This window comes from Celerinatantimonas yamalensis, from assembly GCF_046054155.1.
Taxonomy (GTDB): Bacteria; Pseudomonadota; Gammaproteobacteria; order Enterobacterales; family Celerinatantimonadaceae; genus Celerinatantimonas; species Celerinatantimonas yamalensis.
This window is the reverse complement of record NZ_JBEQCT010000006.1, coordinates 173,015-230,685: the sequence shown is the minus strand read 5'-3', so window position 1 is coordinate 230,685 and position 57,671 is coordinate 173,015. Positions and strand designations below refer to the sequence as shown.

Annotated in this window: 51 protein-coding genes (1 of these 51 cut by a window edge); 22 read left to right on the top strand and 29 right to left on the bottom strand. The window is 46.8% G+C overall.

Going from position 1 to position 57,671, the window contains the following annotated elements; genetic code table 11:
- Nucleotides 1-81: 81 nt before the first annotated feature.
- Nucleotides 82-1,095, top strand: coding sequence for a TDT family transporter (locus ABUE30_RS13550; RefSeq protein ID WP_408624338.1), 1,014 nt, complete (start codon nt 82-84; stop codon nt 1,093-1,095).
- A gap of 104 nt (nt 1,096-1,199) precedes the next feature.
- On the opposite strand, the gene ABUE30_RS13545 is transcribed toward ABUE30_RS13550, so the two are convergent.
- From ABUE30_RS13545 to ABUE30_RS13535, 3 genes are all read right to left on the bottom strand, one after another.
- The gene (locus ABUE30_RS13545) at nt 1,200-2,444 is read right to left on the bottom strand and encodes an MDR family MFS transporter (protein WP_408624337.1); all 1,245 of its coding nucleotides are present in this window, start codon (nt 2,442-2,444) and stop codon (nt 1,200-1,202) included.
- Between the two features lie 162 nt (nt 2,445-2,606).
- Complete coding sequence (gene typA / locus ABUE30_RS13540) at nt 2,607-4,433, bottom strand: translational GTPase TypA (protein WP_408624336.1); 1,827 nt, start codon at nt 4,431-4,433, stop codon at nt 2,607-2,609.
- Between the two features lie 188 nt (nt 4,434-4,621).
- Nucleotides 4,622-5,758 carry a GGDEF domain-containing protein gene (locus ABUE30_RS13535; RefSeq protein WP_408624335.1) on the bottom strand — a complete coding sequence of 379 codons (1,137 nt, stop codon included), beginning with the start codon at nt 5,756-5,758 and terminating at the stop codon, nt 4,622-4,624.
- A gap of 536 nt (nt 5,759-6,294) precedes the next feature.
- Here ABUE30_RS13535 and glnA point away from each other — a divergent pair.
- The 3 genes from glnA to glnG all read left to right on the top strand — a co-directional run bounded on the left by glnA (nt 6,295) and on the right by glnG (nt 10,441).
- A complete protein-coding gene (gene glnA, locus ABUE30_RS13530) occupies nt 6,295-7,701 on the top strand; it encodes a glutamate--ammonia ligase (protein ID WP_408624334.1) in 1,407 nt (468 codons plus the stop codon).
- A gap of 294 nt (nt 7,702-7,995) precedes the next feature.
- Nucleotides 7,996-9,024 (top strand): nitrogen regulation protein NR(II), encoded by a 1,029-nt coding sequence (gene glnL, locus ABUE30_RS13525; protein ID WP_408624366.1) that lies wholly within the window; start codon nt 7,996-7,998, stop codon nt 9,022-9,024.
- Between the two features lie 10 nt (nt 9,025-9,034).
- Nucleotides 9,035-10,441: a nitrogen regulation protein NR(I) gene (glnG, locus tag ABUE30_RS13520; RefSeq protein ID WP_408624333.1), complete on the top strand. Its 1,407-nt coding sequence runs from the start codon at nt 9,035-9,037 to the stop codon at nt 10,439-10,441.
- 38 nt (nt 10,442-10,479) lie between these two features.
- On the opposite strand, the gene ABUE30_RS13515 is transcribed toward glnG, so the two are convergent.
- The 5 genes from ABUE30_RS13515 to yihI form a co-directional block, all read right to left on the bottom strand.
- A complete protein-coding gene (locus ABUE30_RS13515; RefSeq protein WP_408624332.1) occupies nt 10,480-11,139 on the bottom strand; it encodes a DNA-methyltransferase in 660 nt (219 codons plus the stop codon).
- A gap of 6 nt (nt 11,140-11,145) precedes the next feature.
- Complete coding sequence (locus ABUE30_RS13510) at nt 11,146-11,427, bottom strand: hypothetical protein (protein WP_408624331.1); 282 nt, start codon at nt 11,425-11,427, stop codon at nt 11,146-11,148.
- 236 nt (nt 11,428-11,663) lie between these two features.
- Nucleotides 11,664-13,037, bottom strand: a complete 1,374-nt coding sequence (hemN, locus tag ABUE30_RS13505; RefSeq protein WP_408624330.1) for an oxygen-independent coproporphyrinogen III oxidase — start codon at nt 13,035-13,037, stop codon at nt 11,664-11,666.
- Nucleotides 13,037-13,501: a DUF2489 domain-containing protein gene (locus ABUE30_RS13500; RefSeq protein ID WP_408624329.1), complete on the bottom strand. Its 465-nt coding sequence runs from the start codon at nt 13,499-13,501 to the stop codon at nt 13,037-13,039. The genes hemN and ABUE30_RS13500 overlap by 1 nt, the downstream gene beginning before the upstream one ends.
- Nucleotides 13,498-14,064 (bottom strand): Der GTPase-activating protein YihI, encoded by a 567-nt coding sequence (yihI, locus tag ABUE30_RS13495; RefSeq protein WP_408624328.1) that lies wholly within the window; start codon nt 14,062-14,064, stop codon nt 13,498-13,500. Before yihI ends, ABUE30_RS13500 begins: the two co-directional genes overlap by 4 nt.
- A 285-nt stretch (nt 14,065-14,349) precedes the next feature.
- Here yihI and yihA point away from each other — a divergent pair, with 285 nt between their 5' ends.
- Complete coding sequence (gene yihA, locus ABUE30_RS13490) at nt 14,350-14,994, top strand: ribosome biogenesis GTP-binding protein YihA/YsxC (protein WP_408624326.1); 645 nt, start codon at nt 14,350-14,352, stop codon at nt 14,992-14,994.
- Between the two features lie 565 nt (nt 14,995-15,559).
- On the opposite strand, the gene polA is transcribed toward yihA, so the two are convergent.
- Complete coding sequence (gene polA, locus ABUE30_RS13485) at nt 15,560-18,322, bottom strand: DNA polymerase I (protein ID WP_408624325.1); 2,763 nt, start codon at nt 18,320-18,322, stop codon at nt 15,560-15,562.
- A 371-nt stretch (nt 18,323-18,693) separates the two neighbouring features.
- On the bottom strand, nt 18,694-18,999 hold the full coding sequence (locus ABUE30_RS13480) for a hypothetical protein (RefSeq protein ID WP_408624324.1): 306 nt from the start codon (nt 18,997-18,999) through the stop codon (nt 18,694-18,696).
- 138 nt (nt 19,000-19,137) lie between these two features.
- Between ABUE30_RS13480 and ABUE30_RS13475 the strand changes: the two genes are divergently transcribed.
- The 3 genes from ABUE30_RS13475 (at nt 19,138) to ABUE30_RS13465 (ending at nt 20,579) form a co-directional block, all read left to right on the top strand.
- Nucleotides 19,138-19,917 carry an alpha/beta fold hydrolase gene (locus ABUE30_RS13475; protein WP_408624323.1) on the top strand — a complete coding sequence of 260 codons (780 nt, stop codon included), beginning with the start codon at nt 19,138-19,140 and terminating at the stop codon, nt 19,915-19,917.
- Between the two features lie 157 nt (nt 19,918-20,074).
- Nucleotides 20,075-20,437 carry a family 43 glycosylhydrolase gene (locus ABUE30_RS13470; protein ID WP_408624322.1) on the top strand — a complete coding sequence of 121 codons (363 nt, stop codon included), beginning with the start codon at nt 20,075-20,077 and terminating at the stop codon, nt 20,435-20,437.
- Between the two features lie 10 nt (nt 20,438-20,447).
- A complete protein-coding gene (locus ABUE30_RS13465; protein WP_408624321.1) occupies nt 20,448-20,579 on the top strand; it encodes a hypothetical protein in 132 nt (43 codons plus the stop codon).
- A gap of 50 nt (nt 20,580-20,629) precedes the next feature.
- On the opposite strand, the gene ABUE30_RS13460 is transcribed toward ABUE30_RS13465, so the two are convergent.
- The 4 genes from ABUE30_RS13460 to recQ all read right to left on the bottom strand — a co-directional run bounded on the left by ABUE30_RS13460 (nt 20,630) and on the right by recQ (nt 24,759).
- Nucleotides 20,630-21,229: a histidine phosphatase family protein gene (locus ABUE30_RS13460; protein WP_408624320.1), complete on the bottom strand. Its 600-nt coding sequence runs from the start codon at nt 21,227-21,229 to the stop codon at nt 20,630-20,632.
- Between the two features lie 58 nt (nt 21,230-21,287).
- On the bottom strand, nt 21,288-21,533 hold the full coding sequence (locus ABUE30_RS13455) for a hypothetical protein (RefSeq protein WP_408624319.1): 246 nt from the start codon (nt 21,531-21,533) through the stop codon (nt 21,288-21,290).
- 352 nt (nt 21,534-21,885) lie between these two features.
- Nucleotides 21,886-22,839 (bottom strand): magnesium/cobalt transporter CorA, encoded by a 954-nt coding sequence (gene corA, locus ABUE30_RS13450; protein ID WP_408624318.1) that lies wholly within the window; start codon nt 22,837-22,839, stop codon nt 21,886-21,888.
- A gap of 123 nt (nt 22,840-22,962) precedes the next feature.
- Entirely contained in the window at nt 22,963-24,759 is a 1,797-nt protein-coding gene (gene recQ / locus ABUE30_RS13445; RefSeq protein WP_408624365.1) for a DNA helicase RecQ, read from the bottom strand.
- 281 nt (nt 24,760-25,040) lie between these two features.
- On the opposite strand from recQ, the gene ABUE30_RS13440 reads away from it, so the two are divergent.
- Both ABUE30_RS13440 and rarD read left to right on the top strand, forming a co-directional pair.
- The gene (locus tag ABUE30_RS13440) at nt 25,041-25,649 is read left to right on the top strand and encodes an AbiTii domain-containing protein (protein WP_408624317.1); all 609 of its coding nucleotides are present in this window, start codon (nt 25,041-25,043) and stop codon (nt 25,647-25,649) included.
- Nucleotides 25,650-25,745: 96 nt separating this feature from the next.
- The gene (rarD, locus tag ABUE30_RS13435; protein WP_408624316.1) at nt 25,746-26,645 is read left to right on the top strand and encodes an EamA family transporter RarD; all 900 of its coding nucleotides are present in this window, start codon (nt 25,746-25,748) and stop codon (nt 26,643-26,645) included.
- A gap of 76 nt (nt 26,646-26,721) precedes the next feature.
- On the opposite strand, the gene uvrD is transcribed toward rarD, so the two are convergent.
- Nucleotides 26,722-28,893, bottom strand: coding sequence for a DNA helicase II (gene uvrD, locus ABUE30_RS13430; protein WP_408624315.1), 2,172 nt, complete (start codon nt 28,891-28,893; stop codon nt 26,722-26,724).
- Between the two features lie 1,068 nt (nt 28,894-29,961).
- Between uvrD and ABUE30_RS13425 the strand changes: the two genes are divergently transcribed.
- On the top strand, nt 29,962-30,567 hold the full coding sequence (locus ABUE30_RS13425) for an ATP-dependent Clp protease proteolytic subunit (protein ID WP_408624314.1): 606 nt from the start codon (nt 29,962-29,964) through the stop codon (nt 30,565-30,567).
- Nucleotides 30,568-30,875: 308 nt separating this feature from the next.
- Here the strand turns inward: ABUE30_RS13425 and ABUE30_RS13420 are convergent, their stop codons facing one another.
- Genes ABUE30_RS13420 through lptM form a run of 6 tightly spaced genes read right to left on the bottom strand, consistent with a single transcriptional unit; the run spans nt 30,876 to nt 35,417 of the window.
- Complete coding sequence (locus ABUE30_RS13420; protein WP_408624313.1) at nt 30,876-31,559, bottom strand: HAD-IA family hydrolase; 684 nt, start codon at nt 31,557-31,559, stop codon at nt 30,876-30,878.
- Between the two features lie 2 nt (nt 31,560-31,561).
- Nucleotides 31,562-32,467: a tyrosine recombinase XerC gene (gene xerC, locus ABUE30_RS13415; protein WP_408624311.1), complete on the bottom strand. Its 906-nt coding sequence runs from the start codon at nt 32,465-32,467 to the stop codon at nt 31,562-31,564.
- Entirely contained in the window at nt 32,457-33,155 is a 699-nt protein-coding gene (locus ABUE30_RS13410; RefSeq protein WP_408624309.1) for a DUF484 family protein, read from the bottom strand. The genes xerC and ABUE30_RS13410 overlap by 11 nt, the downstream gene beginning before the upstream one ends.
- Entirely contained in the window at nt 33,152-33,976 is an 825-nt protein-coding gene (gene dapF, locus ABUE30_RS13405) for a diaminopimelate epimerase (protein ID WP_408624364.1), read from the bottom strand. The genes ABUE30_RS13410 and dapF overlap by 4 nt, the downstream gene beginning before the upstream one ends.
- Nucleotides 33,972-35,237: a diaminopimelate decarboxylase gene (gene lysA / locus ABUE30_RS13400; RefSeq protein WP_408624307.1), complete on the bottom strand. Its 1,266-nt coding sequence runs from the start codon at nt 35,235-35,237 to the stop codon at nt 33,972-33,974. The genes dapF and lysA overlap by 5 nt, the downstream gene beginning before the upstream one ends.
- A 30-nt stretch (nt 35,238-35,267) precedes the next feature.
- A complete protein-coding gene (gene lptM, locus ABUE30_RS13395; protein WP_408624306.1) occupies nt 35,268-35,417 on the bottom strand; it encodes an LPS translocon maturation chaperone LptM in 150 nt (49 codons plus the stop codon).
- A gap of 72 nt (nt 35,418-35,489) precedes the next feature.
- Between lptM and cyaY the strand changes: the two genes are divergently transcribed.
- Nucleotides 35,490-35,801: an iron donor protein CyaY gene (cyaY, locus tag ABUE30_RS13390; protein ID WP_408624305.1), complete on the top strand. Its 312-nt coding sequence runs from the start codon at nt 35,490-35,492 to the stop codon at nt 35,799-35,801.
- Between the two features lie 15 nt (nt 35,802-35,816).
- Here the strand turns inward: cyaY and ABUE30_RS13385 are convergent, their stop codons facing one another.
- The gene (locus tag ABUE30_RS13385) at nt 35,817-38,312 is read right to left on the bottom strand and encodes a class I adenylate cyclase (protein WP_408624304.1); all 2,496 of its coding nucleotides are present in this window, start codon (nt 38,310-38,312) and stop codon (nt 35,817-35,819) included.
- Nucleotides 38,313-38,696: 384 nt separating this feature from the next.
- Here ABUE30_RS13385 and hemC point away from each other — a divergent pair, with 384 nt between their 5' ends.
- The 4 genes from hemC to ABUE30_RS13365 are packed head-to-tail and all read left to right on the top strand — an operon-like array spanning nt 38,697 to nt 42,659.
- A complete protein-coding gene (gene hemC, locus ABUE30_RS13380) occupies nt 38,697-39,674 on the top strand; it encodes a hydroxymethylbilane synthase (protein WP_408624303.1) in 978 nt (325 codons plus the stop codon).
- On the top strand, nt 39,661-40,392 hold the full coding sequence (locus ABUE30_RS13375) for a uroporphyrinogen-III synthase (protein WP_408624302.1): 732 nt from the start codon (nt 39,661-39,663) through the stop codon (nt 40,390-40,392). Before hemC ends, ABUE30_RS13375 begins: the two co-directional genes overlap by 14 nt.
- A 9-nt stretch (nt 40,393-40,401) precedes the next feature.
- Nucleotides 40,402-41,475, top strand: a complete 1,074-nt coding sequence (locus ABUE30_RS13370) for a uroporphyrinogen-III C-methyltransferase (RefSeq protein WP_408624301.1) — start codon at nt 40,402-40,404, stop codon at nt 41,473-41,475.
- The gene (locus tag ABUE30_RS13365; RefSeq protein ID WP_408624300.1) at nt 41,475-42,659 is read left to right on the top strand and encodes a heme biosynthesis HemY N-terminal domain-containing protein; all 1,185 of its coding nucleotides are present in this window, start codon (nt 41,475-41,477) and stop codon (nt 42,657-42,659) included. The genes ABUE30_RS13370 and ABUE30_RS13365 overlap by 1 nt, the downstream gene beginning before the upstream one ends.
- 50 nt (nt 42,660-42,709) lie before the next feature.
- Here ABUE30_RS13365 and fre read toward each other — a convergent pair whose 3' ends face one another.
- The 5 genes from fre to trxA form a co-directional block, all read right to left on the bottom strand.
- On the bottom strand, nt 42,710-43,402 hold the full coding sequence (fre, locus tag ABUE30_RS13360; protein WP_408624299.1) for an NAD(P)H-flavin reductase: 693 nt from the start codon (nt 43,400-43,402) through the stop codon (nt 42,710-42,712).
- Between the two features lie 126 nt (nt 43,403-43,528).
- A complete protein-coding gene (ubiD, locus tag ABUE30_RS13355; RefSeq protein WP_408624298.1) occupies nt 43,529-44,995 on the bottom strand; it encodes a 4-hydroxy-3-polyprenylbenzoate decarboxylase in 1,467 nt (488 codons plus the stop codon).
- 9 nt (nt 44,996-45,004) lie between these two features.
- Complete coding sequence (locus ABUE30_RS13350; RefSeq protein WP_408624296.1) at nt 45,005-45,850, bottom strand: hypothetical protein; 846 nt, start codon at nt 45,848-45,850, stop codon at nt 45,005-45,007.
- A 245-nt stretch (nt 45,851-46,095) separates the two neighbouring features.
- Entirely contained in the window at nt 46,096-47,355 is a 1,260-nt protein-coding gene (gene rho, locus ABUE30_RS13345; RefSeq protein WP_408624295.1) for a transcription termination factor Rho, read from the bottom strand.
- Between the two features lie 227 nt (nt 47,356-47,582).
- Nucleotides 47,583-47,909, bottom strand: a complete 327-nt coding sequence (gene trxA, locus ABUE30_RS13340) for a thioredoxin TrxA (RefSeq protein WP_408624294.1) — start codon at nt 47,907-47,909, stop codon at nt 47,583-47,585.
- Nucleotides 47,910-48,028: 119 nt separating this feature from the next.
- On the opposite strand from trxA, the gene rhlB reads away from it, so the two are divergent.
- A complete protein-coding gene (gene rhlB / locus ABUE30_RS13335) occupies nt 48,029-49,351 on the top strand; it encodes an ATP-dependent RNA helicase RhlB (RefSeq protein WP_408624293.1) in 1,323 nt (440 codons plus the stop codon).
- Between the two features lie 8 nt (nt 49,352-49,359).
- A complete protein-coding gene (gene gppA, locus ABUE30_RS13330) occupies nt 49,360-50,856 on the top strand; it encodes a guanosine-5'-triphosphate,3'-diphosphate diphosphatase (RefSeq protein WP_408624292.1) in 1,497 nt (498 codons plus the stop codon).
- On the opposite strand, the gene ABUE30_RS13325 is transcribed toward gppA, so the two are convergent.
- Nucleotides 50,853-51,386, bottom strand: a complete 534-nt coding sequence (locus tag ABUE30_RS13325) for a GNAT family N-acetyltransferase (protein WP_408624291.1) — start codon at nt 51,384-51,386, stop codon at nt 50,853-50,855. The genes gppA and ABUE30_RS13325 overlap by 4 nt on opposite strands.
- 323 nt (nt 51,387-51,709) lie before the next feature.
- On the opposite strand from ABUE30_RS13325, the gene ABUE30_RS13320 reads away from it, so the two are divergent.
- A complete protein-coding gene (locus ABUE30_RS13320) occupies nt 51,710-52,594 on the top strand; it encodes a DMT family transporter (RefSeq protein WP_408624290.1) in 885 nt (294 codons plus the stop codon).
- Between the two features lie 37 nt (nt 52,595-52,631).
- On the opposite strand, the gene garD is transcribed toward ABUE30_RS13320, so the two are convergent.
- The gene (gene garD, locus ABUE30_RS13315) at nt 52,632-54,182 is read right to left on the bottom strand and encodes a galactarate dehydratase (RefSeq protein WP_408624289.1); all 1,551 of its coding nucleotides are present in this window, start codon (nt 54,180-54,182) and stop codon (nt 52,632-52,634) included.
- 291 nt (nt 54,183-54,473) lie between these two features.
- Here garD and ABUE30_RS13310 point away from each other — a divergent pair, with 291 nt between their 5' ends.
- The 3 genes in view from ABUE30_RS13310 to ABUE30_RS13300 are tightly spaced (at most 21 nt apart) and all read left to right on the top strand, a layout consistent with a single transcriptional unit that may run on beyond the window.
- On the top strand, nt 54,474-55,862 hold the full coding sequence (locus tag ABUE30_RS13310) for an MFS transporter (RefSeq protein WP_408624288.1): 1,389 nt from the start codon (nt 54,474-54,476) through the stop codon (nt 55,860-55,862).
- Nucleotides 55,863-55,875: 13 nt separating this feature from the next.
- Nucleotides 55,876-57,207: an enolase C-terminal domain-like protein gene (locus ABUE30_RS13305; RefSeq protein WP_408624287.1), complete on the top strand. Its 1,332-nt coding sequence runs from the start codon at nt 55,876-55,878 to the stop codon at nt 57,205-57,207.
- A gap of 21 nt (nt 57,208-57,228) precedes the next feature.
- Nucleotides 57,229-57,671: the beginning of an enolase C-terminal domain-like protein gene (locus ABUE30_RS13300; RefSeq protein WP_408624286.1), read on the top strand. It continues 895 nt past the right edge of the window; the window shows 443 of its 1,338 coding nt (coding positions 1-443); its start codon is at nt 57,229-57,231; the stop codon falls past the right edge of the window.

Sequence of the window (57,671 nt, the reverse complement as noted above, 5' to 3'; positions counted from 1 at the left end):
ATTGGTTAAATATAACGAGATATTTTAAACAAATGAAGCGCCCTATACTAAAAGCCTTATCCATATTCAGAGATTCGAGCCATGTTTCAAATCATCCACCGCCGGATGCAATATATCCCCGCGCCATTGGCAGGTTTAGCGCTGGGGTTTGCCAGTATCTGCTGGAGTCTAGAAAACACGTTTGCACTCCATGGTTATAGCCAAAGTTTTGGTGCTATTGTCGCGGCAGGGTTACTGTCACTACTCGCCTATAAATTCTGCTTACACCCTCGGGCACTGCTCAATGATCTTTTACATCCGGTCATCGGCAGTGTCGTTCCTACGTTCGCCATGGCATTGATGGTCATTTCAAAATCACTTGAAAAACTCTCGCCCCATGCAGGCGCGGCACTATGGTTGCTGGCTGTGATCATCCACCTAAGTTTTCTCGCCGTATTTGTCATCGTGCGCGTGCGCGTGTTGAAGATCCATCATTTTGTGCCCAGTTGGTTTGTTCCACCCGTTGGGATTATCGTTGCAGATGTGGCCGCGCCGAGCCACTATTTTAGCCACTTAAGCCTAGTGTTGTTATGGTTTGGCCTGATTAGCTACGCCTTTTTATTACCCGTTATGTTCTATCGCTTTATCTTCTGCACGCAAGTATCCGATGCAGCCAAACCGACCATCGCAATTTTAGCTGCGCCTGCGAGTTTATCATTAGCTGGCTACCTGACCGTCGTTCGCCAGCCTTCACTGCTGATGTGCGCGTTGTTGATGGGCATTGCTATCTTAATGACAGCGATTATCTATTTAGCCTTTTTTCATCTGCTCCGATTACCGTTTAGTCCAGGTTATTCAGCGTTTACCTTCCCGATGGCGATCGGGGCAACCGCGCTCTATAAACTCTCCGCTTTAGTCGCTAGTTTCCCTGGGGGGCTAGTCTACAGTCAACAACTGCACTTTCTTGCCAACGTAGAGGTTGTTATTGGCAGTGTCGTGATTGCATATGTGTGCTGGCGTTATCTGGGTTGGTCTTGGCAGTTATGGACGGAACATCAAAGTCAACGTTCTAGCCAATGCGTAGAACGACAACAACCGCAAGATTACCTCGCGTAGGATGGTAAATGACGAGTTAGCAAAGAAACGCTGAGTACGCGATAAGATAGCGAGCCTCATGAGCGCAGTGCTCAGAGGCTCCATTTTGGCGTGATGGCTGAAGACTACCCCCCCCAAGATCCCAATTTAACCCGCCCAAATAGCCACAGTGACAAGCCCATTAATACAAAACATAGAGCATATAAACTAACCGCTGAGCTATATTGCAAAATCACCCCACCAAGTAGCGGCCCCAACGCAAATCCGACCGCGGTAAAAGAGGCCACTCCAAAATAAGTGCCACGTAGATGATCCGGTGCAATTTGGTCAATCAAGACATTCAATGATGGAAAGATAATCGACTCTCCGACACTTAAACAAAATATACCTAGCAACCAGCCAAATGGCCATTGCTGCGAGCTAAACATCAAAATCATTTGCGCCAGCAGCATCAGTATCGCCCCAATCCGAATACGAATAATTAATCGATAATGACGAAGAAGCGATAACAACGGAAATTGCAATAGGACAATAGTCACGGTATTAACAAGGATCAGATAGCCGACCCAATTTCCAGCATGAGCTAAACCAGAACGACTGACAATCTGTGGCAATGATGATTCATACTGGGCATAAGCGATTAACATGCAAATGTCTGCGAGCAGTAATAAAGCAAAGCCATGATCGGCTCGAATCACTTTAAACACCTCACTCAAACGCAACTTACTTTGGGCAGTGACTGATTTTTTAACCTTGGGAGCGTAATAGCAAAATACCCAGCCCATTACTGCGCCATAGATGAGATAGACAATACCCGTAGCGTAAAACAGTTGTTGGGGATGCGAAAGTCCCAAATAAATACCAATGAGCGGTCCGATAGCACCGCCTGCATTGACCAAAAAATAGCGAATATTCAACGCAACTTCACGCGCTTTAGGATGAACTAAATAGTCACCCATCAGTGCCTTACCAGGCGCTTCAATACTCGGGCGCATTAATCCCACCATCAGCATTAGCGCAAAAAATTGCCACAACTTGTCGGCCGCACCAATACCACTATAGGCCGCGCCCGCTAAGACGCAGCCACCGAGCATAATCAGGCGCCGACCAAATCGGTCACTGAGATAACCCAACCAGGAACCCGAAAAAGCACCAACGAATGCCGAAGCGGCCAGAATGGACCCAACATATAATTCACTGGCCCCATAATCGCGGTACAAAAAGACCACTAAAAATGGCCACGCCATAAAATAGCTGACCCGAGAGATAAACGTGCCAATGAGCACGACCCAGACGATCAGTGGGAAAGATTTAAGATGCTGCGCCCAGTGAAGCGATAATTCCTTGGCTGGGGTTTGAGTCTGCTCCATGACACTCCTACGTTGTCTATATCAAATCGTAACGCTCACCAAGGTGCAGCGAATAGATAGTGCAGACTACTGTATATTCATACACAAAACTAGTCTTGTTAAGACAAAAAAAACGGCATGCTAATGCATGCCGTTTTTACCAAATTTTATCAGGCTAAATAACTACTTTGGCCCACGTTGTGCGCGTTTACGATCCATCTCAGTCAAATAACGTTTACGGATACGGATGCTTTTAGGTGTTACTTCAACCAATTCATCATCATCAATAAACTCTAACGCTTGCTCAAGTGTCATTTTCACAGGTGGTGTTAGCACTTGCGCTTCGTCAGTACCAGAAGCACGAACGTTGGTCAGCTGCTTACCTTTCAAACAGTTAACCGTCAAATCATTATCACGGTTATGGATACCGATAATTTGGCCTTCATACACCTCATCACCATGTGAAGCAAACAAACGACCGCGCTCTTGCAGGTTAAACAATGAATAGGTCAACGATTTACCCGTAGCATTTGATACTAACACGCCGTTTTTACGCTGACCGATTTCGCCACCTTTATGCGGACCATAATGATCGAAGGTGTGATACATCAGACCACTCCCTGAAGTCAGGGTCATAAACTCAGTTTGGAAGCCAATCAAGCCGCGACTTGGAATAACAAAGTCAAGACGGACCCGGCCTTTACCATCTGGGCTCATATTGGTCATTTCGGCTTTACGCAGACCAAGCTGCTCCATCACACTACCTTGGTTGATCTCTTGCACATCAACCGTAACCGTTTCAAACGGTTCAAGCAGTTGACCTTCTTCTCGGCGCAGAATAACTTCTGGGCGAGAAACCGCGAGTTCAAAACCTTCTCGACGCATGTTTTCAATCAACACGCTCAAGTGCAATTCACCGCGACCAGAAACGCGGAATTTATCCGGATCTTCGCTTTCTTCAACGCGTAGTGCCACGTTATGCACTAATTCTTGCTGCAGGCGATCAAGAATATTCCGTGAGGTCACAAACTTGCCTTCTCTACCCGCAAATGGCGAAGTATTGACTTGGAAAGTCATGGTGACGGTAGGTTCATCAACACTCAGTGCAGGCATTGCTTCAACATTGTTGACATCACAGATAGTGTCAGAAATTTTCAGCTCACCTAGGCCAGTAAAGGCAATAATATTACCTGCATGGGCCTCAGGGATTTCAGTACGCTCCAAGCCAAGATAACCTAATACTTGGCCGACTTTACCATTACGTTTACTGCCATCCGCGCTGATGATTGTCACTTGTTGATTCGCTTTAACGCTCCCGCGTTTTATACGGCCAACACCAATGATCCCAACATAGGAGTTATAATCGAGCTGAGAAACCTGCATCTGCAGCGGACCTTCAGGGTCAGCATTAGGTGGCTCAACATTGTCAACAATCGCTTGGAACAAAGGTTCCATATTGTCACTTGGGTGATCCAAATCCAGTGTTGCCCAACCATTGACAGCAGAGGCATAAATCACTTTAAAGTCCAACTGATCATCTGTTGCACCCAAGTTATCAAACAGGTCAAACACTTGATCCATGACCCAATCAGGGCGTGAACCAGGTTTGTCAATCTTGTTGATCACAAGGATAGGTTTCAACCCTTGAGCGAAGGCTTTTTGTGTCACAAAACGAGTTTGTGGCATTGGCCCTTCTTGGGCATCAACCAACAACAATACGGAGTCAGCCATCGACATAACACGTTCCACTTCACCACCGAAATCGGCGTGTCCTGGGGTGTCAACAATATTAATGTGGTAATCATGCCAATTAATCGCGGTATTTTTCGCTAAGATAGTGATCCCACGTTCTTTTTCAAGATCGTTTGAATCCATAACCCGCTCTTGCGCTTCACCGCGAGAGCTCAGCGTGCCGGATTGTTCTAACAATTTATCAACCAAGGTCGTTTTGCCGTGGTCAACGTGCGCAATAATTGCAATATTTCTTAATCTGTTAATTTCGTTAGACATTATAAGCTTTTAGCCTCAAAAATCATAAATCTTGTACGCACATCACGACGCACTTGCAGCCACTTCTAGCGACCTGGATCACATAAAAGGGCTTGATTATACCCTGAACAGTGTGACCGTGATATGAAAACCTGCCAATCAATACAATGTTTAGTCTCATCTGACTGATTTGACGCTGAATACAGTAGCTAATCGGCGACTGAATTCCCCTCTGTCGTCAACTGCTGCGCGATGACACAATCAACCACACGATTGCGGCCGTATTGTTTCGCCTTATATAAGTTCATATCAGCAAGATGTAACATCTCTCGGCGCGAATCGGCTTCATAACTGTGCGACACGCCAATGCTGGCTGTAATCGTGTGACCACCGGCAATCTTCATTTGAGCGATGCTCTGACGCAATCGTTCGGCAAATTCAAGCACCTGTGAGCGCCTATAACCAAATGTAAGGATCACAAATTCTTCACCACCCCAACGGCTCAAAATATCATCGCTGCGGATCTGCATAATGAGTAGCTCAACCAACGAAACGAGCGCTTGATCGCCAACCAAATGACCATAATTATCATTAAGCCGCTTAAAGTGATCCACGTCGATAATTAACAGTGAGTAATCACTGTTTTGCTGGTGAAAAGCGTAATTTTCAAACTTCTTTTGCATACCACGGCGGTTTAAGATACCAGTGAGCGGGTCGGTCAACGCTTCATGCTCTAAAATATCTGCCCGCGCCTGCGCTTTGGCTTTATCAACCCGAATGGTTACTACTGTGCCCAGCAGCACAATATATACGACATGTGACACACCTAATTCTAGCAAGACGCTGTATGTTTGTTGAAGGGTTGCGTGTTGACTCATTGCCCAATAGTGCCCAACAAGGGTAATAACAAACATCACGGTCATTACCCAAATGGCTTTGCGTAATTCTAAAAAAAGGTATGCCATCGCATAGTTAAGGCCCAACCACTGGGAGGTATCACCAAAATGTCCATACGGATTCAGGTGATGCAACACACTGGTAACAATGAGATCCATGGCAATCACGGTGTAACAGAATAGATGTAAATGCGCTTCCGGAACAAGTTGTAGCCAACTCAAAATAAGCGCCACAGCAAAACAACTGATACAGATGGGATAAGCAAATGCATCAAACCTTGCCAGCGTAAATTCGGTAGTTTCAATGATCCAAATAGCAATAAAGCAACCAATCGCAAACATTAACAATCGGCGAAATGCCGTAGGTGTTAATGGCTGGTCATTCACCGACAATGTGTTCGACTTAGAGAACAGCTTTTTAAACATGGCTTTATTACAATCAAACGCCATAGTAGTACAGAACCTCACCTTTACCTTTACGACGAAAGAACTGCATCGAGTTGTTCAAATTTAGATGGCTATCGGCATCTATCCCAAAAACTTGATACGACGAACCTACTTATTCGCGACGAAATACCCGATTTTATAACAGGTTGGGTCTTCTATTGTGTCACCTAAATTTCATCATTGCGGCATATGATGAAAGGCCATCAGCATTGCTACAAATTAAAAAATGCAATTAGATCGTGCAAAAAGGTTGCTGACTGCGTAGCGTTGAGGACGCCAAGGCGCGATAAACAAGTCGGCACTATAGTGATTCAAGTGTATCGTTAGCCTCGCGGCTGTTGCACCAAAAAGTTACAATTCAGAATGAATATTGCATTGTTTCAGTGCAATGTTGAGGAGCTTCGCGCGCTTAAGGCCTGCCAATACTGATTTGAAATGATTGGCACGAAACTCGCTTGCTTTTTGGGCATCAGTATAATCATTACATCAATCACCTACTTATATGCGCCATCATTATTGATGACACCGGAGGTTACTACATGTCTGCAGAAGTTCTCGCTCTTATAGCAGAGCAAGAAGTTAAGTTTATCGACTTACGCTTCACCGATACGAAAGGGAAAGAACAACACGTATCACTACCAGCAAGCCAAATTGATGATGACTTTTTCTCAGAAGGGAAAATGTTTGATGGCTCATCTATTGCGGGTTGGAAAGGAATTAATGAATCTGACATGGTTCTGATGCCAGACGCTACTACCGCTGTGCTTGACCCATTCACCGAAGAAACAACGTTAAATATCCGTTGTGACATTTTGGAACCTGATACGCTCGAAGGCTATGACCGTGACCCACGCTCCATTGCCAAGCGTGCTGAAGAGTACATGCGCGCGCAAGGCGTCGCTGACGAAGTTTTCTTTGGCCCTGAACCTGAATTCTTCTTATTTGACGATGTTCGATTCGATGCACAGATGCAAGGTGCGTTCTATGCGATCGACGACATGGAAGCAGCTTGGAACTCAGGCAAAAGCTATAAAGATGGCAACACCGGTCACCGTCCAGGTATCAAAGGCGGCTACTTCCCAGTACCCCCTGTTGACTCTTCACAAGATATCCGTAGCGCTATGTGTCTGCTAATGGATGAAATGGGCTTAGAAGTTGAAGCACATCACCATGAAGTTGCAACCGCTGGTCAAAACGAAATTGCCTGCAAATTCAATTCATTGGTTAAAAAAGCCGATGAAATTCAGATCTACAAATATGTCGTTCACAATGTCGCACATGCCTATGGCAAAACAGCGACCTTTATGCCAAAACCATTAGTTGGCGACAACGGTAGCGGTATGCATTGTCACCAATCACTGGCTAAAGCCGGAGAAAACTTGTTTGCGGGTGACCTGTATGGCGGCCTGTCTGAAACAGCGTTGTACTATATTGGCGGTATCATCAAACATGCCAAAGCAATCAACGCCTTTGCCAATGCGTCAACCAACTCATACAAACGTTTGGTCCCAGGATTTGAAGCCCCTGTGATGCTGGCATACTCTGCCCGTAACCGCTCTGCATCGATTCGTATTCCAGTGGTACCATCACCCAAAGCACGTCGTATCGAAGTGCGTTTCCCTGACCCAACAGCCAACCCATATTTAGCATTTTCTGCGATGTTGATGGCTGGCCTGGATGGGATCAAAAACAAGATCCACCCTGGCGATGCAATGGATAAAGACTTGTATGATCTGCCTGCTGAAGAAGCTGCGCAAATTCCACAAGTTGCAGCTTCATTAGGGGAAGCATTGGCAGCACTTGATGCTGACCGCGCCTTCTTGACTGCTGGTGGCGTATTCTCAGACACTACAATTGATGCGTACATCACACTCAAACAAGAAGAAGTTGTCACTTTAAATATGACGACTCATCCTGTTGAATTCCAAATGTACTACAGCTGTTAAGCTGGGATTCTGTTGGTCTTTTAAGCCCCGCACCTGCGGGGCTTTTTTATGAAATAAGAATCCAGTGCCATCACAGCGCATTCGGCAAGATTATTGCAACAGATCAGAAAAGTTGCCAATTGCGGGTCCTCTAAATGGACCAGTTGCACGCTATAGCAGCAGTTCGGCGCTATAATCGTATCAAAAAATAATTCGTCAATGACTGTTGTGACCCGCATGCTAGGTTATGCACTAATTTAGTGCACGCCCATTAAGGAGGTCTGTGTGTTAGAAGTATCAGGACTAAACCGAGTCATGTTAGATAATATGATTACCGGTATCATATTGCTGGACCAAGAGCAGGTCGTCCAATACGTCAATACAGCAACCGAACAGCTTCTTGGCCAAAGTAAACGGCGCTTAGCCAATCAGCCTTTTCAACATCTGATTAATCACACCACCTTAAAGATGAGCATCCTCGATGAAGTGATGCAACATGGGCAGAGTTTTACCGATAGTGAAGTAACACTCGTAGTGGATAACAAACCGGCAATGGTGGAGTTTTCCGCCACTCGGATCCGCTATCAAGAAAACACATTGCTGTTATTGGAACTTAAACCTATTGATCAACAGAAAAAAATCTCACAAGAGGTGCATCAGCATGCGCAGCTACAAGCAGCCAAAGAGCTCGTTAGAGGGTTAGCTCATGAAATTAAAAACCCATTAGGTGGGCTTCGCGGTGCCGCTCAGCTACTTGAGCGCGAACTACCCGATGAAAACCTAAAAGAATTTACTAATATTATTATTGAGCAGGCAGACCGCTTACGCAACCTGGTCGATCGTCTACTGGGGCCACAACGGCTCGCCCAGCAAGAGCTGCGTAACATTCATTCGGTGCTTGAAAAAGTTCGCCAGTTAGTAGGGTTAGAACTGCCACCAGGCATTGTGATCGAACGCGATTATGACCCCAGCATCCCCGATTTTGAAATGGATCATGAACAACTTCAACAAGCATTTTTGAATATTGTACGCAATGCTGTGCAAGCGTTGCTCCCTCGTGGTGAGGGTCATATTCGACTGGTGACTCGCACCGCTCATCAGGTCAATATCGCCGGACAACGCTATCGTTTAGTGGTCGAGATCCGGGTGATTGACGATGGCCCTGGGATACCTGCCGAATTAGCCGACACCCTCTTTTATCCCATGGTCACAGGTCGTGATGGTGGGACCGGATTAGGGCTCTCAATTTCACAAAATTTGATTAATCAACATAAAGGCAGAATTGATTGTGCCAGTTGGCCTGGTCACACCGAATTTGTGATTCATTTGCCTTTGCGTAAGTAAGGATTTCACTATGGCTGCAACAATTTGGATTGTAGATGACGACAGCTCTATTCGATGGGTATTAGAAAAAGCGTTAAGTGCTGTCGGCTACCAATGTATGAGTTTTGCTGATGGCGAACTGATGTTAAGCCAATTAGACGTTGAACGTCCTGATGTCATCATCTCCGATATTAGGATGCCAGGTTTAGACGGTATTACGCTACTCGAGCGGGTTCATAAATATCATCCGGACCTTCCGATTATTATTATGACTGCGCACTCAGATCTCGATAGCGCAGTGAACGCTTACCAAAGCGGGGCGTTTGAATACTTGCCCAAACCCTTTGATGTAGATGAGGCAGTCGTGCTCACCGAACGCGCGCTTAACTTTGCCAAGGAGCAGCAAAAACAGCATTCCAGCGTTCCTGATGAAGCGTCACCCTCCGAGATGATCGGTGAAGCGCCCGCCATGCAAGAGGTGTTTCGCGCTATTGGCAGGCTCTCTCGTTCAAGCATCAGTGTGTTGATCAATGGTCAATCTGGCACCGGTAAGGAACTTGTAGCGCATGCGCTACATCGGCATAGTCCACGTGCCAATTTACCATTTATAGCCCTGAATATGGCTGCTATTCCCCACGATTTAATCGAATCAGAGCTATTTGGTCATGAAAAAGGCGCATTTACCGGCGCAAGCCAAATTCGCAATGGGCGTTTTGAACAAGCCAACGGCGGCACCCTCTTTCTCGATGAAATTGGTGATATGCCCCTTGAAATTCAAACACGCTTGCTGCGGGTGTTGGCCGATGGCCAATTTTATCGGGTCGGAGGGCACTCACCGGTACAGGTAAATGTGCGCATCATTGCCGCAACCCACCAAAATCTTGAAAAGAAAGTAGCTGAAGGAGAGTTTCGAGAAGACTTATTCCATCGTTTAAACGTTATTCGTATCCAACTACCTGCGCTCAAAGATCGCCGAGAAGATATTCCAGCATTGGCTGCCTACTTTTTACGATCCGCTGCCGAAGAGTTAAGTGTTGAACCTAAACAACTCAACCCTGATACGCAAAAATACATAACTCATTTGCCATGGCCAGGGAACGTACGCCAGTTAGAGAACGTCTGTCGCTGGCTCACTGTGATGGCCAGTGGCCAAGAAATTTTAGTTTCAGACTTGCCACCAGAGCTCACGCAACATCAAGACTTGCACGAACCGGTCAGTCATGACGGGGATTGGCGCACGCTGTTACAAAGCTGGGTAGAAAAACAACTGCTTGCAGGCAGCAGTGATATTCTTGCTCAAGCGGTTCCCGATTTTGAGCGAATATTGTTAAGCACTGCGCTCAAACATACCCATGGCCACAAACAAGAGGCCGCTCGCCTACTAGGTTGGGGACGCAATACTCTTACCCGCAAACTGAAAGAGCTCGACATGGGCTAGCCCTAATGCGCTCAAGTTCTAGTCAAAACCGTTATCGCTCATGCTTGAATTAAGCGCTGCTTAAAATAAGCATGGGCATCATCACTGAGATCGCAGCCTTGATAATCTCGGCCAAGATTAAGAGCAGCTAATAATGTGGCCCCTGAGCCAAAAAACGGATCAACCACCAACTCACCACTCGCAGAACTTTGCGAAATCAACGTTTCGAGTAACCCTACAGGTTTTTCCGTGGGATAGCCTCGGTATACCCGTTTGTAGGTAAGAATATCTGGAATACTCAGATCATTGAGTTTTCTTTTTCCTTTCTCAAAAAAAAGAATGTATTCATGCTGGGCACGATAATGATACCCCATACCGATGGTCATCTTATTCCAGATAATCGGCTTCCAAAATTTGAACCCGATTCGTTCGGCGATAGGTTTAACCATAAACATGGTTTCTTGATCGCAAAAAAGATAGAAATGCGTATTTATCTTCAATACGCGATAGATCTCTGCAAATAAGCTCTCAAAACGATCATTCGGGAAAATATCAAACCAAGCATTGCTGGAGGATTGGCTCACTTTTAGCCGTGTCGTGGTACCGATTTTTCGATGCTTTTCAAGCGATTCATAAGGTGGGTCGGTAATCAGCAAATCCACGCTCGACTCATCCAAATGAGATAGCCAGCTCACCGCATCCTGACAAAATAACTTCATAAAAACTTAAGATAATTCACGACATAACACACCATCTTGGAAGGTACGTGATTTTACCCCTTTGTTAAGAGCTCGACAATCAATGCAATAGCTTTGTGCTCCGTGGGGATTTTTCGCAGAGGTCCGCGCAGGTGTTTTACCAAAATTTGCAGGATATGGATGGAAAACATGTTCTTGACCATTCGCCGCTGAACAATGCGGGCATGATTTATATTTTTGACCCGTAGATACATCTATTTTATAGATCATTCCACTCGTTAATTTTTTACCACAAGCGCTACATATCATATACCCATCCTTTAACTGACAAAATCAATATTAATAATTGACTATATTAATCTGTCATTAAAAAAAGGATCAATTCCAAGAGGTACTAGGCAGATGACTCGCTATAAAATCTGTAAAAAAATGTTTACACTCTATTTTAAAATAGATTGAGCTAGTGGCCAATACTCATTGATTAGCTTAATTTTTTAAGTTCAATCAAGTAGTACGAGATCACTCTGTATCAAATAATTTTTAATTTAGATCACTCGAGAAAATTGGCGCTTACGCAACTGGTCGCGAAAATAGACATCAAAGCACATCGCGATATTACGAATCAATAAGCGCCCGCGCGCGCTCACCGCAATGCCTTGCGCATCAACCACGACTAAGCCATCCTCGATAAGCGGAACGAGTAGCGCTAAATCCGCTTTAAAATAGTCAGCAAAATTGAGCGTGAAACGCTGCTCAATATCTGCAAAGTTCAGGGCAAAATCGCACATTAAGCTTTTAATCACATCACGACGAATAATATCGTCCTGACTCAGCGCCAGTCCCTTGGTTTGCGCATGGCCTTGCGTGGCGACTTGTTGATAGTAATCACTTAAGGTTTTATGGTTCTGACTATAATCATCGCCAATCATGCTAATGGCCGACACCCCCATGCCAAGCAAGTCGCATTCACCTTGGGTGGTGTAACCTTGAAAGTTGCGGTGTAATTTGCCTTGGCGCTGGGCAATCGCTAATGAGTCATCAGGGCGGGCAAAATGGTCCATTCCAATAAACTGATAACCGTTTTTGGTGAGATCCAAAATGGTGCTGCGTAAAATAGTCAACTTTTGCTCAGCCGTCGGTAAATCAGCCTCTTTAATCTTGCGCTGGGCAGCAAAGTGGCTCGGCAGATGTGCATAGTTAAAAATCGATAGGCGCTCTGGATTAAGGGCTTTAATCTGCTGCAACGTATCGGCAAAGCTTTCTGGCGTTTGATGCGGTAAGCCATAAATTAAATCGAGATTAATTGAGCCAAACCCAACCGCTTTCACCCGTGTTAATAGCGCCTCGATAAAAGCCTTATCCTGCACCCGATTCACTGCTTGCTGTACCTGAGGATTAAAATCTTGGATACCAAGACTTAAACGGTTAAAACCAAGTTCAGCAAGGAGATCCATGCTGTCGAGCCCAATCTCTCGCGGGTCAACCTCAATACTAATCTCTGCATCTTTCGCAATGCAGAAGTTCTCCCGCAAAAGTGTCATCAGACGGCGGGTTTGCGGCGCATCTAAAAAGGTTGGCGTACCGCCGCCCCAATGCAGCTGTGTCACCTGTCGGCCTTGCACTAACGGAGCAAGGGTTGTCATTTCAATGGCTAACGCATCTAAATACTCATCAGCTTTATGTTGATGGCGAGTGACAATCTTATTGCAGCCGCAGTAGTAACAAATTTTGTGGCAAAAAGGAATGTGCACATACAGGGATAAAGGGCGCTCTGGATAACGCGCGGCCGCCGCTTGAAACTCACGAAAACCGAAGGTTTGGTTAAATTCTAGCGCAGTCGGATAACTGGTATAACGCGGCCCGGCATAATTGTATTTTTCAATTAACGCCTGATCCCAATCCACTGTAAATGTACTCATTAACGCTTCGCTCCTGCGGTAAAAAACTCACTGAGATCTTCAAGTTCACCACGAACTTGCGCCGCGAACTGCTTTTCTTGCTCTAATCGATAAACGTCTTGCGTCCGACGTTCTCGCTTGCTTTGGCTCATTCGCGCTTGGTGAGTCGGCAAATCTGCGATCGCCTGATAGAGGCCAAATAGCCCGGGGTATTGCTTTGACCAATCACGCGCAGGCTGCTCTGGATAGGCAAGCAATAGTTGGGTAATACGAATCGCCGCTTCGCTGGACTCACATTGCTCGGCGAAGCAAGCTTTGGCTATCGTTTCAACACTTTGGGCGATACGGTCACGGTGCATATCAAGCGTTTGCTTGCGCTGCTGGTGTTGGAGCTGCTGGCGCGCGTTTATCAAGCGCAATAAATACAACCAATAGCCCAATAATCCAGCAATAATGATGACACCTATAATCGCCCAGACGATCATTTTTTCCTTTCCTCATCATCGTCATAGAGGTCACTTAGATCGCCACTGTCAAACTGATCCCAGTCATCACTCTCGCTAAGATCGTCATCGTCATCGTCATTGATGCCAAGCTCATCCATCAGCACACTAATCCGATCTAAGCAGTTATCCAGCCACTGTTGGTCAGCATCTGCGAGTTGCTCCCCTTCATCACTGCGATCCAATAACGCAATAAGCCGCGCATCTTGCTCTAAGCGAGCCAGTTCATCTTGTTTGGATTCAACTGGCACCGCTGGCACCACAGTTTTTTTAACCTTGGCTTTAACGACTTTATCAGCACTTTTCGCCAACGTTCCCGCAGCAACCAGTTGCACGGGCTTTTTGCTTCCCACGCGACGATCACCGGATGCAGGCTTTGACGTTGATTTAGCTACTGTTGATTCAGCAACTTGTTGACGAGAACCACTTTTATGGCCTTTGCCTTTTGTGACCTTATCGGTGGGCAATTCTCGTTCACTTTTAAAATCTGCAGTTTTACGAGGGGCTAATAGGCCGCCCTTGCGATTTTTCTTTTTGTTCGCCATAGAACCCTTCGGTCGTGTCAGCAAAGTAGATATAAATAGCTTATCACACAGAGGCTATATACTACTGTATTGTTTAAATGGGCAGCGATTTTACCACTGGTGGAGCTTTCAACAAACTGTGATTTATCAGTTTGTGTCATTATCATGAAAACATTAGGTAGTGTATGTAGTGAGCTTCGCCGCTCTTTGCTACACTCTGCGATCCAAACCTGACCCATACGTCCTATAGATGTGTGTCACTGCGACAGCCAATCTCGGCTTTCGCGCTAATCAAGGAGTAATAGCGTGACTCAGGATACGCTTAATTTTCGCCAAGCGCGGTTTTTAACCAGCGCCCCAAATATTCGTGCTATGCCCGCGGATGAAGGCATCGAAATTGCGTTTGCTGGCCGCTCAAATGCCGGTAAATCAAGTGCCTTAAACACCCTTACTCGGCAAAAAAGCTTAGCTCGAACCAGTAAGACTCCTGGACGAACCCAATTAATCAACGTCTTTGAATTGAGTCCACATCAGCGCTTAATTGATCTGCCTGGCTATGGCTTTGCTAAAGTACCCGAAACGGTTAAACAGGAGTGGCAAAAATCACTATCTGAGTATTTGCAGCATCGAGATAGCCTGAAAGGTCTAGTGGTGCTGATGGATATTCGTCATCCATTGCGAGATCTCGATCAGCACTTGATCCAATGGGCTGTCGATTGTGACATCCCGGTACTGGCGCTATTAACCAAAGCCGATAAACTCAAACAAGGTGCATGTAAAGCCACGGTATTAAAATGTCGCGAAGCGGCAATGGCATTTTGTGGCGATGTGCAAATCGAAGCCTTTTCATCGTTGAAACAAACTGGCTTGACAACCTTAGAGGCAACGCTAAGTCGTTGGTTGACTGGCGCAACACCCGAACAATTGGACAACGAGCAACCGGGCGAGTAATTGGGTAGGCAAAAAAAACTCCGCAGCCAGTGTAAGCTGCGGAGAAATGATACTTCGGACTATAACTTAAAAAAAACTATTCACGTTCTATACATCAGACTGCGTTGCACCATAAAAGTTCCTCATCACCCGCAAAATAATCAAATTAAGTGAAATTGCTTAAAAAATAATCTCACCACTTGATAGACTTGCACCAAAATGGGGATTTTTTATTACAGATATGTAATTTTATTACACAGTACAACAGCAGGAGCGTAGTCAAATTATTTTAATTAAAACTGTGACCAATGCTCAAAATATGAAGTTATTGACGAAAATAAGCATAAAAAAAGCCCCAGTAGAAAGCTACTGGGGCAGCTATAAAGCCTATTCAACTACGTGAAATAAAAGGTCTGAAAGATAGAACATCTTACCTCTGTACCCTACACAGTTAATATAAGGGAGATATCCCAAAAAATAAAGTGGTTTTGTTGTCTAATTTCATAAATTTTATTCACAAAATTACTGGATTTATAGACAAAAAAACCTGCTCAATGGCAGGTTTCATCTTTTTTACGCTTGAAAACTAATGCGCTTCATCCCAATTGTCCCCGACACCCGCCTCGGCAATCAGTGGAACATCGAGTTTGACCGCTTGCTCCATAATGGATTTGAGCGCATCAACTTGCGTTGCAAGCTCTGATTCTGCCACTTCAAAGATCAATTCATCGTGAACTTGCATCAACATGCGCACCCGTTCACCTAACTGATTGTTTTCAATGTAATCGGCTACCGCAATCATCGCTTTTTTAATGATATCTGCTGCACTACCTTGCATCGGTGCATTGATTGCTGCGCGTTCAGCACCTGCGCGGCGCGCACCATTACGCGCTTTAATATCCGGCAAGTACAAACGTCGACCATAGATCGTTTCAACAAACCCATCATCCGCCGCTTGCGCCCGAGTTTCCTCCATATAGCGATGTACCCCCGGATAGCGCTCAAAATAGGTATCCATATAACGTTGTGCTTCTTTGCGGCCAATATTGAGCTGACGTGATAAGCCAAAGGCGCTCATGCCATAGATCAAACCAAAGTTAATGGCTTTGGCACTGCGTCGCTGCTCTTGGGTAACTTGCTCAAGAGGTTCAGAAAATACCTCAGAGGCAGTCGCTCGGTGAATATCTTTGCCATGAGCAAAGGCGTTCAAGAGGCCGGCATCGGCCGAAAGATGCGCCATAATACGCAGCTCAATTTGCGAATAATCAATCGCCACCAGTTTAAAACCGTCTTGAGCAATAAAGGCTTGGCGGATCTTGCGTCCCTCTTCATTACGAATAGGAATATTTTGCAAGTTTGGATCACTCGACGATAATCGCCCCGTGGCAGTCACCGCTTGATGGTACGATGTATGTAGTCGGTGACTCAGCGAGTCCACCATCTTGGGTAGTTTATCGGTATAGGTCGATTTGAGTTTGCTCAAGCCCCGATACTCTAAAATGGTCGCAGGCAATGGATAATCAAGCGCTAACTCTTGGAGCACTTCTTCGGCTGTAGATGGCGCTCCTTTGGGCGTTTTTTTCACCACGGGCAATTGCATTTTTTCAAATAGAATCTGCTGCAATTGCTTAGGTGAGCCTAGGTTAAAAACCTCTCCTGCAAGCTCATGCGCTTTGGCTTCTAATTGCTCAATGCGAATCGCTAAGCGTTCGCTGTGTTGCTCCAAGCGCACACTATCAATACGCACACCACGGCGTTCAACATCGGATAGAATCGCTACCAGCGGCAGTTCCACCTCTTCAAACAGTTGCTTAAGGCGTGGCTGAGCCTGAATTTGCGGCCATAAAATCTGATGTAGTCGCAAGGTAATATCAGCATCTTCGGCAGCATAGGGATAAGCTTGCTTGAGGTCAATCTGGTTAAAAGTCAGCTGCTTAGCCCCTTTCCCGGCCACATCTTCAAATTTAATGCATTGATGCTGCAGATAGTTTAGGGCCAATGAGTTCATATCATGCCGAGTCACAGTACTATTGAGCACATACGATTCAAGCATGGTGTCAAACTTGATCCCTTTAAGCTGTACCCCGGCTCGGGCCAAAACACTTTGATCATATTTCAGATTTTGCCCAACTTTAGCTAAGGTTGGATCTTCTAAAAGCGGCTTGAGAGTCGCCAATACGTAAGCCCTATCTAGCTGTTCTGGGGCATCGGGATAATCATGACCAATCGGCACATAAGCGGCTTCACCTGCTTTTACGGCAAACGACAGCCCGACTAAATCAGCTTGCATATAGTTAAGCGAGGTCGTCTCAGTATCTAGGGCGATTAAATCAGCAGCTTTGAGTTTCGCGCACCAAACATCCAGCTGAGCGGGAGTTAAAATAAGTTCGTAATCACCGTGAAGCGCCTCTGGGGCAGCACCATTATCATCGCTGTCTTCATTGACTAACAATGCGTCGGCGCCAATTGGCAATTGCGGGGTTGCTTTCGCTTCAAGTAATTCGGCAAGCCAGCGTTTAAACTCCAGCTCGCCAAACAAAGCAACGAGCTTATCTTGATCGCTCGGTTGAATCGCTAACTGCTCAATACTTAGCTCGAGCGGCACGTCGGTACGAATCGTTGCTAATTCATATGAAAGAGGGAGTTGATCGGCAAAAGCACGCAAATTTTCACCAATCTTGCCCTTAATCTCATCTCGATGAGCTAATAGACCATCGAGCGAACCATACTCGTTCAGCCATTTAACCGCTGTTTTAGGGCCACATTTGGGTACGCCAGGAATGTTATCAACACTATCGCCCATCAACGCCAAATAATCGATGATCTGTTCAGGATGCACACCGTATTTGTCGACGACCCCCTCACTATCAAGCAAAGTGTCAGTCATGGTATTGACCAGCATGATCTGATCATCCACCAGCTGCGCCATATCTTTATCGCCAGTGCTGATGAGCACTTGATAGCCAGCCTTAGAGGCTTGCTTGGCCAACGTGCCAATCACATCATCAGCTTCCACGCCAGACTGGGCGATGAGTGGCAGCCCCATGGCACGAATAATGGCATGCAAAGGTTCAATTTGACTACGCAGATCATCCGGCATCGGCGGACGATTCGCTTTATAGTCAGCATATAATTCGTGGCGAAAATTTTTCCCTTTGGCATCAAAAATCACTGCAATCCGTTTAGGGTCAACTTGACGCAGCAGGCTGCGTAACATATTGACCACACCATACACAGCACCGGTGGCTTCACCTTTGCCATTGGTCAGATGAGGCGGCGAATAATAGGCGCGAAATAGATAGGAAGAACCATCGATGAGGACGAGAGGATTGTCAGCAATTGTTGCCATCAGCCATTACTCATATTTAAACCAGCACATGGGCGGCATAATGCCACAGCTCCAAACTAAGCACCAGTCAGCAAGCAGTGAAAGCTGTGGATAACTCTGTTACTAAAAAATAGCACAACATCCACTATTCATACAAAAATAGCGGAACGATTATTTTTTATGCTTAAAAAACAATATATTAACAAGTCACATTAACTTGACGAAACAGGGGATAGCATCCCACTCGCTGTGGACAATAACTTTCTGTGGGTTGCCCAAAAGGCTCCACTCGAACACCGCGACCATGATCATCAGCTCGTGTTTCTTAAATAAAGACGTGCAAAATACCGAACACTTAAAGTGCTCAGTTGACAATACGACTATGGACAGCTTTAACCATGAGGAACGTCAATGTACCGAGAGATGATACTGCAAGCTTCGGGTGCAGCCTGTTCAAACAAACTGCGAGCTTGCAACTCAAGCCATAGAGTAATCGTCAACTCGCAATAACGCAAGAGCCAAAATTCACCAATGTGTACTGGCCAGACCCACCAATCAGCCCCTTGTTCAGGAGTAACTGATTGATCAAATGCCTCTTTTATCCATTCAGTAAGCTCTTCAGGAATAATTTCACGAGATGATAAAATTTCTATCGTCGCCACATTTTTATCACAAACCAACCCATCAAATTGCATCATCTTATCCACGCCCGCTTATTGATCAATGCTTAGAATCGACTATTTATAAAATAATTTTTATCGATCGCGTTTTGACATTAAAATACCTGCTAACTTATCGACCATTATGCCTTATCATCTCAAATTTAAAGGACGTTTATGGCCCAGTTTCGCCATCAGCTCGGCTCCACAATGACCATTGCCGGTGCCCAGATCTACTACGAATGCCATGGCTTGCCCGCATCACCCACCTTAGTCGTTTTGCATGGTGGCTTCCAGCAGATGGAAGTTTTTAACCCGTTACTCGAAGCCCTCTCTGATCATTATCAACTGATCGGTATTGATAGTCGCGGCCACGGCCGCTCAACTCTTGGCGATGTGCCATTAAGTTACCAGCAGTTGCAAAAAGATGTTGAGGTGCTCTTAGCCGCACTTGGGATCACTCATTGTCAGATACTGGGCTTTAGTGATGGCGGGATTGTCGGCTATCGACTTGCCTCGCTCAGTCAGTCTCTGAACATCGATAAGCTTTTCACCATTGGTGCACGCTGGCATATTGAGCACGCACTCGTGTGCCGAGATGCTTTTTTAGCCACCACTGCCGAGCAGCGCCAACACAGCCAGCCACAGGTCTATCAGCGTTATCAGCAGCTTAATCCCGAAGCCGACTTCCCTCGCCTCGTTAAGCAGCTCGTCACCATGTGGCTTGATCCAACCGAGTCGGGCTACCCTAACGAACAGGTCGATGCCATTGACTGCCCGTTGCTGGTCGCCCGTGGTGATGACGATCCGCTGATCGCCCGCAGCGTTGTGTTTGATATCGCTCAGCGCCTCACGCAAGCTCAGCTATGCAACGTACCATTTGCCAAACATATGGCCTTTGCCGACCAACCCCTAATATTTCGGCAGCTACTGGCGCAGTTTTTTCAAGTCCAGTAAGCGCTGTTAGACGATTTTAATCCATAAGTACGAGGGAGAACGATGCAACAGGGATTTTGGATAGGCAGTTGGTTACTGGCAGTAGCGGTAGTTGGGCCGGACAAGTATTGTCATTAGACAATGTCCATCTTATCGAGAACCAACATAGCCACCCTGAATGAATGCTAGCCAGTCACTAAGTCAATATCCCGTCACAATATCAAATAAACCGTGGATGGTAGTTGGCTCATGGTTTGACGACATTATGCTGACTCAATTAAATACAACCACCATAAAACCCTCAGGGCAGATCTATCAACTAGCCCAGTGCGAGGGCAGCATTGAGGGAGCCTCGCTGATCTACCACAATGGTTATTTTTATCTGTTTGTATTCGTTGGACGGTGTTGCCAAGACGTGCAGAATACTTATCAAATTCGCTATGACAGAGCCAGTACAATTACCGGCCCATATCTAGATAAACAGGGCAAGTCACTGCTTGCTGGCGCAGGAAGTTTGCTGGTAAAAGGCACTCAGCGCTGAGCTGGTCCTGGTGGTCAAGATATCGATCGTCAACAGCCACATCATCGAGCATTACACCTATGACCCAACGGATAAAGTTAAGCAAAAACTGCGTATCAGCCAGCTCATTTGGAATGAAGACGGCTGGTTGATCACGCATTAACTAAGTGATGGGCGCTGATGCATTATGCAGTGCTCACGGCGATAACAACGTTAGATAAACTCAGACTCACAAAAAATTTGTGTCAACTGGCCGTTCACCACATAAAAGTAACTGTCTTGTGGACGAGGCTGCTCAAAAATTTGTGTATCATCAAGCCCTATCAACAAGGCCCGCAGTACGGAGCCTGTTAACGCATGGCTGACAACAATCGCCTTTTCTGGGGTTTTAGGGTCATTTAAAAACGCATTGACGCGCTGCTTTACCGCGCTTAACGACTCAGCCTTAGGGGCACGTAAATACCAGTCTTTACTGTCAATAAATTCAGGGTGTAGCGCTTTAATCTCAGGAGCAGGTAGGCTCTCCCAATCTCCTAGGGCAAATTCCATCAAACGCTCATCGAAGCGAATAGATGGCGCCTCTTGCCCGAGCGCCTTGGCAATCCACTGCGCGGTTTGTCGTGCCCGACCCAGTGGACTTGCAATCAAAGCAAACGTGTCAATATCAGCTTGCGCCGCAAGTGACAGGCCAACACTTTGCGCTTGCTGCTCACCAAGGGGGGTTAAAGGTGAGTTACACTGTCCTTGTAAGCGCTGTTCGGAATTAAATTCAGTCTGTCCATGACGGATAATATATAGCTGTTTTACAGGCATAAAACTCTCGAGGAAGGCTCAAGCTAGCAGTATAGCGAAGCGCCTAAACGTCGACAACTTACTCTGATCCGCTTCGCAAACCACCTCGTCGCATAGCCAGTAATGCGGCGAGCATTAATCCAACAGCAAGCCCTATTAAGCGCTGCATATTGACTGCAAACTCATCTGGGGTGAGCGCAGGCATTCGCTGCGGCCAAAAATGGTAAGTCGCAGCATAGATCACACCAAATAGGCCCAAGACGATCGCCACACTCACACATAACGGCGCATAAATCTCGCTAGCGTTCGGAACTTTCTGCTCCATCAGAATGAACCTCCATTTACCAGACCACCGCTTAGATCAAAGCGGCAGGATCTAATCTCAAATCCAAATTAATTGATTCAGGCGCTTGGTTGTTCTCTTCCATAAACGTATAGCGGTAATAACAAAGCACTCAGTGCAATGATTCTACCCATCACGGACTTAATAATTAGCATAACCAAAGGAGGCTCGCAATAAGCGAGCAATTCGAATGAGAGAAAATAAAGTAACAAACGATGAGATGGCTGCGAGACCTACTAAAAATAGGATGAATGACTATCACGTTGCATGAGTCATCAGCCGCGCCAATTTATAAGAGCAATTCCAAGGATTGCGCTCACACCAAGTGATCGCTCTAGAGCCAACCACGATGTTTAAAATACCAATAAGGCGCAAATCCCGAGAAGACCATTAAGCCAATGGCCCATGGGTAGCCTAATGTCCAATTAAGCTCGGGCATAAACTTAAAGTTCATCCCATAAATGCTGGCCACCAAGGTAGGTGGTAAAAAAACCACTGAGGCAATCGAAAATATTTTAATGATCTTATTTTGCTCAATATTGATAAACCCTTGGGTAGAGTTCATCAAAAAGTTAATTTTATCGAATAGAAAGGTGTTGTGTGACATCAAGGTATCAACGTCGCGCATAATTTCGCGCAGGGTTTCAGCGTATTCGTGTTTGGCGCGTAAATGACGCAATAAAAAAGAGATATCACGCTGAGTATCCATCAAACAGAGGCGAATTTTACCATTGCTATCTTCCAAACGGGCCAGCTTTTCGATGACGATATCCAGTTCCGTTTCATGTTCTTCAAGAACCAAATGACTGACCTCTTCAAGTTGACGATGTAAATCTTCAAGGGTATCAGCGTGGTTTTCCACTTTATGCTCTAATAACGTCACTAACAGTTCAGCCGGTGAGTCGACGGCAATCTGCCCACGGCGCGCGCGCATCCGTAAAAGCCGAAAATCAGCGATTTCACCTTCCCGTACGGTAATCAGTCGGCTATTTTGCAAAATACAGGCAACGGTCGAGGTACGATGACGTCCTTCACTTTGACTTAAAAATAGCGAATGCACATGAATGCCCGCTTGATCGACAAAGCAACGGGCTGATGCTTCGATTTCCTCAACATCGTTCGACTCTGGCAGATCGGTACTTAACAAACTCTGTAGCTGAAGACGTTCCCTATCATCGGGCTCATTCATGTCGATCCAATCGGCCTCGCGCAGCAAACGCGGTACATCCGTTTCATCTGCTTTTATTTCATGGATCAACCCATTATGAATTTTGAAGAATCTCAGCATACATCTACCTCAGTCCAATCGATATAAGACTCCAGCGGTGTTCTTAGTGACACGCGCATTGGTTACAAAAAGCTAATTTATGTTATTTTAGTGTAAAATATATGCTTTAAACCGGTTGATGGTTTAAGCAGATAACGGATTATTCTGATATCTAATGATGGCGTCAAGAAAAGCCTGTCCGTAACGCTCTAACTTTTTGTGGCCCACACCCGATATATTTAAAAACTCTCGTTCATTACTCGGCAGTGCCTGCGCCATCTCAATGAGCGCCGCATCGTTAAACACCACAAAAGGTGGCACGGCTTCTTCGTCGGCTAACTGTTTACGCAAACGGCGTAATAACGCGAACAAACGCTTATCATAGAATGCCACAGGCTTATGACGTTTCGTTGAAGCGACATTAATCCGTGGCAAAGCGAGATCGAGCGCTATCTCGCCGCGAAGTACTGACCGTGATGCTGGCGTGAGTTGTAATACCGAGGCGCGGGTAATGTTTTGACTCAACAAACCTTGATGGATCAGTTGGCGCAATACGCTCAACCAATGCTCATGAGAGTGATTTTTACCAATACCATGGGTCGACAGCTTGTCGTGACCCTGCTCAACAATGCGCTGGTTCAAACTGCCGCGCAGCACTTCAATCACATAACCAATGCCGTACGATTGATTCAACCGATACACACATGACAGGGCTTTTTGCGCATCTTCAAGACCATCATAACGCTGGGGTGGATCTAAACAGACATCACAGTTACCACACGGCTGCGCCTGATAGTCGCCAAAATAATTCAACAATACTTGGCGTCGACAGGTTTGCGCCTCGCCAAAAGCGACCATCGCATTAAATTTATGGCTTTCAACACGCCGCTGCTGTTCATCAGCGGTTTCATCGATCATCCGTCGCAACCGAGCCGCATCCGCCGGATCATAAAGCATCACCGCTTCGGAGGGCAAACCATCACGCCCACCTCGACCCGTCTCCTGATAGTAGGCTTCAATATTACGCGGAATATCATAGTGGATCACATAGCGCACATTCGGTTTATCAATCCCCATTCCAAATGCAACGGTGGCGACCACGACGTTAAGCTCATCCCGCTGAAATGCTTCTTGAACGCGTTGACGCTCTTCTAAGGCAAGCCGTGCATGATAGGCTGCGGCGTGGATCCCTTCTCCGGTCAGCTTAGCTGCTAACTCTTCCACTCTCCGGCGGCTACCACAATAGATGATGCCGCACTCATCACTGCGTGTTTTGACATAATCACGCAGCTGTTGCCATGGGTGATACTTTTCCTGCACGGTGTAACGGATATTAGGCCGGTCAAAGCTGGCCTTAAACAAAAATGGGTCGTGCAGCATTAAGCGCGCCAAAATATCCTCGCGCGTCGCTTGATCGGCGGTGGCCGTCAATGCAATCACCGGAAGAGCAGCAAAGCGCTGTTTAATCTGCCCGAGCGCTGCGTACTCGGGGCGAAAATCATGACCCCATTGGGAGATACAATGCGCTTCATCAACTGCCAATAGACAGACCTGCCAGCGGTCGAAATTATCCATAAAATCACCATACATCAGGCGCTCAGGCGAGATATACAGTAACTTAATCTGGCCGCGATTAAGCTGACTAAAAAGCTGTTGGGATTGCTCTCTTGTCAAAGTCGAGTTTAGATACGCGGCTTCTACGCCATTACGTTTAAGAGAATCGACCTGATCTTTCATTAACGAGATAAGCGGCGATACCACCACCGTTAAACCATCCAGTAACAATGCAGGCACTTGATAGCAAAGTGATTTACCACCACCTGTTGGCATCAAAACTAGACTATCGCGACCAGCCAACACATTTTTAACTATTTCAGCTTGTCCTTGACGAAACTGATTGTAACCGAATACTTCTTGCAGCACCTGTTGGGCCGATCTCATGTTACTTCGCTCTTGTCCGACTGATACATCGTCGAACCCAATCAATGCCACACTGTAGGTGAACTCAACCAATAACAATAGGTAAGAATAGACTGGGCTCGCTGAAACCTTCATCGTATAGCGTGACACCTAACGCATCCACTAACGACTGATAGTTTACCCGCCTGTCCACAAATGCGCAAAAGGCACACCGTGATAATAAATTCATCGAATCGTCATCCTTGACTCGATAAATTGACTATACTTAAGATCAAATTAGGCTCCTTAGGGGGGAAGCAGACATGATCCATCAAGCCAATGCAAATTTACAGCTCGATGCTTACATTCGCGAACTACTTGCATCTTGTCAAAATATGCTTCAACAACATCCCTGTTCAACCTTAGAAATATGGCTGGAGCATGAGCAAAACGGGTATACCGCTAGCTCTATATTGCCTGGATATCGCAGCATCAGTTGTCACCATCAAGGATTATTCACTGACCATACTGGCCATCCTCGCCGATTGGAGACGATTCGCTTTGGCACACTCGCCGCGCGTGATCGCTGCCAAGTCCAATATATGGCAATACGTCAACCATTGTGTGATTATCTTGAGGTCTCACATGTCACCCGTATTCCTTGGCCTTCTACACTGATTGCTGATTATCGCTACGATTTAATCCCTAATATGTACTGCCTCCAAGCTTGGCAAGTTGTCGACAATCCACCAGTCAGTTGTATGTTAGCGGGCATGTTGCAGCACTTACGTAGCTTACTACTTGATGCGGGCGACGAGTATTATGAGCAAATTGATCGTGACCTTTGTCAGTTGGGTGAACACTATCCGTTGATCAAGCCGTTGTGGCAATCTCGCCCGCAATACCATGAACAACGGCAACGCGTCTGTTAATCTGAGGCCGCGAGTGTCAACCTAAGACTCGCCATCAATATATTGTTGAACGGTCTTTTTCCTGATAGATTAAATTTTTTCAGGATTGACGCTCCCATGGATTACGCTCATCAAGCCCGCCAAGGTGTTATCTACGCGCTGTGCGCCTACCTTATTTGGGGTATTGCACCCATCTATTTTAAACAACTTCACGGGATTGGCGCGCTAGAAATTCTCGCCCATCGTATCATCTGGTCCAGTGTGTTTATCGCATTATTGCTCGGGGTTAGTCGCGGCTGGCAGCAAGTTGTCAACGTATTAGCCAATCCAAAGCAGCTATTAATGTTAACCATCACCGCGCTATTAATTGGCCTCAACTGGCTCACCTATATTTGGTCGATTAATCATGATCACCTATTGGATGCCAGCCTCGGTTATTTTATTAATCCACTGGTTAATGTGGTCATGGGCATGTTGTTTTTAGGCGAGCGTTTTCGCCGAATGCAGTGGCTAGCAGTCGCTTTAGCCAGCATTGGCGTACTGATTGCGGTGGTGCAATATGGGGCTTTGCCATGGATCGCCGTGGTATTGGCTCTCACTTTTAGCTTTTATGGATTATTACGTAAACAGTTGAAGTTAGCAGCGTTAAGCGGCCTATTTATTGAAACCACATTATTGTTGCCTATTGCCCTTATCTATCTATTCTGGATTGACCCCAGCAGTACCAGCCATTTGAGCAATAATTCTGGGACGCTCGATCTGTTATTAGTCAGTGCTGGCATTGTCACCACCGTTCCTCTGCTGTTTTTTGCAGGTGCAGCTACCCGACTACGCTTATCAACCTTGGGATTTTTTCAATATATCGGGCCATCATTAATGTTTATCTTAGCGACGGCCATTTACGGTGAACCGCTGACGCAAGCCAAACTTATCACCTTTGGCTTTATTTGGTCAGCGCTGGTTATCTTTAGCCTTGATGCACTAGATCAGCGCCGCCGCCTTAGCGTCACCCCATAACTGACGCTACCACATCATATTGCAGGCGGCGCTCACAAAAACCGAGTCCCGCGTAAACGCAAGATAGCAGTTTGGGCTAAATGGCCTGCAGCTTGGCGTAGGCGACAACGAGCCACTTGCTGCCCACATCGGCAAATTGTACCTGTACGCGGCTTTGCGCGCCAGAGCCCTCATATTGAAGAATAACGCCTTCACCAAATTTAGGATGAAGCACCCGCTGACCTAACCGCAAGCCCGTACTATCAAACGAGTCTTGCTCTGCTGAGGAAGAAAACCGCCCAGCAGACATTGGCTGACTCACTTGAGTCGTAAGACGGATCTCTTCTAAACAATCTTGCGGCAGTTCACGGATAAAGCGTGAGCGACTATGAAACGACTCTTTGCCATAAAGCCGGCGGCTTTCAGCATGGCATAGATAGAGCTTGCGCATGGCCCGCGTCATACCAACATACGCTAAGCGACGTTCCTCTTCGAGCCGTCCTGATTCTTCGGCAGACTGCTGACTGGGGAACATTCCCTCTTCCATCCCCACTAAAAACACAACAGGAAACTCCAACCCTTTGGCACTGTGCAAGGTCATCAATTGCACCGCAGATTCATCGGCCTCAGCTTGGTTATCGCCCGCTTCTAACGCTGCATGTGAGAGAAAAGCCACCAATGGGGATAACTCTTCGCTATTAGGATCAGGCACATATTGGCGAGTTGCGGTCACTAACTCTTGCAAGTTATCGATACGTGCTTCGGCTTTTTCACCTTTTTCATTTTGATACATGGCTAACAAACCACTGCTGGCAATCACATAATCGGTTTGATCCGCCAAATCCATCTCTGCCGATTGTGTTGATAAGTTATCGATAAGCTCGGCAAAACCGCGCAATGCCCCTGACGCTCTGCTGGTCAACAACTTTTCACTAACCGCAAGACCTGCGGCATTCCATAAGCTCACCTGCCGCTCACGTGCCACTTGGCGTAATAACTCAATGGTACGCTGTCCTATTCCGCGGGTTGGGGTGTTGACCACCCGCTCAAATGACGCATCATCATGGCGATTATTCATCAATCGCAAATAAGCTAATGAATCTTTAATCTCTAATCGTTCAAAGAAACGCACGCCGCCGTATATGCGATAAGCGATCTGCTCTTGCATCAATGCTTCTTCCAGCACGCGCGACTGAGCATTATTACGATATAAAATAGCGCACTCTAAGAGTGCCGTACCCTCTTGAAGATGACTGCGAATGCGAGACACGACAAAGCGCGCTTCGTCGACCTCATTAAATGCGCAATAAACCGAGATCGGATCGCCATCGACGCCATCGGTCCATAACTCCTTACCTAAGCGGCCTTGGTTATTCGCAATCAATTCATTGGCCGCGCGCAAAATGGTGCCACTACTGCGGTAATTTTGCTCAAGGCGGATTACCTCAACATCTTTAAAATCGTCACTAAAACGTTGAATATTTTCAATTCGTGCCCCGCGCCAGCCATAAATAGACTGGTCATCATCACCGACGATCATGACCTTGGCTTGCTGGCCGGCTAACAAGCGCAACCACGCATACTGAATAGCATTGGTATCTTGAAACTCATCGACCAAAATATGCCGAAAACGCTGCTGGTAGTGCGTGAGGATCTGAGGATTATCACGCAGCAATTCTAATGCTCGCAATAGCAACTCAGCAAAGTCGACCAACCCGGCTCGGTCACAGGCCTCTTGGTAGGTACGATAGATATCCACCAACTGGCGCTCAATAGGATTAGCGCTCCAATCAATATGCTCAGGACGCAGCCCCTCATCTTTTTGCCCATTGATGAACCACATTGCCTGCTTGGGTGGCCACTGTTTTTCATCTAAGTTCATGCCGCGAACAATGCGTTTGAGCAAACGATGCTGATCGTCAGAGTCGAGAATTTGAAAATCTTCAGGTAACTTGGCGTCCCGATAATGAGCACGAAGCAGCCGATGCGCGAGACCATGAAAAGTACCCAGCCAAATTCCCTGATAACGAGAGCCAACGAGGTCAGCCACCCGGTGGCGCATTTCGGCAGCGGCTTTATTGGTAAAGGTCACGGCCATTAACTCATAAGGCGAGACGGCTTCAACCTGGATAAGATAAGCAATGCGATGCACCAATACCCGTGTTTTGCCACTACCCGCACCAGCAAGCACCAACATATTTTGCGCCGGGGCCCCCACCGCTTGCCGCTGTTTCTCATTTAAGCCATCGAGCAGTATCGAGATATCCATGAATCGCCTATATCACCTTGGTATATGTACAAACAACCAGTATACCAACTCTGTCTGCCAGATGCAGCGAGCGAACTCATTAGATGAAAAAACTTTTCTATAGTACTGTCATCAACTCATTTAAGATTTTAGTTAACAATTAATTTATCTCTTAGTTTAATATTCTCGAGATTTTATTTCCCACTATCAATATAATTGAAATACACATATTTTTATCAATATTAAATTATAGTTATCTTTATGCTTTTTTGAAAAGAAGTGATTCAGTCCGAAACTAATTATTTAGGTGATATACTTATTTGTATGCCTACTTTTCAGTTTTGTTTAGATATTCTATTTTTTTGTTATCGGTTTTCTTAGTTACTTCTCTCTTTTTAGGCCATTATACTAGAAGAGCGACTATTCAAGGAACACGGGTTCCATCTGCAGGAATATTGCCAATACAGGCAAGTAAAACAGGAGCAAGTACACGGGGACGTCGACTGATTACCCAAAGTAAGTCTATCGTTTATGTCAATGCTAACGGTAAAAATACACATAGTCAGATCATAGATAGTTTAGTCAAGCCAGTTATGTTCACATCATTCTCCATTCAGACAAACAAACTATCAGCTACGCATCAATACCAACTCGTCACAGATCTGAGTCATCAATATAAAGTTTTTTTCAAAAAAAATAAGACAGGCTCATCTAAATAATCAACAAATTGATTATTTAAATAAATTTGTCGAATGAATAATACCTATTCTATCTCGAACCCATATTTTATTATTAAAGCGGCAGCAAGGTGATGATGACTATTTATTAAACCACCAACTGATCGCTGCAAAAAGTCAGAAAGTAAACATTTCAAAAACCATTTCAAAAAACCATTTAGTTCCTCCCTTAACCTATCTACCTATATTATTTCCGTCACTCAAAATGCCAGAGAGTCTAGCCATAGTATGCAAGAACTCTCTTATAAAAAATCTATTATGATAACTAAAGGATTTAGATTCATATAAAAAAATAATCTTGTATCTCATGCTTTGCTTAACACCATCATTTTGCTACGCCGATTGGAACTCGGTGAATAACCAAGATGTCTCACTCGATAGCGTTGATGCAGTTAAAGTTGTTTATACCGGTAGCGTTGATCATGCGAATATCGCTTATTTATTAGAGATTATTGATCAAATAAATATTCGATATGAAAATGCCAAGCATATCTATTTATATATAGAAAGCCTTGGTGGGAATATAGATGCGGGCATTATTGCCTATCGGGGGCTTCGGGCATCTGCCAGTCCCATCACGACGATTAACCTCTCAAATATTGTACCTGCTGGGAATTATCTGTTTTGCGCTGGGAAGTGTCGAGAAGCAGCCTTTCAAACCGCACATTTTATTATTCATCCAGTTTCTTGGGCTTCTTCTGAGGACAAAGAGACGATAACCCCTTCGAAAGCAATTAATTATACAAAATTATTAAACACGTATATAGAAGAAAGCAAGTCGATCTATCAAGATTGCAGTAATATCTCTAGCGATCAATTAGACAACACCTTTTATAGCAAAGCAAACTGCACCATTATCGATACAACGGAAGCAAAAAAAGACCACATTATTGATGGCATTGCAAAAAAAATGATTACAACCCCTGTATCTTATTACGTATATAGTACCGATTATTAGCATGACTACGGATGATTGGAGTGGAAGAGGCCGCATTTCGTAATGATATGATCAATAGTGCTCAGTCGAGCAATGTTGATCGCGCTGAAACAATCTATTAATTGACAATGTATAATAGGTGACACAATGAATTCAGATAATTTTTTTCGATGGCTGAGCACCCTTATTCTGTCTTGGGTGGGATTTATTATAGCGACGAGGCTCCTTTCTCATCGCCCATTCTCGATGGATTTACTGACAGGGTCAATGATGTGTACGTTTATCCGTGGTGACTTAAGCGCGCATAGAATCATCGTCAGGCTCATGTTTTATGACCACAATGCCTCAATATCAGTCACTTGGCCGACTTCTAAATGAGGTAATAGCGTTGGCACGACGCTAACGCGATCATTAACCCAAATCGCTTGATAGCCATTGCTCAGCGCACCATAGACATCGGTTATCGGATCATCACCCACATGCGCTATCTGCTTTGGCATAAGCTTTAAGCTTGTGGCGGCTGCGGTAAAAAGATCGGCATAGGGTTTTTGCCGATAACCGCCACCCGCGCAATACACATAGCTAAAATAATCGCTTAGTCCAATGGCTTGAATATCCACATTGCCATTCGTCATGGCGACCAAAGGCATACGCTCTGCCAGCTCAGCGAGCAGCTGATGACTACTTTCGGGTACGGTGAAATTTGAGCGCACGGCCACAAATTCATCCATCAGTTCATCAGCGCGTTGTTTGGCCTGCGCGATCCCCTGTTCCTTAAGCCCTAAATAAAGCCAAGCTCGTCGGCATTCGGTGACATCATGAATCAGCGCAGGCTTGACAGCCAAGACCCGCTCTTTGTAGGTCTGCCAGTTAATGCGCCGCCCTAGCTCATCGGCGAGCGTGTCCACCATCCATTGATTAGCCGCGCGAATATGCGGGCGATTATCATAAAGTGTGTCATCAAGATCAAAACTTAACGCGCGGGGGCGCTGCCAACTGCGATAAAAGCGCATTCTCATTTACTCCGTTTGGCCCGAGGATGAGCCGCATCATAAACTTTCGCCAGATGTTGAAAGTCCAGATGAGTATAAATTTGAGTGGTAGACAGATTGGCGTGACCAAGCAGCTCTTGAACAACGCGCAAATCCCCACTACTTTCAAGCATATGGGTGGCAAACGAGTGACGCAGTTTATGTGGATTCAAATGGCTCCCAATGTGCTGGCGTTTGGCCCACACGGTTAGCCGCTGCTGCACGGCGCGCGTGGTAATGCGTTGTTGGCGAACACTCACAAATAGCGCTTGTTCACCAGGTTGGCAAAGCTGCCCGCGCACGCTTAGCCAGCGCTGAAGCGCCAATAGCGCTTTTTGACCAAAAGGGAGCAGCCGCTGTTTTCGCCCTTTGCCGGTGACTTTAAGTTCGCGGCGTTTAAGATCAATATCCTTGACATCAAGACTCACCAACTCCGCCAAACGCAGACCTGAGGCGTAAAAAAGCTCCATCATGGCACTGTCACGGCGTCCTAGCGGCGTCTCATCATCAATATTAAGCAGTTGGGTTAAGGTATCAATATCTAGGTTTTTCGGCAGCGGTCGGCCCTGTTTCGGTGCAATCAGTCCACGCGCCGGGTTGGCGCTCATTTTCCCCTGTTCAAGCAGGTATTGATAAAAACTGCGCAGCGCCGAAAGCTTATTGGCAATAGAGCTGGCTTTGAGCTTCTGGCGATTCAGACGCATCGCGAGTTGGCGAAGGTCGGCAAGCTCGGCTTTACACCAATCGCTAATCCCCATTTTGGTGAGAATTTCCCCCTGCTGATTTAAACTGCGCTGATAGCCCTCAATCGTCGCCGGGCTATAGCGGCGCTCGCTGGCCAGATAATGCAGATAAGCCGCAACTGGACGTGCCAATGAATCAGGCAGCATCAGCACCGACCAAATTGGGTAACAGTGATGCGATAACCTCACAGAGTTGGCCAAGCAACAAGCTGTCCATCCCAGCAATATAATGGTCAGCATCACGACTCGCAGCGGTTAATACGCCAAAGCGAGCGCGATCGCCAAGCGGCATGATCGCCACCGAATGCACCAAATGCGCGTTATCAAACAAGAGTACCTGTTCACCTTGAGTAAGACGACCAAAATAATGCCCTTTCAGGGAGATCCGATTGACCCATAAATTCTCAATTTGCTCGCCAGCAAGACTATGTTCTTCAAGTGCGGGGCTTAATGGCAAATACTCCCGATTCAGTTTCAACGAGATTCGGCTAACGCCCAGTTGCCCCATTAAGGCATCGCGCAAATGCAACTCTAACTCCGCTAACTGCTGGCAGTGCATCAGCTTGGGTAATAACTCCACATAGACGCGGAAAATCCGCTCATTGTGGCTTGCTACGGCCATTAGATCCGAGATTTCAGCCTCGAGTGAAGCCACTTTATCGCGCATGCGCAGTTGGGCTAACTCTACCAGTGATACACTCCCTCGTTCAGCATGAGGGATCTTAAGCTGGCGCGCCAGATGCGGATAGTGGTTGAAAAAGTCAGGATTTTGCGTCAGATATTCGGCAACTAAGTCATCATCCAACTGGATCTGCTCGTAATTTATTTGACTCATAGGTTGATCTGTCCATCAAAAACATGCACGGCAGGACCCGTCATTTTAACCGGTTGTCCCTCGCCAGCCCATTGGATCTGCAAAGTCCCCCCGGGTAAAACCACCGTCACCGATTGGCCAAGTTTACCTTGTAACTGTCCGACGACAACTGCAGCGCACGCACCACTCCCACAGGCGCTCGTTTCACCAGCGCCGCGCTCATACACCCGCAGCTTAATTTGATCGGGACTTAACACCTGCATAAAGCCAATATTCGCCCGCTTTGGAAAACGCTCATGGCTTTCCAGCAACGGCCCTAGGGTTTCAACATCGGCGGTTGCAACATCGTCGACTTCCAGCACGCAATGCGGGTTGCCCATCGAAACAACCCCACAAAAAATGGTCTGGTCAGCCTCGCGCAATAAATAGGTTTTTTCCGCTTTATTGGCACGAAACGGCACTTTCGCAGGATCTAATATCGGAACGCCCATATTCACAGTGACCATATCATCGTTTTCGATATGCAGCATCATCTTGCCAGCCGAGGTGCTCACCGCGATATGTTTTTTATTGGTTAGCCCTTTCAGACGAACAAATTTGGCAAAACAGCGCGCTCCATTGCCACATTGTTCGACTTCACTGCCATCTGCATTAAAAATCCGATAATGAAAATCCAATTCCGGATCGTAAGGTGGCTCAACCACTAATAGCTGATCAAAGCCCACGCCCAAATTGCGATTGGCTAAGCGAGCAATCAGATCGTTGGAAAAAAATACATTTTGGGTGACGTTATCAATCATCATAAAATCGTTACCCAGACCATGCATTTTGGAAAAATTAATCAGCATCGACATCCCCTGGCAGCAGCTGTTCGCCAGCCCATAGGCTTTGGCGAGACTCGCGCTCACGGACCACCACATGTTGCTCGCCATCGACCATCACTTCGGCAGCGCGCGGGCGCGAATTATAATTTGAACTCATGACAAAACCATAGGCGCCCGCCGAACGGACTGCAAGTACATCCCCAGGCGCAATGGCCAACTGGCGTGATTTACCTAAAAAGTCACCGGTCTCGCATACCGGACCCACCACATCATATTCGCGCATCACGGCTTGGGAATTGGCTACAACTGGTACAATCGACTGCCATGCGCCATATAATGAAGGGCGGATCAGATCGTTCATAGCTGCATCCACCAGCGCAAAATTTTTGCTTTCACCGACTTTAAGGTACTCAACACCCGTGAGTAGTACGCCCGCATTGGCCATAATCGCTCGACCTGGTTCAAATAATAACGTGAGATCTCGCTCGCCAAGTCGTTCATTAAGCACTTGGGCGTAGGCCGCCGGCTCGGGCGGGTGTTCATTATCATACGTCACCCCTAAGCCTCCACCGACATCTAAATGCTTAATGGTAATGCCAACCTTGGCAAGCGCATCAATTAGCGCTAACAGCTTGTCGACGGCTTCGATAAAGGGCGCTAATTCAGTGAGCTGTGAGCCGATGTGACAATCTACGCCATGAATGGTAATACCCGGTAACTGCGCAGCATGTTGGTAACACGCCAGCGCCCGCTCAAACGGAATACCAAACTTATTCTCTTTTAAACCCGTAGAAATATAGGGATGAGTTTTGGCATCAATATCGGGGTTGATCCGCAGAGAAATCGGCGCCACCTTGTTTAAACTAACAGCAATGTCACTGATGCGCTCTAATTCTGGTTCCGACTCCACGTTAAAACAATAGATCCCCGCTTGTAACGCTTCACTAATTTCAGCACGGGTTTTACCCACGCCTGAAAACACCACTTTAGCCGGATCGCCCCCCGCTTCGAGCACTCGGGCCAGTTCCCCCCCAGAAACAATATCAAAACCAGAGCCTAAACGCGCCAACACGTTGAGCACGGCCAAATTCGAATTGGCTTTGACTGCGTAGCAAACCAGATGATCGCGACTACCAGCGGCATTGTTAAACGCATGCCAGTGACGTTCAATGGTGGCTCGGGAATAGACATACAAAGGGGTACCATGAACGTTGGCAAGTACAGCTAGCGAAGTTTGCTCGGCGTATAAAACGCCATCACGATAATTAAAATGATCCAAAAGTCTTCCCTCTACTTGATAGATGTTAGGTTATTCGCCGGGGCTGGGCGCAATGCCTGCACTACTTTGGCTAACCGCTGCGTTGGTCTTAGCTGGATACGGAGAATATAGAGGTCCCTTTTGACCACAACCGACTAAACCGATGAGCAAAGTCGCTAGCAACACAATACGAGTTGTCATAATTGAGTTTCATCCTAGTACAAATGCCTTTATCATCGCATTCAAGACGAGAAAAGCAATAGGATAACTGACATGACAGACAGTGAATTTCACCAATTAGCGGATCTAATTTTCAGCCAACTTGAAGACGCGTTGGATAACCATGACGGCGAGATTGATTATGAAGGCGAAAGTGGCCTACTCAAACTGATGTTTGAAAACGCCAGCCACATTGTCATTAATAAGCAAGAACCGCTGCACCAAATTTGGGTTGCGACTAAATTTGACGGACATCATTTTGAGTACCAAGACGGTCAATGGATAGACAACCGAGGCGGTGGTGAACTGCTCAGTTTTTTAATCGAAGCCATCAAGCGCCAAAGTGGTGAAACACTGGCGCTGTAGCCCAAAAAGCTTCGGTTAGGCCTGCGCCTGTTGCACGCCATCATGGGCTACGGGGCTGCGGTATGGACGCACCAGTACTTGCCCATTTTCTTCAATAATGTCGTAGTATTGCGGCAAATTAAAGTTAATGGGCGCTTGTACCGAGTCAAATTCACGGCTTGAGGTGTAAAAGCGGTTGATTCCTTGCACCAATTCATCTTTAGAGCCGTCAAACTGTTGATACACTTCGACGCGGTTTTGCTCATCAACAATATAGATATTGAGATCTAGATTGTGCTGTTCAAAAAAGTATTGCACCAGTCCTTCACTAGCCTGTGCATTAACGATGGCTGGAATACTTAAGTTTTTCCCCGCATCAAGGCGCAGCGTCATCCGTTCTAACTTGCGACTGGAATGTTCGGTGTAAAAATCGATGCTGTTATCTAGCGGTTTGACCGATACACCGCGCTCTTCAAAAAAGATCCCATATTTATGGGCACCCAGTGTTAAAGTTTTAATGGTGCGGCGATTATCACTGGCCAAACGATGACGAATACATTCAAGCAGCAGCTGACGATAATCGGTTAAAATCACGGGTCGGAAGTGACTGCTATAGCAAAACACATCGATATGCTCAGGCGGGTTAGCATCGCGGTGCATTTTACTCAAAAGAGTCACTAAAGAATCGGTCACGGCCTGATCGCCACTAAAGTGAAGGGTGCGCACTTCATGCCAAGAGTTACGATAAACCAGATCAATCGAGCCAATTAAACACTCGGATTGTGCGCCAAACGCGAAGGTGTCCGGCTCAGCGGCATCAAATTCAATCACTTTCCCTGCCCAGTTCGCCGTTGGGTCATTTTCCAAATTGAGAAAGATACCTAAGTGATTGATTTCGCATGGTCGCGTGAGTGCCAAATTAGAGGCCGAGGGTACTTTTACCGGAAACGCATGGCGCAAATCTTCGGTAAATTCTTTGAGTTTCACATCATCGAGCTCTCCGGATTTGATTTTTACATGCACCCGAGTATCACTCATCAACAACTGATTAAAATAGCCCCATGCCACTAATTTGCTAATATAAGCGGCATGTTCGAGCATTTTCTCACCCACCATCATCCGGCTATCTAATGGCTGGCGATACAGATACCAACCTTTCGCATTCGCGCTCCCTTCAAGCACCTGCACAAACGAGAGATCGGTTTCGCCGAGATCGGGGGAAATTTGCGGGTTAATTTGGGTCACTTTTCCCGGTAAACTTTCAAACGCGGCATAAAGTTTACGCGATAAAATACCGATATCTTCAGCGTTAATCGATTCACTAATATCATTGCGCCGAGCAAAATGGATCAAGTTACGATAGCTCAGCATTAACGCATCTAGCAGTTCAGAATAAGCCGCTTTCACCTCCACAACGCCCCAGCATTGGCGGGTATTGAGATAACGTAACTGGGCATCATCCCACTGCCATTCGCGTACCAGATGTTTCATCACCTGTCGCGGCCAGTCTTGATGGCCAAATAAATTGGGTAAACTAAACCGCTCATTATTTTTTAGGTAAAAGCAACGCCGTACCAAATCAAGTCGCTTATTGTCACTGATCCGCTTGAGATAATCGGTCACGCGTTGCAGCATCATAAAATAAGGGTCAAGCCGATGGTCAAATTCATCACTATTTTGAAAGCGTGATTTAGCCTCACAAGCCAGCAGGCGGGTATGCGGGTAGTCAGCCGAATAGGCTTCCATTAACACCAGTTTAAGCACCGCTTTGTAGGGCGAATCGATGCCTTTGTATAGTTGCCATAATGCTGAGCCAAAATATTCTTCGGCAGGTATTGCATCGAGCCCACCTAGATCAAGCCAAGAGTCGGGATCAAACACGCCATTGGCGATCTGTTCTGCAACAAAATCATCATAAGGCATCGACATATCGGCCGGCACCGCGTACCAGACTAAGTATTTCCCCGCAATGCGTAGCGCTGTCCGATAAAACTCATCGAGCAATAACAAATGCTGCGCACTGCCACAGTTATCTGCAGACAGTTCACTGATCGTACCGGTTTTAAACTGGTTTTCTTCAACCAAAAAGAAGTTTAACTCAACATGGCGATTGGCGGCCCAATCACTAATAGCACTGCATTTGCCTTGCAAGAGCGCACGCTTAGCAATGGATAACTGGCTACCGTGGCAAACCCAAATGTCTAGATCGCTCTCGGTTGACTGTCCCATCGAGGCTGTACTACCCATGCTATAGAGTCCCCAAATGTGAGGACACTCAGGTTCACTAACATCACAGCCAAAATCATTACATAACATCTGCAGCTGCGCCGCGCTGGCACAAAACTGGCTAACGCCATGTGGCGTTTCATCGCCCACAAATCCAGGTAAACTTGGGTGATTAAAATGCAACAATAGCGGCAACAGTTCAAACGTCTGCCGGGCGGTATCGCTCATACTTTGCAGTGCTAACGCTCGTCGGCGTTCAGTATATAGACTGGCCCGAGCTAAATATTCATCAATATGTTGTTGCAAAACTGGACCTAAAGGCTTTATGACCGCGGCCTCTTGCCTCGGTTGCAGGAAAAATTAACCACAATCACAGTGTGACGATGGTAACAGTTTATCCTAAAACGGTAAACTAAAGCGATGAAAAAACCACCAATAAAATCAAGGCTATTTGAATGTCCCATCGATACGCGCATCGACGCGCTAGCCGCGCTCGATCAATAGCCGTCAATATCCACCTAATTTCCCCCGCCAGCACAACAGATAAAACACCAAGGCAAATACCGTTAACGCGAAGTGAGGGGCAGATGTTGCTTAGTAAAGCATGTTATCATAAAGATAACTTATGCTTTTTGCCTATGCATGGTAGTGGCAAAAAGCGATGGTTCCAGCGATGATTAAGCGCTGACCATGATTATCTATTTCACTCATCCGGTTTTAGGGGGACTATCTACCGTGCCAACTCTTCGTATCGCCACCCGTCAAAGCGCCCTAGCCCTGTGGCAAGCTGACTATGTTAAACAGGCCTTACTCAGCCACCATCGCGATCTCATTGTCGAGTTTGTCCCTATTGTGACTCGCGGCGATAAATTGCTCGATACTCCCCTGGCTAAAATCGGTGGCAAGGGACTATTTGTCAAAGAACTAGAAGTCGCGATGCTAGAGGGTCACGCTGACATTGCGGTGCATTCGATGAAAGATGTGCCAATGGCGTTTCCCGACGGTCTATGTTTACAGACTATTTGCGCGCGCGGCAATCCATTGGATGCGTTTGTCAGTAACACCGTGGCCACCATCGAGCAGTTGCCTCACGGCGCAGTGGTTGGCACATCGAGCTTGCGCCGGCAATGCCAGCTCAAAGCGCATCGTCCTGATTTGGTCATTCGTAATTTACGCGGCAATGTTGGCACCCGATTAAGTAAGCTGGATGCGGGCGAATATGATGCGATTATTTTAGCCTGTGCCGGACTTGAGCGTCTTGCACTCTCGGAGCGCATTACTCGTGCTATCCCCGCCGAGTTGAGTCTACCCGCTTGTGGACAAGGTGCCGTTGGTATCGAATGTCGCAGCGATGATGCCATCGTGCAGCGTCTGCTCGCACCGCTGGATGACGCTGACACCCGCGATCGAGTACTCGCTGAGCGGGCGATGAATACACACCTTAATGGCGGCTGTCAGGTACCGATTGGTGGTTACGCGACGCTCGATGAACATGATCAATTGCATATTCACGGACTGGTTGGCGCTAGCGACGGACAAACTATTATCCGAGCCGAGCAACATGGCCCTCGCCAAGATGCCGAGCAATTAGGTATCCGATTGGCACAAGCGCTACTTGATCAAGGCGCGGATCGCATTTTGCAGGACCTAGCCGATGAAGGCCTCTAACCGGCGGTTCTTGCTCACTCGCCCTCAGCCCGCCAATAGCGCCGATACTCAGCAGTTGCGCGCTAACGGAGTGCAAGCATGGGGCACACCACTGCTTGACTTTAAAGGGTGCCTCCCCTTTCAAGGCGTGGCGCTGGCCAATTATTTTCGCAGTTTTGATACAATCATTGCACTTAGCCCACGCTCTAGTCTGTTTTGCCAGCCTGAGTTTTGGCCTGATTGTCATTATGTGGCGATGGGCGACTCAAGCGCTCAGCACTGGCGACAATTGGGGCTTGATGTTACATGCCCAGAGCAAGCAACAAGTGAAGGGATGCTCGCCTATTTTCAGGTGCAGCCAAATATCGGCTCACAGCAGCTATTAATATTGCGCGGACAAATCAGCCGCAATTGGTTGCCAACTCAGCTGCAGGCGATCACCCAAAGTGTCACCGAGTTATGCAGCTATCAACAAATGTTACAACCGATCAGTGCCGAGCAGTTCGCAATGTGGCAAATCCAGGGGATTAACGTCATCGTTTGCAGTAGCGCCACTCAGGTCACTCATCTTATCCATACTGCAAAACAACATCAGGCTCAATCGTGGTTGGCAAGCTGTTCTTTAGCCGTTCCCAGTGCTAGGGTCGCACAACTCATCGATTTTCCCTTTCATCATGTGTATAACTGTAGGGGAGCCAATTGTGATGCCCTTTTGGCAACTCTAGAATCTATTGTTTAAGGAACCGCTATGTCCGAGTCATCACCTCAATATCCGCCTGAGCAAGCCAAAACAGGTTCGCTAAAAGGAGGATTACTATTATCGGGGTTTGCGTTAGTGGTTTCTATCGCTATTGCGGGATATGGCTGGCAGCAGATACATGCCTTGAATCAACAGGTCAGCTCGCTCAACACCCAAAATAGCCAACTGCAAACAAATCTAACCAAAGCGGCCATGACCGCGACCAAACAAGATGCCCAGCTCCGTGAACAGCTCAGCCAGACTCAGCAGAATCTGGCCACCCAACGCTCGCAAAATAAAGTGATTTTAAGCCAATTGCAAAGTGATACTCAGGCACTGAAGCAGCGCTTTTCTCAGCTCAATTTACATGATCTAAACCAATGGCGGTTGTATGAATCGCAATATCTTATCCATTTAGCCGCTCGCAAGGCATTGCTTGAAAGCGATATGACTTCAGCGAAGACACTGCTGCAAAGTGCCGATCAGAGCGTCTTGCAATTGCACGATCCACAATATATTGCACTACGCCGTGCCATTGCAGATGATATCAATCAGCTTGATGCTCTGCCTAAAATTGATATTGAAGGCATCATGATTCAAATTGATAGCCTGAGCCAGCAAGTTACAGAGCTCGCACTCACTCGCGTGACCCTTCCGAAAGTACAAGATCAACCCACTGCGTCCAGCCAAAGCGGTTGGAAGGCCTCGCTGGCAGCAAGTTGGCATCACTTTATCGATCAGTTTATTACCGTTCGTCGCCGTAATAGTGATGTCAAACCATTACTGGCGCCGGACAAAGTATGGTATTTAAAACAGAATTTACAGCTACAATTACAACAAGCGGCCATCGCGGCAGGCCAACATCGCCAACAGCTTTATCAGCAAAGCCTCGCAACCGCAACTCGTTGGATCAACGACTATTTTAGCCATAATCCAGCCTCAGCCCATCTAGTGCGCACCTTGAGCAAATTGCAAAGCGAGTCTATTAACGCAGCTACGCCAGCTCAATTCAGTTCAGTAGCACTTATCGACCAGGCTGTCGCTAAGGCGAGTCATCCAGAGACTTCCGAGGAGCAAAAGTAATGATTCGGCTGTTTTTAGTTCTATTGGTTGCAGCGGCAGGGATGCTAGCAGGCCCATTGCTGGAGGGGCGACAGGGGTATGTCTTGATTGCGATGGGACATTACACCATAGAGATGTCCGTCGTCGCTGGGATAACCGCTCTGATTGTATTTTATATCATTGCACAACTGTTGTTTCAATTGCTCAAACAACTGTGGCGCTCAGGCCCAGGCATGCTTGGGCACTGGCGTAATCGGCGCCAACGCAACGCGCGACTGCAGACCCAGCAAGGGTTACTGTCACTGTACCAAGGGGACTATCAAGATGCCCAAGAACAACTGGCTAAATCGGCACGCAGCAGTGATTCACCCTCATTAAACTATCTGTCAGCCGCGCGCGCCGCGGCCAGTCAAGGTGATTTGGGCGTCAGCGATAAATTGCTCGAAAAAGCCGACAAACAGAGCCCTAACTCACAAACGCGTCAAGCAGTGTGGTTAGCACGCGCTAAATTAAAACTTGAGGCTGGCGATCTAGAAGCTGCGCGCACGTTACTCGATCAATTACCAGCCAGTCAACGTCATCGCCCGTCAGCTTTACAGATCCGCTACCAATTGGCGAAAGCAGACCACAACTGGGATAGTCAGTTGGAGGTTTTAGAGCAGCTTGCCAAATTTCAACCCGAACGCTGGCAAAGTGAGCAAGTATATAGCTATACAGGTAAATTTGATCAATTAGCCAAAGAAGGGCATGCCGTCTTTGATAACTATTGGCACGGTTTATCGCGTAAATTCCGTCAACAAAGCTGGGTGATTAAAGCGGCCCACAGCGCCATGTTAACCTTGGACCGAGGGGAGCTGCTGGCAACTTGTTTACAAAAGCAGCTCAAAGCGAAACCCATTGATGAGGTTGCACTCAATCTGGTGCCCAAGCTAGCAAAAGAAGATTCACTCAAGTTACTGCCACTGCTACAAAAACTAGCTAAATCTGAACCTCAACATGCCCAATTACTCACTGTGCTAGGCGCTGTTTATATCCTTCAGGGGCAACTTGATGAAGCACAGCAGCAGTTACAAACAAGCCAAAATATCCAAGCCAGTGCCCGAACATATCGATTACTTGGGGATATTTGCGCCGCTCGCCATGACAATGAACAAGCGCTAAGTTGGTATCAAAAAGCGTTGGCTTATCGTAGCCTTACCGCCTAGATCAGTAGCCAAAGCCACCTCTAGGCTGAAGGACTTACGCTATGGAATGTTTAAATGAATTCATAAGCGTCAGCGTGTAACTGCGACAGTGGTAATCCTTGTGCAACAAACGCATCACGAGCGACAGCCGCCATCTCAAAGCGCCCCGCAATATACACATCAAGTTCGCTCATCGATGGAAAATCAGCTAAAACGGCTTCATGAACTAACCCGATTTTTCCCTGCCAATGCGCAATGCTCTGCTCGATAACCGGAACAAATTCAATCTTTTTGTCATCATGCCACTGCTGCGCTAATTCAAATAGATACAACCCACCTAAATTACGTCCTCCCCAGTACAGATAGACCCGTTGCTGATGAGGAATTTGGTTGAGATATTCGATCAGTGATTTGGCATAAGAAAAACCGGTTCCTCCCACCATCACTAATACATCACGTGGCGGCACTTTATCAATGGTCGCGCGGCCAAAGGGCAATTCCACATCGATGCTTGGTTGACTGTGCAAACGTTCAATCACTTGGCCAGCATAGCCGTTATTAGCAGGAGCGCCGATATGTAACTCAAGGGTGTGCTGCCCAGGGGCATTGGCGATCGAAAAGGGGCGCTTATCATCATCAGCCATCACCACTTGTAAATATTGCCCTGCGGTAAAATCGACGTTTTGGTCGGGGGTTAAGACGACATTATAAACATCATCTAAGATGGGACTTAGCAGTTCAACCTGACAACTCATCCGTTTCATGCAAACTCCATGGTAGCTAGTGGCGAGATCCGCCCAAGTACAAATACTCGGGCTTAAGTTAACTATTATCGCATTTTTTGTGAGGTAAGCGTTAATCAGATGAGCATTACACCTGATTCATAGTGACTAATCAATTCCCAAAGAGGGCCATAGCGCATCAATGCGCTGGCACACTTGCTCATCCATGTGAATGACATGTCCCCATTCTCGCGCGGTTTCGCCAGGCCATTTATTGGTGGCATCTAGTCCCATTTTAGAACCTAGACCGGTAACCGGCGAGGCAAAATCTAAATAATCGATCGGGGTGTTTTCCACCATTACGGTATCACGTGCAGGATCCATCCGCGTGGTGATCGCCCAAATCACATCTTCCCAATTACGCGCATCGATATCGTCATCACAGACAATCACAAATTTAGTATACATAAACTGGCGTAAATAGGACCAAACCCCCATCATGACTCGTTTGGCATGCCCAGGATATTGCTTTTTCATCGTCACCACGGCCATTCGGTAAGAGCAACCTTCAGGAGGTAGATAAAAGTCAACAATTTCAGGAAACTGCTTTTGTAAAATGGGGACAAAAACTTCATTGAGCGCTTTGCCTAAAATCGCAGGCTCATCCGGTGGACGGCCGGTGTAGGTACTATGATAGATAGGATCGCGCCGATGCGTGATATGAGTGATGGTAAATACGGGAAATTCATCGGTCTCATTGTAATAGCCAGTATGATCGCCATAGGGGCCTTCAAGCGCTGTTTCACCGGGCACCAAATACCCCTCTAACACAATCTCAGCGCTCGCTGGCACTTCTAAATCGCAGCTAATGCATTGGACAACTTCAGTGCGTGATCCGCGCAGCAAACCAGCAAATGCGTACTCAGATAGAGTATCCGGTACCGGCGTCACTGCGCCAAGGATGGTCGCGGGGTCACATCCTAACGCCACTGCCACCGGATAAGGTTTACCTGGATTAACCTCTTGCCACTCAAGATAGTCCAATGCACCGCCTCGGTGAGAAAGCCAGCGCATAATCAACTTATTTTTGGCTAACTTTTGCTGGCGATAGATCCCAAGATTTTGCCGCTTTTTAAAGGGTCCACGCGTGACCGTTAACCCCCACGTCACAAGCGGCGCAGCATCCCCTGGCCAGCAGGTTTGAATGGGCAATTTATCTAAGTCCACTTCATCGGCGCTTAACACGACTTCCTGACACGGCGCATGCCGTACTTTTTTGGTGGGCATATTGAGAACTTGCTTAAAAATGGGTAATTTTTCCATCAGCTCTTTAAAGCCCTTCGGTGGCTCAGGCTCTTTGAGATAGGATAACCACTGCCCCACATCACGCAGTTCACTAACGCTATCACGGCCCATGCCTAATGCAACACGCTCAGGCGTGCCAAAGAGATTCCCCAAGACGGGCATGTCATAGCCTTTCACCTGCTCAAACAATAGTGCTGGCCCAGCACGCTTAAGCGTTCGATCACAGATTTCGGTGATCTCCAAATAAGCGTCAATGGGTTGTTTGATCCGTTTTAGTTCACCGCGTTCTTCTAATAAAGCGATAAACTCGCGAAGATCTCGATATTTCATCAGCTCCCCTTAAGGTTTAATCAGCTTATGGCGCGCTAGCACTTGTGTCGCTTGCTGGCGAAGCGAGCCCTTTTGACTGAGTTGTTTGAGGTAGTTTAAAGCATTCGGATAGCGCTTGGCGAGAATCGCGATGGCATCTAAGGCATAATCACGCATCTGCGGATACGACAGCGCTTGGGTCAACGTTGCGAACGCCATCGCAGGTGCAAAATGATTGGCAATCGCTTTGGCAGCATTGACACTGTATTGGTCAACGGGATGAGCAAACAACGTTGCCAAGAGTGATGGATCTTCGAGATGATAGGCAATCGCAGCCAGGACGCTGTTATCTGGAAAATAGTAATGATGCTGCTCAATGCTTCGATAGGTACGCCAAAGCTGCTTATGATCGAGCACACCTAAGGCATCAACCACACTTTGTTGCTGAGCGAGTAACTTGGCATTATCGGCTCGAAATATTTGCGACCAAGGGAATTGCCCTTCGCGCAATTGATCGGCATAGAGCTTGCGACGCTGCTGCATTTGCCAATGGCGAATAATCGCTCGCGCCAAGGCCGGATAGTCGTATCGTGGGTGAGTGATCTGATAACCATCGCTCTGGGTTGTTTCCATTAAGGTCGGCCGCTCATGGGCGATTTGCTGAAGCCATGGTAATAATGAGTGCGGGATCACCGCTTGGAATTGATAATATTGGCTCAATAATACATATAACAGCGGCTCACGCTGTTTGGGGGCCAATGTTGGAATGTGGTACTGCAACCAAGCTAAATTGCCGCTGCGCATCTCTTTTTTCGCCTGAACGAGAATCGGCAAACCATTATCAATGGGCGGTCTTACCGCCGCAGGCAGACGCACACTTATCACCAGCAATAGTATTGTTATGAATCTCATATTTTCCGACATTGGGGATCCCTACAAGCAATGCATTAGACGTACCCACCACCAGCTAGCATAACTACCACCTTTGTCATTGACCGCTATGAAGCGGCTGAGTTCCCTCATCCACCTAGATACACATAAAAAAACCGACCTCATGGGTCGGTCTTTTGACAAGTCAATATATCAGGTTAAATGCTAATATAGTGTGCTCATAATGATGCTTATTTTTTCTTCATCGCATCAAAGAACTCTTCATTGGTTTTGGTCATTGCCAATTTATCAATCAAAAATTCCATGGCATCGATCTCATCCATCGGATGGACGATTTTACGCAAAATCCACATTTTTTGCAGTTCTTCTTGCGTGGTCAGCAGCTCTTCACGACGCGTCCCAGAGCGATTGATATCGATCGCAGGATACACTCGTTTTTCCGCAATCTTGCGGCTCAAGTGCAATTCCATATTACCGGTCCCTTTAAACTCTTCATAGATCACTTCATCCATTTTTGAGCCGGTATCGATCAATGCAGTAGCAATAATGGTCAGACTACCACCCTCTTCAACGTTACGTGCCGCGCCAAAGAAGCGTTTGGGACGATGCAATGCATTGGCATCTACCCCCCCCGTTAACACTTTCCCGGACGATGGGATCACGGTGTTGTAAGCACGGGCCAGACGAGTGATAGAATCGAGTAAAATCACCACATCTTTTTTGTGTTCAACTAGTCGTTTGGCTTTTTCAATCACCATTTCAGCGACTTGCACATGACGACTAGCGGGTTCATCAAAGGTTGAAGCAATCACTTCACCTTTCACCAAGCGCTGCATCTCAGTCACTTCTTCAGGACGCTCATCAATAAGCAGAACCATCAGTTCACATTCGGGATAATTGAACGCGATATTTTGTGCAATATTTTGTAGCAACATGGTTTTACCCGCTTTTGGCGGAGCAACAATCAAACCACGTTGACCTCGACCAATAGGGGAAGCGAGATCCAGCACGCGAGCCGTAATGTCTTCTGTTGAACCATTACCACGCTCCATAATCAACCGTCGGGTTGCATGCAGTGGTGTTAAGTTCTCAAATAAGACTTTATTGCGTGAGTTTTCAGGCTTGTCATAGTTTACTTCGTTAATTTTCAACAGCGCGAAGTAACGTTCGCCTTCTTTAGGTGGGCGGATTTTCCCGGCAATGGTGTCCCCAGTACGCAAATTAAAGCGACGGATTTGACTCGGTGACACATAGATATCATCGGGACCGGCCATGTAGGAACTGTCTGCACTGCGTAAGAAGCCAAAGCCATCCTGCAGTATTTCCAAGACGCCATGACCGAAGATATCTTCGCCACTTTTTGCGTGGGCTTTTAGGATGGCAAAAATGATATCTTGTTTGCGTAGTCGGGCAAGGTTTTCCAAGCCCATCTCTTCGCCTAACGCGACTAGGTCATGGACTGGAGTATTTTTCAGCTCAGTTAAGTTCATAGTGGTGAGTTTCTTGGTTGTTAGGGATGACCCTAAACAGTATTATGTATAAGGTTACGTTTTTATTTAATGATAAGTGATTCGTTACAGACTGAAGTATGGAATGAGCCGTAGGTCGACACAGAGACTTCGATTGACTAAGTTAGCACTACTGTGAGTTAAAATCCAGTAAAAAGCAAGCCTAAAACAGGGCTTGCTTAGATACAGTTGTTAGCCATTAACAGAGATTACATATTTTCGTTAATAAATTCAACTAGTTGCGTCTTAGATAATGCGCCAACTTTCGTCGCTGCCACATTACTATCTTTAAAAATCATCAGTGTGGGTATGCCGCGAATACCATATTTAGGTGCGGTTTCAGGATTCTCGTCAATGTTGAGCTTGGCGACGGTAATCTTACCAGCAAATTCGTCGGCTACTTCAGTTAAGATTGGCGCAATCATTTTACAAGGGCCACACCACTCCGCCCAAAAATCAACAATGACAGGCCCTTTGGCGTTAATAACAGCTTCTTCAAAGCTGGCATCGGTTATGTGAACAATGTTGTCGCTCATTACTTACTCCGGGTTACAATATACAAGTCACAAAAAGTGAGTAGACTTTTGCTAATATAGTCGCTCTATTTGAATAGATCCTGCTTATTATTGCAACCCTAACCTGATATGCTTGAACAATGAGTAAAAAACATCTAACAGACCAGAAATTTGCCGATCTGGGACTCCAACCGCAAGTGCTTAACGCACTGGAGCAGCAAGGCTACGATAACTGTACCGCTATTCAGGCTGAAAGTCTGCCGGTGCTATTGCAAGGACAAGACATCGCAGGTCAGGCACAGACTGGGACAGGGAAGACGTTGGCATTTTTAGTCGCCACCTTCAACCACCTGTTAGTCACGCCTGAACCGGAAGGTCGTGGGCTTAATCAGCCGCGAGCCATCATGATGGCGCCGACTCGGGAATTGGCGATCCAAATCCATCGGGACGCTGAGGCTTTATCCCGCACAACTGGTCTGAAAATGGGCCTAGTGTATGGCGGGGAAGGTTATGAAAGTCAGCGTCATACATTGGATCAGGGGATCGATATTTTAATCGGCACTACCGGGCGAATGATCGACTATTGCAAGCAAGGCGCGTTCAATCTTAATGCCATTCAAGTATTGGTTCTTGATGAAGCCGATCGCATGTTTGACTTAGGATTTATCAAAGATATTCGTTACCTGATGCGGCGCATGAGTCCCCCTAGCGAACGGCTCAACATGCTGTTCTCTGCTACCCTTTCATACAAGGTTAAAGAGCTCGCCTTTGAACATATGAATGAGCCTAAACACATCATGATTGAACCGCTGCAAATGACTAATGCACGCATTAGTGAAGAGTTGTTCTATCCATCTAATAACGAAAAAATGGCATTATTTCAAACTATCTTAGAAGAAGAATGGCCCGATAAAGCCATTGTATTTGCCAATACCAAGCATCGCTGTGAAGATGTTTGGGGGTACTTGAGTGCCGATGGTCATCGCGTTGGATTGCTAACCGGTGATATTCCACAGCGCAAACGGATGAAGATCCTCGATCAGTTTAGTAAAGGTGACGTTGATATTCTCGTTGCCACCGATGTAGCCGCCCGTGGTTTGCATATTCCGCATGTGACGATGGTATTAAATTACGATCTTCCTGATGATGCGGAAGATTATGTTCACCGTATTGGGCGCACTGGTCGAGCCGGAGAAACGGGCCGAGCAATCAGCCTCGCATGTGAAGAGTATGTGTTTAATCTACCAGCCATTGAGGAGTATATTAACCACCCGATTCCCGTTGCTCAATATGACCCTGACGCTTTGCTCACCGATCTACCCGCACCAATCAAATTGCATCGTCCTCGAGGCAATCGCGCTGGCAGTAGTAAAGGTGGCAATGATCGCTCTCGACGCAGTCACTCTGGGCCCCGACGTCGGCGCAGTAATAATTCACCGCGTAGCCAGTCATCGCAAGCATAGGAAGCTTTATGGTGTTACCACTTTACGCCGCTATTGATCTGGGTTCGAACAGCTTTCACATGCTCATTGTGCGCGAGCTTGGCGGAGCCATCCAAACGGTGGCGAAGGTGAAACGTAAAGTGCAGCTGGCCGCAGGCCTCGATGAGAATAATCGGTTGGATCATGGCGCGATGACGCGCGGCTGGCAATGTCTTAGTTTATTCGCTGAGCAGTTACAAGATATTGCCCCTGAGAACTTAATCATTGTCGCCACAGCAACCTTGCGCCAAGCGGTGAACCGCGATGAGTTTATCAGTAAAGCGGAGCAAATTTTACGCCATCGTATCCGTGTAATTAGCGGTGAAGAAGAAGCCAGTATTATCTATCGTGGCGTCGCGTGTACCAGTAGTGGTCGTGGTCGACGCCTCGTGATCGATATCGGCGGAGCGAGTACCGAACTGGTGATTGGTGAGCAAAATCAAACCTTACTACTCAATAGTCTCACCATGGGCTGCGTCACTTGGTTAAAACGTTTTTTTTCCGGGAATGCGCCGCTAACACAGCGGCAATTTGATCAAGCCACTACAACCGCCAAAACCTTGCTGGCCCCTCATTTGAGTGATTATCGCAGGCTCGGTTGGCAAAGTTGCATTGGCGCATCGGGCACCGTACAGGCCGTTCATGAAATCATGCTTGCCCAGCAAATGGGTGAGCCAATGACATTGAAAAAACTCTATCAACTACGTGATCAAGTGATTGCTTGCGGTCGATTTGAACAGTTGCAATTGGATGGTTTAAGCATTGAACGTCGATCAGTATTTCCAAGTGGCTTGGCGATCTTAATCGCATTATGTGAAACACTTAAGATAGCTGAGATTAATTTGGCTGGGGGAGCACTGCGTGAAGGGCTCGTCTGCGGCTTACTCAGTCAGCAGCCGTCATCTAGCGTGCGCACCAAAACAGCCGAAAGTTTTATTAAACGCCACCATATCGATCCGCTACAAGCCAAACAAGTATGTGATTATGCCTTGGCACTGGCAGCGCAAATTGCCCCGGCGTTTAATCATCATGAAAGGCAGATGCTGCGCTATGCGGCGCTATTTCATGAAGTTGGGCTCAATATTGAATTTAAACGCGCCCCTCAGCATGCCGCTTATATTATTGATCATAGCGATCTCCCCGGTTTTACCCTTGAACAAAAACATTTGGTGTCAGCGATTCTACTTAATCAACGTGGTCCTTGGCAGCTCGAGGCATTGAAGAGCCAGCGCGCGATGTCATTTGAGCGATCGCTCACTCTCACTCGGTTACTACGAATCGCAATTATCTTAAGTATGCGTCGCAATCAAAGTGATCCGTTGCCGATTAGTTTACTGCAAGAGGTCGATGACCCAGAGCACTGGATCCTCAACCTCCCCCCTGGCTGGCAAGATGACTATCCATTGCGTCATACTGAGCTACAAGATGAATGCAACACCCCGCCGACTAGCGACCAAAACCTAAATATTAGCGAATATATTGCTTAATCGCGCGGTGTAAACAGGCGATTAAAAGGCTCACTAAAGCGCAGCGTATCATGAGTAATAGGTAAGGGTTTTGCACGCAGTGGCGCGACCTGTACAACTTGGGCATCCACTGCAAATGGCCATTGCCAACCAAATGGTTCGAGAATACGAAAGCCAAAGCGTGGATAATAATCGGCCAGTCCGATCACGATTGTTGCATCATACTTTCGCTGGCGGAGCTGCTCGAGGGCAACATTAACCATGGCGGAGCCGACCCCGTAACCTTGGCATTTAGGGATCACGGCCATAGGCTCCAAGATCATCAATTTTAAATCAGCATGATTATCTAAATAAACGGGGCTTGCCAACAAATGAGCACTCACTTGTCCATCAATTTCAGCCACTAATGAGAGTCGATCACAGTCCAAGTGGCGAATAGCTTCAACAAATTGCGCTTCTTGAGGACGTTCAAACACTTGGATATAAATTTTCCGAATTGCATCTTCATCGTGAACCCGAGCAATTCGAAAGGTTGGACTTAAGCTACTCATTCGCCTCATACTCCTCATGGCAATAGCTGGGGGAACACATTAACAGACCTATCGGATAAAAACTCCGATCTATCGCACAGCTGACAGCTCAGGCTCGCCGCTGGGAGTCAGGTTAATTATAGACACATTTCACCTCGTCCGTCGTCCATTTTAATGATATTTAAATCAATAATATCTTCAAAAGCATCCCTTTAACTCACTCCCTTATTCATAAAAAACAAGTTGTTATGTTATGCTGCTCAGTTCGTTAGACTGTTGCGACAAGTCCTACTCCAACAAAAGCCCCTATCGCAGCACACCACCTATATAGGAAAAACAGTCCCATGGGATATGAATGGCTCGCACTCATCGCCGCGGCGCTTTGGGCATCAACGAGTTTAATTTCCGTCACACCGGCTCGCCATTTAGGTGCATTTAGTTATAGCCGCTGGCGCATGGCAATCGTGAGCACCATCTTAGCCACCATCAGCCTAATGAGTGGCGGTTGGCATACGCTCAGCGCTGAGGACATAGCCTGGCTTGCGATTTCTGGAGGAATTGGCATCTTTATCGGTGATACCGCTTTGTTTGCCTGTATGAATCGAATGGGACCAAGACGGGCGAATCTGCTATTTACCTGCAACGCACTATTTTCAGTGCTCTTTGGCATCGTGTTTTTTAACGAACAGATCCTCGGTTGGCAACTGCTAGGCGCAGTTTTACTGTTCATTGGCGTAGCGTTAGCCATTCTCTTCGGTCGCCGAGCACGCACACATTTGTGGGAGAGTATTCACGGCTCACTCATGATCGCCATCGGCTTGGGGTTGCTCGCTGCATTATGTCAAAGTTTAGGCGCCGTATTAGCAAAACCCGCCATGCAAGGCAGTGCCGATCCAATTTCAGCCTCATTGGTGCGTATGAGCTGCGCCCTACTCTGCCATCTGCTGCTTTGGTGGCAATATCCGCGCCTGAGCCGCTCGCAGAATCCTATCAATCGAAGAATTTTCAGCTTGGTCTTTGCCAATGGATTTCTAGCGATGGCCGTTGGCATGACATTAATTTTGTATGCCCTGCGCAAAGGTGATGTGGGGATGATTGCACTGTTATCTGCAACAACGCCAATTATGATCTTACCGATGCTGTGGTTTTATACCAAAGAGGCGCCAACGCGCAGCGCTTGGGCTGCTGCGGCGTTGACAGTGATTGGTTCAGGATTACTGCTAGGCTGAGCAAACGGCACATCAACGCAAGCAGTATCGGCTTCTATCAAGTAATAGGCGCTGGATTAAAAACGGATAACTGATTATATAATCCCCATCTTTCTGCCCATGTTTGGTGCCGCCCACTAGCAACTGCGAGAATCATCTCAAATAGCTGTTGACCAATTTGTTCAATACTATTGAGGCCTTCTGCAATCGTCCCAGCATTCATATCAATCAAATCATCCCAGCGATGAGCCAGCGCACTATTGGTCGCCATTTTAATCACGGGAATCGCTTTCAACCCATAGGGCGTACCTCTGCCGGTGGTAAAAACTTGTAATGTAATCCCACTGGCAAGCTGCTGCGTCCCGCAAACAAAATCACTTGCCGGCGTTGCTGCGAAGATCAACCCTTTGCGCTGTGGCCGCTCTCCTGCTGCTATCACTTCCACGATCGCGCTAGTTCCAGATTTAGCGATTGAACCTAATGCTTTTTCGACCACATTGGCCAACCCTCCTTTTTTATTTCCTGGCGAAGGGTTAGCGCTGCGATCAGTTTGTCCTGCGGCTAAGTAATTGTCATACCAGCGCATCTGGGCAATCAGATCGCTAGCAACTTTGGCATTTGCGGCGCGCGGAACTAACAGATGAATGGCATCACGAACCTCAGTCACTTCCGAAAACATCACCGTTGCGCCGCAGCGAACTAACAAATCAGAGGCATACCCTACTGCAGGATTAGCCGTTACCCCAGAGAACGCATCACTGCCCCCGCACTGCATTCCCACAACGAGGTTACTGACAGGACAGCGCTCTCGAGACCGCTGGTTTAATCGCCCAAGCAACACGTTAGCCTGTGTTAGCACTTCATTGACCATCGACTGAAAACCGTGATGTTTTTCATCTTGCAACATAATGATCTGCTGCTTAGGGATCGCGATAGGCTCATGTTCTGCGTTTAACAGCAGCTCGGGTTGCAATTTTTCGCAGCCCAATCCAACAACAAGCACTTCTGAACCAAAATTCGGATTTTTAGCCAGATTGTGCAAGGTTCTGATCGGAACAACCGCGGCAGGGGCATTGATAGCGACACCACAGCCATAAAGATGATTGAGCGCTACCACGCCATCAACATTGGGATAGTGAGGCAATAATTGCTTTTCAATCCGCTCGACAATGTAATCCACAACACCCGCAACACAGTGCACGGTCGTGGTTACTGCAAGCAAATTTTTAGTTCCTACACTGCCATCAGGATTGCGATAGCCATCAAAATAATACCCTTCAAGCGGTGATAATGTTTGGGGCGGATGATCGTCATAGACTAACTCATCTAATTGTGGCGCTTTTGGCAGCTCAACCCGAAACTGATGAACCCAGCTTCCGGCAGGCAGTGCTTCACTGGCATACCCGATGACTTGGTTATAACGCCGGATAGCATCACCTTGAGCTAAGTCGGCTAGCGTCACCTTATGACCCATAGGTATAGTTTCTTGAAGAAAGATCCCATTGCTGAGCATCGTTCCCTGCTCAAGCCCCTCTTCATTAGCAATAATTGCGACATTATCGCATTGATCAACTTGTATCAGAATGGGACGCACAGATTGTGTTTCCATCAAAGCCTCTCTATTTGTTCAATTCACCATCGGACCAACCGTTGCTGGAAGTCAATATGCGCCACGATCCATCTTAGCGACAATCGTTGAACTTCGACTCTTTATCAATTTTGTGATTCTCCTACCACCGAGTTGTGAACTTGACCGATTCTCTAATTAAAAAAGCCCACATCTTTAGTCAACTGCCCAATGCGTCAACTTGGCCGAAATTCATACAATGTTTGTAGCTAATAAAATGCAATTACATCGATAAGTTGCGACAACTATAACTAGATAAAAGGTGAAGGGATTATGGAACAAGTCAAAGAGAGTGCGATTGCACTCACGAAAAAACAGACCCATGCTCGATACTGGATCGTAGCGATGCTATTTATTATTACGTCCGTGAATTATGGAGACCGAGCAACTCTGTCCATTGTTGGCGACTCGATGTCACACGCCTTGGGTATCGATTCAATTGCAATGGGGTTTATCTTTTCTGGCTTCTCATGGGCTTATGTTATTGGTCAAATTCCCGGTGGATTACTGCTTGATAAATTTGGCTCTAAACGGGTCTATCTGATATCGATCATAACGTGGTCAATATTTACTTGTGTACAGGGCTTTATCGATATATTTCCGGGCGCCTCAGTGGTTGCCGTATTATTCCTTTTGCGGTTTTTAGTCGGGATTTGTGAATCACCCGCATTCCCAGGTAATAGTCGCATCGTTGCCGCTTGGTTCCCAGCCAAAGAACGTGGCACAGCTTCGGCCATCTTTAACTCAGCACAATATTTTGCCACCGTTATTTTTGCCCCCATCATGGGCTGGCTAACCCACGCTTTTGGTTGGCACTATGTGTTCTTCTTCATGGGTGGTGTCGGTTTAGTTGCGGCATTTTTTTGGCAGAAAATTATCTATCCTCCCAAACAACACCCTTCGATCAACGCCGCTGAACTGGCGTATATTGAAGCTGGCGGAGCATTAACAAACCTTGACCAGCCCAATGATGACAAGCAAACCCCAGCCCAACAGCTCACTGCACAAGCAAAGCTACCCACCATTTCTAAAAAAGCGGCGATTACCGAGCTTCTCTCATCAAGGATGATGCTAGGAATCTGTCTCGGTCAATATTGCATCAATGCACTCACCTACTTTTTCATTACTTGGTTTCCTGTTTACTTAATACAAGCTCGAGGCATGAGCATTCTCCATGCCGGATTTATTGCGGCGATTCCGGCCATTTGCGGCTTCGTAGGCGGCATTTCTGGTGGCGTGATTTCTGATTATCTATTAACTCGAGGCGTATCACTAACCTGGGCTCGCAAGATCCCTATCATCGCTGGCATGTTGCTCTCTACTTCGATGATCGGCTGTAACTATGTCAATGCAGACTGGTTAGTTGTCGGCTTCATGGCCTTATCCTTTTTCGGCAAAGGCCTTGGCGCACTGGGCTGGGCGGTAATGTCGGATGCAGCACCTCGAGAAGTGGCTGGGTTAAGCGGGGGCATATTCAACATGATCGGCAATATATCGGGCATTGTCACACCCATCGCGATTGGTTACATCATTGCCATCACGGGTTCATTCAATGGCGCCCTACTCTACGTCGGCATACATGCCTTAGTGGCCGTAATAAGTTACGTCATCATCGTCGGCAAAATTGAACGAATTAAATTGTCTTCAACATTCCACGCGTGAGGAAATATTTATCATGACATCTGAATATCCGATTATCCGTTCCGTAGAGGTCATTCCGGTCGCCGGCATCGATAGCATGCTATTAAATATTGGCGGCGCTCATGCACCATATTTTACCCGCAATATTGTCATTATCACTGATAGTTGCGGCCATATAGGTCTGGGTGAAGCACCGGGTGGGGAGGTCATTAAGTCTACACTCGAACAAATCGCATCGAGTCTAGTTGACCAACCTCTCGCTTATCTACACAGGCTGGTTTATCAGGCCAATCATGCCCAGCAGCAAGATGATTACGCCACCTTAGGCCAAGGCGCATGGACTTTTGAGTTACGAATAAATGCTGTAGCAGCCATCGAGGCTGCGTTACTGGATCTGATGGGCCAATTTTTGAATGTTCCTGTCGCTGAACTATTAGGTTCAGGCAAGCAACGTGATGCAGTCACGGTTTTAGGTTATCTGTTCTATGTTGGTGATGCTAAGCAAACAGATCTCCTCTATCAAGCACCACAAGGAGGACATCCTTGGTATCAAATTCGGCGCCAATCGGCTCTGACAAGTGACGCGGTTGTCGCTCAAGCAGAAGCGGCTCAAGACCGATATGGGTTTAAAGACTTCAAACTTAAGGGGGGAGTCTTCAGCGGCGAAAAAGAGATTGAAACTGTCCATCAGTTGGTAAGTCGCTTCCCAGAAGCTCGCATTACCATTGATCCTAATGGCGGGTGGTCACTCAACGAAGCCATTGCGTTATGTACGCCACTGAAAGGTAAATTGGCTTACGTCGAAGATCCATGTGGCGCTGAGCAAGGTTACTCAGGGCGGGAAATTATGGCTGAATTTCGCCGTGCGACGGGCATTCCAGTCGCAACAAACATGATCGCCACTAACTGGCGTGAGCTCCAGAGCACAATAAAGCTAGATGCCATCGATATTCCGCTTGCCGATCCGCATTTTTGGACGCTCAGTGGCGCGGTTCAAGTCGCTCAGTTATGCCATGAATGGGGGTTAACTTGGGGATGCCACTCAAACAATCATTTTGATATTTCAATGGCTATGTTTACCCACGTTGGTGCCAGTGCTCCTGGGAACCCAACCGCTATTGATACGCATTGGATTTGGCAGGAAGGTCAGCACCTAACTCGTCAACCACTGACCATTGAGCAGGGGCAGATCAGACTGTCAGACCAACCAGGTTTGGGAATTGAACTGGACAGAGAGCAACTAGAGCGGGCCCATCAGCTCTATGCCCAGTTAGCCAATGGAAATAGAAATGACGCAGCTGCGATGCAATACCTGATTCCCGGTTGGCAATTTGATCGCAAACGGCCTTGTCTCGTTCGAAACTAATAATTAAAAAAGGAAATAATCATGACCTTTTCAACTGCACCTAAAATCACGCACATGCAGGTCATCCCTGTTGCTGGGCACGATAGTATGTTGATGAACCTAAGTGGTGCCCACGCACCTTTTTTTACGCGCAATATCGTAATTCTCACCGATAGTCAGAACAATCAGGGCGTTAGCGAAGTCCCGGGCGGGGAAAAAATTCGAGCCACGCTCGAAGATGCCAAGCAATTGGTCATTGGTAAAACACTCGGCGAATATAAAAATGTCATGTCCCAAGTACAACAGACCTTTGCCCAACGAGATAAGTCCGGCCGAGGCATGCAAACGTTTGATCTTCGTACCACGATCCATGCCGTAACCGCTATTGAAACTGCGATGCTGGATCTACTCGGTCAATCACTCGGGGTACCCATTGCCGCATTACTGGGGGAAGGGCAACAACGTGATGCAGTCAAAATGCTCGG

What these genes read in the sequence shown, in the direction of transcription:
- ABUE30_RS13550 (WP_408624338.1), top strand. Translation starts at nt 82, where the DNA reads ATGTTTCAAATCATCCACCGCCGGATGCAATATATCCCCGCGCCATTG.
- ABUE30_RS13545 (WP_408624337.1), bottom strand. Translation starts at nt 2,444, where the DNA reads ATGGAGCAGACTCAAACCCCAGCCAAGGAATTATCGCTTCACTGGGCG.
- typA (WP_408624336.1), bottom strand. Translation starts at nt 4,433, where the DNA reads ATGTCTAACGAAATTAACAGATTAAGAAATATTGCAATTATTGCGCAC.
- ABUE30_RS13535 (WP_408624335.1), bottom strand. Translation starts at nt 5,758, where the DNA reads ATGGCGTTTGATTGTAATAAAGCCATGTTTAAAAAGCTGTTCTCTAAG.
- glnA (WP_408624334.1), top strand. Translation starts at nt 6,295, where the DNA reads ATGTCTGCAGAAGTTCTCGCTCTTATAGCAGAGCAAGAAGTTAAGTTT.
- glnL (WP_408624366.1), top strand. Translation starts at nt 7,996, where the DNA reads ATGTTAGATAATATGATTACCGGTATCATATTGCTGGACCAAGAGCAG.
- glnG (WP_408624333.1), top strand. Translation starts at nt 9,035, where the DNA reads ATGGCTGCAACAATTTGGATTGTAGATGACGACAGCTCTATTCGATGG.
- ABUE30_RS13515 (WP_408624332.1), bottom strand. Translation starts at nt 11,139, where the DNA reads ATGAAGTTATTTTGTCAGGATGCGGTGAGCTGGCTATCTCATTTGGAT.
- ABUE30_RS13510 (WP_408624331.1), bottom strand. Translation starts at nt 11,427, where the DNA reads ATGATATGTAGCGCTTGTGGTAAAAAATTAACGAGTGGAATGATCTAT.
- hemN (WP_408624330.1), bottom strand. Translation starts at nt 13,037, where the DNA reads ATGAGTACATTTACAGTGGATTGGGATCAGGCGTTAATTGAAAAATAC.
- ABUE30_RS13500 (WP_408624329.1), bottom strand. Translation starts at nt 13,501, where the DNA reads ATGATCGTCTGGGCGATTATAGGTGTCATCATTATTGCTGGATTATTG.
- yihI (WP_408624328.1), bottom strand. Translation starts at nt 14,064, where the DNA reads ATGGCGAACAAAAAGAAAAATCGCAAGGGCGGCCTATTAGCCCCTCGT.
- polA (WP_408624325.1), bottom strand. Translation starts at nt 18,322, where the DNA reads ATGGCAACAATTGCTGACAATCCTCTCGTCCTCATCGATGGTTCTTCC.
- ABUE30_RS13480 (WP_408624324.1), bottom strand. Translation starts at nt 18,999, where the DNA reads ATGATGCAATTTGATGGGTTGGTTTGTGATAAAAATGTGGCGACGATA.
- ABUE30_RS13475 (WP_408624323.1), top strand. Translation starts at nt 19,138, where the DNA reads ATGGCCCAGTTTCGCCATCAGCTCGGCTCCACAATGACCATTGCCGGT.
- ABUE30_RS13470 (WP_408624322.1), top strand. Translation starts at nt 20,075, where the DNA reads ATGAATGCTAGCCAGTCACTAAGTCAATATCCCGTCACAATATCAAAT.
- ABUE30_RS13460 (WP_408624320.1), bottom strand. Translation starts at nt 21,229, where the DNA reads ATGCCTGTAAAACAGCTATATATTATCCGTCATGGACAGACTGAATTT.
- ABUE30_RS13455 (WP_408624319.1), bottom strand. Translation starts at nt 21,533, where the DNA reads ATGGAGCAGAAAGTTCCGAACGCTAGCGAGATTTATGCGCCGTTATGT.
- corA (WP_408624318.1), bottom strand. Translation starts at nt 22,839, where the DNA reads ATGCTGAGATTCTTCAAAATTCATAATGGGTTGATCCATGAAATAAAA.
- recQ (WP_408624365.1), bottom strand. Translation starts at nt 24,759, where the DNA reads ATGAGATCGGCCCAACAGGTGCTGCAAGAAGTATTCGGTTACAATCAG.
- ABUE30_RS13440 (WP_408624317.1), top strand. Translation starts at nt 25,041, where the DNA reads ATGATCCATCAAGCCAATGCAAATTTACAGCTCGATGCTTACATTCGC.
- rarD (WP_408624316.1), top strand. Translation starts at nt 25,746, where the DNA reads ATGGATTACGCTCATCAAGCCCGCCAAGGTGTTATCTACGCGCTGTGC.
- uvrD (WP_408624315.1), bottom strand. Translation starts at nt 28,893, where the DNA reads ATGGATATCTCGATACTGCTCGATGGCTTAAATGAGAAACAGCGGCAA.
- ABUE30_RS13420 (WP_408624313.1), bottom strand. Translation starts at nt 31,559, where the DNA reads ATGCGCTTTTATCGCAGTTGGCAGCGCCCCCGCGCGTTAAGTTTTGAT.
- xerC (WP_408624311.1), bottom strand. Translation starts at nt 32,467, where the DNA reads ATGCTGCCTGATTCATTGGCACGTCCAGTTGCGGCTTATCTGCATTAT.
- ABUE30_RS13410 (WP_408624309.1), bottom strand. Translation starts at nt 33,155, where the DNA reads ATGAGTCAAATAAATTACGAGCAGATCCAGTTGGATGATGACTTAGTT.
- lptM (WP_408624306.1), bottom strand. Translation starts at nt 35,417, where the DNA reads ATGACAACTCGTATTGTGTTGCTAGCGACTTTGCTCATCGGTTTAGTC.
- cyaY (WP_408624305.1), top strand. Translation starts at nt 35,490, where the DNA reads ATGACAGACAGTGAATTTCACCAATTAGCGGATCTAATTTTCAGCCAA.
- hemC (WP_408624303.1), top strand. Translation starts at nt 38,697, where the DNA reads ATGATTATCTATTTCACTCATCCGGTTTTAGGGGGACTATCTACCGTG.
- ABUE30_RS13375 (WP_408624302.1), top strand. Translation starts at nt 39,661, where the DNA reads ATGAAGGCCTCTAACCGGCGGTTCTTGCTCACTCGCCCTCAGCCCGCC.
- ABUE30_RS13370 (WP_408624301.1), top strand. Translation starts at nt 40,402, where the DNA reads ATGTCCGAGTCATCACCTCAATATCCGCCTGAGCAAGCCAAAACAGGT.
- ABUE30_RS13365 (WP_408624300.1), top strand. Translation starts at nt 41,475, where the DNA reads ATGATTCGGCTGTTTTTAGTTCTATTGGTTGCAGCGGCAGGGATGCTA.
- fre (WP_408624299.1), bottom strand. Translation starts at nt 43,402, where the DNA reads ATGAAACGGATGAGTTGTCAGGTTGAACTGCTAAGTCCCATCTTAGAT.
- ubiD (WP_408624298.1), bottom strand. Translation starts at nt 44,995, where the DNA reads ATGAAATATCGAGATCTTCGCGAGTTTATCGCTTTATTAGAAGAACGC.
- rho (WP_408624295.1), bottom strand. Translation starts at nt 47,355, where the DNA reads ATGAACTTAACTGAGCTGAAAAATACTCCAGTCCATGACCTAGTCGCG.
- trxA (WP_408624294.1), bottom strand. Translation starts at nt 47,909, where the DNA reads ATGAGCGACAACATTGTTCACATAACCGATGCCAGCTTTGAAGAAGCT.
- rhlB (WP_408624293.1), top strand. Translation starts at nt 48,029, where the DNA reads ATGAGTAAAAAACATCTAACAGACCAGAAATTTGCCGATCTGGGACTC.
- gppA (WP_408624292.1), top strand. Translation starts at nt 49,360, where the DNA reads ATGGTGTTACCACTTTACGCCGCTATTGATCTGGGTTCGAACAGCTTT.
- ABUE30_RS13325 (WP_408624291.1), bottom strand. Translation starts at nt 51,386, where the DNA reads ATGAGTAGCTTAAGTCCAACCTTTCGAATTGCTCGGGTTCACGATGAA.
- ABUE30_RS13320 (WP_408624290.1), top strand. Translation starts at nt 51,710, where the DNA reads ATGGGATATGAATGGCTCGCACTCATCGCCGCGGCGCTTTGGGCATCA.
- garD (WP_408624289.1), bottom strand. Translation starts at nt 54,182, where the DNA reads ATGGAAACACAATCTGTGCGTCCCATTCTGATACAAGTTGATCAATGC.
- ABUE30_RS13310 (WP_408624288.1), top strand. Translation starts at nt 54,474, where the DNA reads ATGGAACAAGTCAAAGAGAGTGCGATTGCACTCACGAAAAAACAGACC.
- ABUE30_RS13305 (WP_408624287.1), top strand. Translation starts at nt 55,876, where the DNA reads ATGACATCTGAATATCCGATTATCCGTTCCGTAGAGGTCATTCCGGTC.